The following is a 57,671-nucleotide window of genomic DNA, read 5'->3' on the forward strand; positions in this document are numbered from 1 at the left end:
CAGGAACCCTTTTTATTAATGTTCTTTTTCAACAAAATCAGTTAATGCTTGAATGGCTTTATCCTCGTCTTCCCCATCAGCAATGATGTTAATGACGACTCCAGAACCTAACGCGAGACTCATCAGGCCCATGATACTTTTGGCATTTACTTTTTTTCCATCCTTTTCAAGAAAAACATCAGCTGAGAATCGGTTGGCTTCCTGGACAAACAGTGCCGCTGGACGAGCTTGAAGGCCAGTTTTCAATTTTACTTCGACTTGTTTTGCCAACATGTAATCATTCCTCCTCTGCCATATGTGTTAATTATATTTTTTTATGGTATCAGTATGATCGGTCCTAAGCATTACTTCAAAGATAGTGATTCTCCTGCACGTAGCTTTTCAGCAATCTCATCAATTTTTCGAAGGCGATGATTAATGCCAGACTTACTAATCGTGCCTCCTGAAACCATTTCACCTAGTTCTTTCAAAGTAACATCTGTATACATTAATCGGAGCTCAGCAATTTCTCTTAATTTGTCCGGTAAAACTTGTAATCCAACTGTTTGTTCAATATAACGGATATTCTCAACCTGTCTGATGGAAGCACCAATCGTTTTATTTAAATTGGCCGTTTCACAGTTAACTAGACGATTAACGGAATTACGCATATCACGAACAATTCGAACATCCTCAAACCGAAGTAACGCATTATGAGCACCAATAATATTTAAAAACTCCGTTATTTTCTCAGCTTCTTTTAAATACGTTATATAGCCTTTTTTCCGTTCAAGTGTTTTACTGTTAAGACCAAATGAATTCATTAATTCACATAAAGAATCATTATGTTCCTTATATAGGGAAGAAATTTCTAGATGATAAGAAGACGTTTCCGGATTATTCACCGATCCCCCAGCCAAAAATGCCCCTCGTAGATAGGAACGCTTACAGCACTTCTTTTTCACAAGCTCAGCAGAAATATCATGGATAAAGGTGAATCCATCCCCCAATATTTTTGTGTCTTCCAAAATTTCTTTTGCCCGTTCGGATAAACGGACAATGTAAACATTATTCTTTTTCAACCGCATTTTTTTACGGACAAGCAATTCAACTTGAACTTGATATCTTTTCTTCAATAATGTATAAATTCTTCTAGCAATCGCCGCATTTTCGGTTTGAATATCGACAACGATTTTACGATTAGAAAAGGAAAGGGAACCATTCATTCGAATAAGCGCTGAAAGTTCAGCACGTTCACAACACGGTTTCACTTCTAAGTTCGTTAATTCCTTTTTCGTTTCAGAAGCGAAAGACATTCCCTTACCCCCTTTCAACAATAACAATCATTTTTCCTAATAAATCATGGCACTTTAACGCTTCGTTTTTTCTTAATAATCCATTTTATTTGTTTTACGCATTATAACGTCTGTTGGTTTCGGTCATTAATAAATTATATAAAATTTTAGCTACTTTTTGTGGGTCATGTCTTAAAGCACCTTTTTCAAGATTGGCGATATCGGCGTGAACTACCTCCAAGCCTAATTCAGTAAGTTTCTCTAAATCGAAGTGAACCGGATGGGCCAGCTCTTCCTTATAGCGAAGCTGAACATCTTCCGGAATCTCCTCTTTATTCACTAGGATAATATTAATAAAATCATCACAACTCATGTGATCATAAATAGCCTTTACATGATCACTAGCCGTAAATCCATGTGTTTCCCCTGCTTGGGTCATAAGATTACAAATATATACTTTTTTGGCTCGTGAACGGCATACTTCATCCCCTAGTTGAGGGACGAGCAGGTTCGGCAACAAGCTGGTATATAGACTTCCTGGTCCAAGAATGATCAAGTCGGCCTTTCGAATAGCTTGAATCGTCTCTGGAAGCGGACGGATATTTTTAGGGGTTAAGAAAACCCTTTTAATTTTTTTCCCGGAATACGGGATTTTCGATTCTCCAGAAACGACGGTACCATCCTCCATTTCCGCATGTAAAACAACGCTTTGATTGGCGGCTGGAAGCACTTTTCCTCGTACATTCAATACCCTGCTCATTTCCTGAATGGCATGAACAAAGTCGCCGGTAATCGAAGTCATGGCGGCTAATATGAGATTGCCGAGCGAATGACCGGAAAGCTCATTGGATGTTTTAAACCGATGCTGGAACATTTCCTCAACAAGTGGTTCCACATCCGAAAGAGCGGCTAACACGTTGCGTATATCGCCAGGTGGAGGGATATCCAGGTCCTCACGGATTTTACCCGAACTGCCGCCATCATCAGCCACTGTTACAATAGCGGTGATATCAACCGGATACTGTTTTAATCCCCTGAGTAAAACCGGTAACCCTGTTCCCCCGCCAATGACGACAATTCTAGGCTGCCCTAATTCTGTCATGTAGTCTTTTCCTTTCTCCTCTCAATGTCACGATGGGAAACAACGGTTCTATAATCTTTTTGGAAATATTGGCCGATGTATTCTGCTAAGGCAACAGATCTGTGCTGCCCGCCGGTACACCCAATTCCGATGACCAGTTGAGCTTTCCCTTCCCGTTTATAATGAGGAAGCATAAAGCTTAAAAGATCTGTTACTTTTTCCAAAAATTTTTGTGTTTCGTTCCACTTTAATACATAACTCGAGACCTCTTCATCCATTCCGGTTTTTGGACGCATGTGCTCGATATAATGCGGATTCGGCAGGAACCGTACATCAAATACCAAATCGGCATCAATAGGGATTCCATGCTTAAATCCAAATGACATGACATTGACGGTAAAGATTAAATGTTTATTCGCCGTAAACTCAGATAATATCTTCTCACGTAATTCCCGCGGTTTCATCTGGGAAGTGTTGTAAATTATTTGTGCTCTCCCTTTTAACTCCTCTAAAAGCTGCCTTTCTTGCTTAATTCCTTCAAGTGGTGCCGCTGTTTTTGCCAACGGATGCGAACGTCTTGTTTCTTTGTATCTTCGCACAAGTGTGGCATCATCCGAATCCAAAAACAGGATTTGCGGTGTTACCCAAGAAGTTTCCGCAAGGTCATCAAGGGCCTTAAAAAGGTGGTCAAAAAATTCCCGCCCCCGAAGGTCCATGACGAGAGCAACTTTATTCATCTTATTCCCCGATTCCTTCATGAGTTCAAGGAATTTTGGCAATAATGTAGGAGGTAAATTGTCGACACAGAAAAAACCTAAATCCTCGAAGCTTTGGATAGCAACTGTTTTTCCAGCTCCAGACATTCCGGTAATAATAACCATTTGAATATCGCTTGTCGAACCGGTACTCATTGATGATTCCTCCTAACTAATCTTTAACTTGGATCTAAACGATAACTAATTAGCTCAAAATCTTTTGTATAAGTAAAAGTACCGTAAATAATGCCTTTACCATGAATCATGTAATCAATAATATGATAATCACCTGCGGCCATCGGCAGATCTTTTATATCATCAAAGGAATGCCAAGCAAGTTTGCCCTCTTCTGATTCATCGAGATCCAAACCATCCGAATCAGTAGCAACAAAGGTGAACATCATCCACTCAGAAAGAAGCTGGTCCCCTTCCTTCATAATCATGGTGAAAATCCCTTTTAATTGTGGATTTTTTAAGTATACTCCTGTTTCCTCACGGAATTCTCTAATACATGAATCTCGTACCGACTCACCGGGTTCCATCTTTCCTCCTGGCGCAACCCACCAGCCCCGGCGCGGCTTCTTAAGCATCAATACTTTATTATCTTTAATCAACACACAATTGGTGACCCGCTGCAAAGTACTCACCCTCTTGCTAAATATACTAATATAACTACTAATCCATTCTTCTCATTATACTATTTTTATACCACACCCACAATGAATACAAATTTGATAATTCTGTTAACTTTATGGATGGTAGGCATCTTATTTAATAAATTTCCAAACCAACCTATCTACGCTATTTTAGACAATAGAATAATTTTGTCCACAGACGGTTGAACACCTTTAAAAGGACAAAAAAAAGCACAGGCTGCTGATCCTGTGCGGGAAAAGGTATATATTTCTAAAAGGGGGTCAATTAGCTTTAATCATACCGCATTTTTATTTCATCATTGTTACATTTGAGTTAAAACCGCTTTACTTTTTTACATGATTGAAGCGTCCTATTTTTAGGACGCTTTTTTTGGACATTATTGCACTTGTTTTAATTTTTCTTTCAGTTCTTCTACATAGTGCTGAGCGCTTTGAGCAGCGATACTACCGTCCCCTGTTGCTGTGACAATTTGGCGGAGCATTTTTTCACGAATATCTCCTGCAGCAAAAATGCCCGGAACTTTCGTTTCCATTCGATCATTCGTTTCAATATAACCGTTTTCGTTTGTAATCCCAAGTTTTTCGAAAGGCTTAGATAATGGTACCATGCCGATATAAATAAATACCCCATCAGCTGGCAACTCCTGTTCTTTGCCATCTACCGTCGATACAAGCGTCACACTGCCGACTTTCCCATCCTTTTCATTAATGGACTTCACGGTATGGTTCCATATAAAATCGACTTTCTCATTAGCGAACGCACGATCTTGCAAAATCTTTTGCGCTCTTAGTTCGTCACGGCGATGAACAATTGTTACCTTTGAAGCAAAGCGAGTTAAATACACACCCTCTTCCACAGCCGAGTCTCCTCCACCGATGACAAATAGCTCTTTCCCTTTAAAGAAAGCCCCATCACAAACGGCACAATAAGAAACTCCGCGTCCACTAAGTTCTTGTTCTCCTGGGACGCCAAGCTTTTTATATTCTGCACCGGCAGCAATTATCACGGAGTAAGTCTTGTACTGCTTTGAACCAGCTACAACGACTTTATAATCACCATGGTCAATAATTTCTTTAATATCTCCATAGGCATATTCAGCACCAAATTTTTTCGCATGTTCAAACATTTTCGTAGATAATTCAGGTCCTAAAATACTTTCAAAACCCGGATAGTTTTCTATATCCTCTGTATTAGCCATTTGTCCACCAGGCATTCCACGCTCAATCATCAATGTGGATAGGTTGGCCCTTGACGTATATACAGCTGCTGTCATTCCTGCAGGACCAGCACCGACAATAATGACATCATAAATTTTTTCTTCCGTCATTTGGATCACTCCTAAAAAAAATACGATTAAGTATAGCATTCCCTACTTAATCGTATTAAACAAATGATTTTCCGTCCAAATATCTGCTCAAATCGGGCACTATTGTAACAATTCGTTCACTCGTTTGACATATTTTCCAATGGTCGCTTTCGAGATGCCGTAACGTTGGGCAACCTCTTGCTGGGAGACTTTCTCACTGCGCAGTCTGTGCCATACATATTCAACGGCACCTGCCCAAGCACGTTTATTTTTCAATTGAATGTTTGCTTTCAAAACTTCAACAAAAACAGTGAACCACATCAAGTACAAACCGGCTTCAACGGTGCCGATTGGATGATGGCTTTCATAAAATAATTGTGCCACTTCCTGAGCATCCGCGACCCGGGACGGTCTTCCTGAACGGATATGTGAGATGTATTCTTTTTCCAATGACGTAAACTTTGGATTTTGGAACAAACGTTTCGATTGGATAATCTCATCTTTTTTACTTGAAACCGTTGTTAAAAATAAGGCAAACAACCGCTCCTCAACATAGTCACTTTCAAGCTTTTGAAAAATAGAACCAGAATGGTCTTCAAATCCATTGGCCACTGCTTGCTCTTCTTTCCATGGTTCGAAACCTTCTTTGTCTGGACTTAATTCAAGCACTTTTTTCCATATGTTTTGAGCAAAGGCATCATGGCCCATAAAATAAGCAGAATAGGACAACCAATAATAGAATGGCCCATCCCCATCAAATCCGGATTTATATAATTTTTTCAACCACATATAGGCAAGCTCATATTCACCAACAAGTGCAAAAGATGTACCAAGCTTATATTGATGCTCGCTCAATATCGGCTGAATTTTTTTTAAGGTGTCTACCATCTGGTTCACAAACTTTAACTTTCCTTGGTAATGAGCAAACACCATCTTGTTGCAAAGGGCATGAAGATTTCCTGGATTCTTCTTTAGCACCTCATCCAAAATGGACTCTGCTTTTTCATTTTTACCTAAATAAAAATAAGCTAGTGCTAAATTATTGTAAGCAGACCAATATTCCGGATATTCCTTAATTACTTCCGTTAACAATTCAATCGCTTTTGGGAAATACCCTGATTCTAGTAATTCACGTGCCTGTTCTTGCTTAACAATTAAATCATCCTGAGGATCATACTCCTCATCAAGACCATCATATTCAAATGCCAAAATCTCAAGCAATTCCTGTGCGTCTTCCGAAAAATCACCATCCGGGTCAAGTTCTAAATACAATTTAACATGGTGATACGCATCTTTAAAAAATCCCAAATGGGCGTAATTATTCGCTAAGAAGTAGTGGCATTCCACCATTTCATCGTCTAGATCTTCGAGGATGAGATGCAGGAGTCGATTGGAATCTTCAAACTCGCCAAGTTCTGTTGAAACAATGGCCAGTTGGCATGCAATCATCGGCTCGCCCTGCTCAAGCTGTAGCGCCCGGCTCAAATATTTTTTTGCTTTGAAAAAATCACGGCGATGGTATGCCTTAATTCCTTTCTTAAAATAATATTCCCCCGTCGGAATAAACGACAGGATTTTCCCCTTTTCCTTTCTTGCTTTTGCGTCTTTACTCATGCAATCCTCCATCATCCTTTAATAACTAATGTAGTATAACACATTTTGGACTTGTACGAGAAGCGATTGCCTATAATGAAAACTGGTAATATTTTTTGCAGAGGGTTCGTCATTCGTTTTTAGGGGACTCTATAGATAAGGATGGTGTTGCATAATGCGAAAGGTGTTATGTAGCGTTGTTTTCTTTTTATTCCTTTCCACAAATGCGCTAGCCCAAACAAAACAGGTCGAAATTTTTGATATTGAAAAAGGAAAAGTCGTACAACTAGTTCCAACATCTTCAGAAATACAAAAAGAAGCATCTACCTTTCTTCAAGGGATTTCAGGAGTATACACGAAAGTACGACCGATACCTGAGAAAGGTTATATGATAAAAGTTCCATTAGAACCTTCCATTATGGTCGATAACCAATGGTTTAAAGGTCTAGTGGACGAAGTAGTGATTATTTTTCCTGAACAGGAAAAGCCTTTTTTAATGGTATTTGACGATGAAAACCGATTGCACTTTTATCATTTTGATGGCAATACGGATCGTTTTTTGAACCTCTTACATTTTCAGCCACAAAATGAAACCGGTCCTAATTAGGACCGGTTTTTATGACGTTTTTCTAATGTCCGTAATACTTCTTTAAATGGAAGATCTTGTTCGACTAGTAATACGAGCAAGTGGTACATCAAATCAGCTGCTTCCCATTTTAGCTCTTCCTGTTCACGATTTTTCGCGGCAATAATAACCTCAGATGCCTCTTCCCCAATTTTCTTTAAAATTTTGTCAAGCCCTTTTTCAAAAAGATAGGTTGTATAAGCCCCTTCTGGTCGTTCCTTGTAACGTTGTTGAATGACTTTTTCAAGCGTTTGTAAAAACTGATAGTTCGCAAGATGAGGGGAGCGTTCGGAAACCTCTTCCCCGGAGAAGCAGCTCACTGCACCCGTATGGCATGCTGGCCCTTTTGGTTTTACTTGAATGAGCAGGGCATCTTGATCACAATCATATTTGATACTTACGACCGACTGGGTATTGCCGCTTGTAGCCCCCTTATGCCAAAGCTCTTGGCGAGAGCGGCTGTAAAACCATGTTTCACCTGTTTCCAACGTCTTTGCGAGTGACTCTTCATTCATATAAGCCAGTGTTAACACTTCCATGGTTTCGGCATCCTGAATAATCGCTGGAACCAGTCCTTTTTCATCAAATCGGACCATATCTTTTATCATCTGTTTCTCCCCCTTTTGACATGGATATGAAGGTTTGGATGTTATCTAACTTTAGCTGAATATTCTCGATAATCTATCCGAAATTGGACCATACTAAAATTAAATTCCCGAAATGGAATTCAAAACCGGTGTCCCTTAACGTACCGGAATTCCCTTCATTCGCAAATAGTTTTTTACTTCCTGAACAGAAGTTTCTTTATAGTGAAAAATAGAGGCGGCTAACGCAGCATCTGCTTTCCCTTCTATAAACGCTTCCGCAAAATGTGCTGCCTTACCAGCGCCACCTGAAGCAATGACCGGAATCGTAACAGCTTCACTGACAGCCTTTGTTAAAGATAGATCAAAGCCATTTTTCTCTCCGTCACTATCCATACTAGTCAGCAAGATTTCCCCAGCTCCTAATTTTTCGGCCTCCATGGCCCATTCAAGAACCGTTCTTTCCGTTTTCCGGCGTCCGCCATGCGTATACACACGCCAAGTTCCAAGCTCATTGTCATATTTTGCATCGATGGCGACAACGATGCACTGAGAACCAAAGAAGCTTGCTCCTTCGCGAATCAAGTCTGGATTGAACACAGCTGCTGTATTTAAGGACACTTTATCTGCGCCTGCTCGAAGAATGTTTTTCATATCATCAAGCGTGTTAATCCCACCACCAACAGTAAAGGGAATGGCGAGTTCTGAAGCCACTGCTTTTACGACCTCAACCATTGTTTTCCTTCCCTCCACTGAAGCAGAAATATCAAGAAACACCAGTTCATCGGCCCCTTGTTGATCATATATGCGTGCTAATTCAACTGGATCACCCGCATCACGAAGCTGGACAAATTGAATTCCCTTTACCACACGACCTTCTTTCACATCTAGACAAGGGATAATTCGTTTCGTTAACGTCATGTATGTTCACCTCCAGTGAAGAAAGGCTCTTTAGACCTGTACAGTTTGAAGTGCTTCTTTTAAGGTAAAACGTTTTTCATAAAGGGCCTTTCCGACAATAGCCCCGCTGATTCCTTTTGTGGCTTGAAGATCCTCTAAATCCGTAAGGCTGCTGACTCCGCCTGATGCAATGACATTTTTTCCAGTGATTTCAGCCAATTCACGGACAGCAGCAAGATTAGGGCCTGTCAGCATTCCGTCTGTTGCAATATCCGTAAAAATAAATGTTTCCGCTCCGGCGTCAGCAAAACGCTTGCCAAGCTCAATGGCTCGAACTTCGGAAGTATCGAGCCAACCATGGGTGGCGACAAACCCTTTTTTGGCATCAATCCCTACCGCAATCTGGCAGCCATACTTGCGAATCATTTCCAATGCAAATTCAGGTTGAGAAATGGCTATACTGCCAATAATCACCCGGTCCACGCCGTTCTCTAAATAGTGAACAATATCCGCCTCAGAACGAATTCCTCCACCTATTTGAATTTTTACCTGTGACAGTTTTTGAGCCGCTTCAATCACAAAACGATCATTGACCCTCTTGCCATCTTTGGCACCATCAAGATCTACCATATGGATCCATTCCGCCCCGTCTGCTGCAAAGGTTTGAGCCATACCAAAAGGGGAAGCACTGTAAACCGTCTCCTTGTCATAATCTCCTTGAAGAAGGCGGACGCATTGACCTCCCCGCATATCAATGGCTGGATAAAGAATAAAACTCATCGAACAGCCTCCCTTTCAACTGCCATTTTTAAAAAATTGGATAATAACGCCATTCCCAGCTGGCTACTTTTTTCCGGATGGAATTGCATACCGAATATATGGTCCTTGCCAACAACCGCCGCTACTTGCTCGTGATAATCGGCTTTGGCAATTAAGACGTCTGAGTTCGAAGCATCCACATAATAGGAATGAACGAAATAGACGTAGTCTTCTTTCAAATTTTCTAGAAGAGGGGAAGGCTTTACAAAATTAAGACGGTTCCAACCCATGTGTGGAACTTTGTACGAACCCCCGTCCTTCGTTTGCCCCGGGAACCTGCGTACACTTCCAGGGAGTAAACCTAACCCTTTCGTCAAACCATTTTCCTCACTCGTTTCAAACAGCAGCTGCATTCCAAGACAAATACCAAGGAGTGGTTTTCCTGTCTCCGCAAATTCCTTTATTGTATCTACAGGAAGGCGATCCATAGCATCCCGAAAAGAACCGACCCCTGGAAGAATTAGCGCGTCCGTGTTAAGCAACTCCTTTTTATCAGCGGAAATCAAATAATTTGCCCCCAGCCGTTCCAGTGCTTTACTAACGCTGAATAAATTACCCATTCTATAATCGACAATACCAATCATTGTTAACATCCTTTCGTGGTGCCTTATAGTATCCCTTTCGTGGACGGGACACCTTTGATTCGCGGGTCGATAGTTGTCGCTTCGTCAAGTGCGCGAGCCATTGCTTTAAAGATTGCTTCGATGATGTGGTGTGTGTTTTTTCCGTAATGGACGATGACATGCAGATTCATTCGTGCTTCAAGGGCGAATTTCCATAAAAATTCATGAACAAGTTCCGTATCGAAAGTGCCCACTTTTTGTGATGGAAAATCGGCCCTCATTTCCAAATGTGGACGATTGCTTAGGTCGACAACAACTTGAGCCAACGCTTCGTCCATTGGAACAAAAGCATTCCCGTAACGTTTGATACCTTTTTTATCGCCAAGCGCCTCCTTGAGTGCCTGACCAAGACAAATTCCGATATCCTCTGTTGTATGGTGGTCGTCCACCTCGGTATCTCCTTTTGCTTCTACCGTTAAATTAAACTGGCCGTGCTTGGTGAACAAGTCAAGCATATGAGTTAGAAAAGGCACACCCGTATCAAGATGGGAACGGCCTTGTCCATCAATATCTAAAGTCAGTTGAATGCTTGTTTCATTTGTTGTTCGCTCAATTTTGGCTGTTCTTTCCATGAGGAGGCCCCCTTGATTTCTTCTCTCAAATGTACTGAAAACTTCTGTTATCAAAAAATGAAATTTATGCTCATCCCTTTAGACGATGAATACATTGTCCAAAAGATGGGCTCTTTTCCTCCTTAATGTGTCTCCCGAATGTTTTTTAACCGTATTTCGACTGCACGAGCGTGGGCCTCAAGCCCTTCTACGCGAGCAAATTTCGCTATTTTTTCTCCGTTTTCCATCAAAGCCTTTTCACTATAAAAAATCACACTCGATTTTTTCTGAAAATCATCCACATTGAGTGGACTTGAGAAGCGGGCAGTTCCATTGGTTGGGAGCACATGATTCGGTCCGGCAAAATAATCGCCTACCGGCTCCGTACTGTAACGACCAATAAAAATGGCCCCTGCATGACGAATTTTTCCAAGAAGCTCGAATGCCTTTTCCGTTAAAATTTCAAGGTGCTCTGGTGCTAATTGATTGATGGTTTCAATCGCCTCATCCATATTGGATGTCACATAGATCCTCCCATAATCGGCAATGGAACGTGCTGCGATATCCTGGCGCAAAAGCAATTTCAACTGTCGTTCCACTTCGATCGAAACAGCCTCTGCCAATGCTTGAGACGGGGTCACTAAAATACTACACGCTCTTGGATCATGTTCAGCCTGGGATAATAAGTCTGCTGCCACTTCATCCGCACGGGCTGTATCGTCTGCTAAGATAGCAATCTCACTTGGACCGGCAATCATGTCAATGTCGACATCTCCAAATACTTCCCGCTTTGCCAAGGCAACATATATATTTCCTGGACCGGTAATTTTATCAACAGCGTGGATCGTTTCCGTCCCATAGGCTAAGGCGGCAATCGCTTGTGCCCCACCGACCTTATAGATCTCATGAACACCCGCTTCCTTTGCGGCTACAAGCACAGGAGCAGGTAGTTTCCCTTCACGATTTGGGGGAGATACCATTACAATTCTTTTCACACCAGCCACCAACGCTGGAATAGTGTTCATTAACACCGATGAGGGGTATGCTGCCGTTCCACCGGGTACGTAGACACCCACTGAATCTAACGGGGTAATTTTTTGCCCAATTATCGTTCCATTCTCTTGCGTTGTCATCCAAGAAGGACGAAGCTGTTTTTCATGATAAGTTCGGATATTTTCTGCTGCTTCACGGACGATGGATACAAAACGGGTATCCATCTGTGCATATGCATCCGCTATTTCTTCTTCTGTTACCGAAAAACTTGAAAGACAAACCCCATCCAATTTTTCTGTAAGTTCTTTTAAAGCGGCATCTCCAAATCTCCGTACTTTCGCAATAATTTCTTTTACAACCGTTTTCTGTTCGTCATTTCCTGATTCAATAGAACGTTTGATGGACACTAAATCAGTAACTTGTTGGATTTTCATTTTTCAACAAACCTCCCATTTCGTATGAGACAACTTCTTGAAGTCGGGCTACCAATTCGTCGATGAATACGTCCTTCATGCGATAACTAACAGGATTGACGATCAGCCTTGAAGTCACATCTTCAATTTTTTCATATTCCACTAATCCGTTTTCCTTTAATGTTCGTCCAGTCGAAACAATATCGACAATTCGGTCAGCCAAGCCGATGAGAGGAGCAAGCTCAATAGACCCATTTAAAGTAATGATTTCCACCTGTTCCCCCTGTTCCCGGAAATACGCTTCAGCAACCTTTGGATATTTCGTGGCCACTCTTGGTGCCACATCGTTCATTTCTGTATCAGGGAGTCCGGCGACGGCAAGATAGCAGTAGCTAATATTCAGATCGAGAAGCTCATACACATCGCGTTCTTCCTCAAGCAACACATCTTTCCCGGCAATGCCGACATCCGCCCCCCCATGTTCCACGTAGGTCGCTACATCCATCGGCTTGGCTAAAATAAACCTTAAGTTTTCTTCAGGAACATCAATAATTAATTTTCTTGACTCATCAAATTCTTGTGGCAGCTTGTAACCAGCCTTTCGAAGTAATTCCACTGCCTCTTCAAAAATCCGGCCCTTCGGCATGGCTATGGTTAATCCATTTTTCATCCACCGCACCTCCTGACCATGAAATACAGCAATCTTTCTTTTAAAAAATTCCGTCTATTCCGTGCACTGTTATTCACTATCACGACCTCCAATTAAAAAGGTCGTCCCTGCAAATTTTTTTGTGAATTTATCCAAGTCTTTCACTCCAGTAATATCTTGTAGGACAACCTTTTTCCCTTCAGAGTGAAACTGCTGGGCAAGCCCAAAGGCTTCCTTTCTCCGTTCTTGGCTGAAAAAAATGCAATGCATCTCATTTTCGAGTGTTTTTCCTCCAAGCGCCTCTAACAATCGATCAAGCCGGAGGGCAAAACCGGTCGCTGTTGCTTTTTTCCCAAACTTTTCTATTAAACTATACCGACCTCCATTCCCAATCGGAAAGCCAACATTACCCGCATATACTTCAAACAAAATCCCGGTATAATAGCTCATGTGACTGACGATGGAAAGATCAAACTTCACATACTCTTCAAAACCATAATCCTTGATTACTCGCCAAAGCTCTTGCAGTTCAAGAATTGCCTGCTTCCCTTTGTCATTTTCGATAATGCTAAGTGCTTTACTTAAAACCTCTTCTCCACCTCTTAACTGCAACAGCTTGAGTAGCCTTTGTTTATCAATCATGGAAAGATCGAACGACTGGACACTTTCACGATAACCGACATAATTTTTTTCATATAAAAATTTCCTTAGTGTAGTGGTCCGGCCATTTGTCCCGAGTATTTGCATAAACAGTTCTTGGGCAAAACCGACATGACCGACGGAAACTTGAAATTCGTCTAGTCCCGCTTTTTTCAAAGAGGAAATGAGTAAAGCAATAACTTCCCCATCGCAAGAAATAGTTGAGTCGTTTATATACTCCACACCTATTTGCTCAAATTCCGCTGGTCGGCCTCCCTCTCGCTCCTGGGCCCGAAACACATTGGCAGAATAGGCTAATCGGATTGGTATGTCCTCCTTTAATAATTTGGAAGCAGCTACACGAGCAATCGGTGTCGTCATTTCTGGCCGTAGAACAAGAGTATGTCCCTCTTTATCCAGCAATTTAAAGAGTTGGGCATCATCAATCGCAGACGCTTCCCCGACGGTTTCAAAGTATTCAAGAGCTGGGGTTTCAATAAATTGATATCCCCAAAGCTTCATGGTTTCGGCTATGTTGGAACGAACACGATCCTTTTTTTCATAGAGCTCAGGCAGTGTATCCCGCATCCCTAATGGTTTTTCAAACATAAATAAACGGCTCATTCAGCTCATTCCTTTTCAAAACACTTTAGTTTGCTAAATTATTAGAGAATTAAAGTTAATAATTAGTAGTTTAACGCTTATGGTAGATTTCGTCAATGAAAAAAGATTATAAATTGTAAGAATAATATTACCCCTTTTAATAGTTGTCAATAGAATCCACAGAAAGTTTTTTAAATGATGAAAATATTTTTCGATTTTGTTCTTCTTTCCGCTACTTTTATCCCACACAATAATGGACAATTTCAGGAAAGCAAAGGAATTCTGGTCATTGGCGTAGTACTTCATAGGAGATGTTGAGGGTGAAAAAATAAAGGTGGCTCGCCTTTAGTCGAAGGATACATTTTTATCTTTTAGACTCTGTTAAAGTCATGTTGCTATTTGATATGGATCCGATTTATATACAATCTTAGGAGGAGGTTAATAAAATCTTCGCTGCTTTTGGGTGTTTCAAAAATGAAGGATTAGCTTTGAAAGGACACACAAGGGAAGTCTGAAACTATTTTTTTAAATAAACGATGTAAGTTACTTCGAGGTAGGGAAAGTAAATGGACTAATCATTTATATAAAAAAGCCCGGTCGTATAAACCAGGCTACTTAGACAAGTTATTCTGTTTACCGTAAATAGGATCATTGGCCCAGCGCTCAGCCAACTGTTCTTTTGTATAAATAATCTGCATCGGGTTACCGCCGACAAAGGCGCCGGCAGGGACATCCTTATGGACATAGGTTCCCGCTGAGACAATGGCCCCGTCGCCGATTGTGACGCCTGGCATGATCGTTGAATTGGCTCCGATCATCACTTCATTGCCAATCACCACATCCCCGAGGCGATATTCTTTGATTAAATATTCATGAGTCAGAATGGTTGTATTAAAACCAATAACCGTGTTGTGGCCAACTGTAATTTTTTCCGGAAACATGAGGTCAGGCATCACCATGAGAGCGAAAGCTGTCTTATCTCCAATTTTCATCCCAAGAAACGTACGGTACAGCCAATTTTTCACACTCAAAAAAGGGGTATAGCGACCCAATTGTATAACAATGAAATTTTTCACAACTTTCCAAAACGAGACCGTTGAGTAAAGTTGCCACAGGGAATTAGCTCCTTTAACGCGGTAGCGTGTCGTTTTCCTCATTGGCTTCCCCCTCGAGGATCTTTAATAAATCTGGCATTTGCTCTAGGATGTAATCTGGTTGATAAGTTTCAATATATTCTCTTCCTTTAATAGACCAGGCCACACCGGCCGTCTTCACACCAGCATTTTTCCCTCCGAGAATATCATGAAAATTATCTCCCACCATCATGGCCTCTTCCGGCTTAGAATTCAACTTCTCCAGAGCCAGAAAAATAGGTTCCGGATCCGGCTTTACTTTCTTGACATGATCAAACCCAATGACGACGTCAAAATATGGTTCAAGCCCGGTTAGTCGCAGCCCCATCAACGCTACATCATACTTCTTGGTTGTGACGACAGCCAGCTTATAGCCTTTGTCCTTTAATGTTTGAATGGTCTCCAGAACCCCTGGGAATTCCTTTACGAGCGCATCGTGATTCGCAATATTAAACGTTCGATATACTTGAATCATTTCCTCTGCCCGATCCGGATCAATACTGCTAAACGCTTCATGAAGAGTCGGCCCCATAAAAGGCAGGACATCTTCTCGTTTATATTTACCAGGATAATATTGTTCAAGAGTATGCAAATAGGAAGTAATAATTAAATCATTGGTATCAATTAACGTTCCATCTAAGTCAAATAATAGTGTATTTATTTTCTTACTCATTAGGTCGCTTCCTTTCTTCTTAACAGGCCGGACCGCTTCCAAATCGCACCGACAATTAATGTTAGTAAAATGGCTACCCCCAAACGAATGAGGAACAATGGCCAGACCGGGATGCCAAGTGGAACAAAGATGAGCGTATCTTCAATGACGGCATGACAAGCAACTAGAAAAATAAATGCCAGCGTGACGTCTTTCTGACTAACTCCGTCCTCTTCGACGGCTTGAATCATCACACCTGCACCATAGGCAAGGCCAAACAACAGCCCGGCCGCCATAGTGGTTGAGGTGTTCTCTTCCATGCCAAGGGATCTTGTGACAGGAGCCATCGTTCTAGAAAAATTTTTTAGCCATTGTAAATCTTTTAGTATTTGTATGACCAACATAAGCGGAATAACAATCATTGCAAGCTGCAGAATTCCAAGGCCTGCTTTTTCAATGGATTCCAAAAGAATGGCCACCAAGTCCGTCGCAGGTTCGCTCTTTGCTTGGATCAAACCATATTTGGCCGGCTCTTCCCCACCTTGCCAAACCAAATGAATCATGACAGCCGATACAAATGCTAACCCGAGTCTAGTCGTCAAGATCACCCAAAGCTTGACGCCCACTTTTACGGCTACACCAGACTCAATCAATAGATTGTGTGAAAACGAGAGCATGACTGCTAGAATAAATACTTCTTTTACTGATAGATCAAGGGTTAAGATGGCTCCAATGGCAGCATACAGATTTAAAAAATTTCCTAACACAAGTGGAATGGCCGCATCTCCTGATAGGCCGATCAGCTTCATCAGTGGTGTAATCATTTTAATTGCCCATGGCAATATGGGTGTGTATTGAAGCACCGACACAATGAGAGTGACCGGAAAAATGATTTTCCCCAATGTCCATGTTGTCTTTAAGCCAACTTGCAGACCTTTTTTTGCTGAGTCTAACAGCACTTCCAACACTCCCCCTTATGATAAAACATCGCTGTTTTTCTATCTAAATCAAACGATGTATAGTCGGTTGAAAAAACTAATTTTCCGAGTCTAAATATCTCAAATCAGACAGCTGCTTCATGCGGCGATAAAGGAGAAGGGCGATTGACCCGACAATTAAAACAATCGAGATCATTTGAGCCATTCTCAACTCTCCCAACATGAGACTGTCTGTACGCATTCCTTCAATAAAATATCGGCCTACCGAATACCAAATGACATACGTTAAAAACATCTCACCACGACGTAAATTCGCGCGGCGTAGTAATAGTAAGAAAATAAACCCGGCCAAATCCCAAATCGATTCGTAGAGAAAGGTTGGGTGATAATATGAACCATTAATATACATTTGGTTAATGATAAAATCTGGTAAATACAAATTCTCAAGAAACTCCCGGGTAACCTCGCCACCATGGGCTTCCTGATTCATAAAGTTTCCCCAACGACCAATAGCCTGCCCTAGGATAATACTTGGGGCGGCAATGTCGGCCAGTTTCCAAAAAGATATTCCCCGCTTTTTAGAAAAAACATAAGCCGTCAGCACGGAACCAATAAGTGCACCATGAATGGCGATCCCGCCATTCCAAATTTGCGGAATCGCTGTTAAATTATTTTTATAATAATCCCATTCAAAAATCACATAATAAATCCGTGCTGAAATAATGGCGATCGGAATCGCCCACAGTAATAAATCAGCAAAGGTATCCTTCGGCAACCCGCGGCGATTGCCTTCCTTCATAGCTATGTACATGGCCAGCGCCAAACCAACACCTATGATAATTCCATACCAATGAACCTGAATCGGCCCAAGTGAAAAGGCAATCGGATCCAGTGGCTGAATAGGTTCGTTCATTCTATCCCCTCTTTCTTTCTATTTTCTATATCCTCATAAAGATGAGCAGTGAACTTCTTATTAGAACAACTCATCGTGTTCATGATCGCCATCTTCAATGACATCTGCGAGACGTTCGGTAAATTGTTGAGCTGCGTTGACGCCCATTCTTTTTAAACGGTAGTTCATGGCCGCCACTTCAATGATAACAGCAAGGTTCCGTCCAGGACGTACTGGCACCGTAAGCTTTGTAATCTCTGTATCAATGATTTTCATCTTTTCTTCATCTAATCCAAGGCGATCATATTGTTTTTTCGGATCCCATGTTTCCAAATTGATAACAAGGGTAATTCTTTTATTGCTTCTAACCGCCCCTGCTCCGAAAAGAGTCATGACATTAATAATTCCAAGGCCGCGAATTTCCAACAAATGTTCAATGAGATCCGGAGATGTGCCTACCAATGTATCTTGATCTTCTTGGCGAATTTCCACACAGTCGTCTGCCACAAGTCTATGTCCACGCTTCACCAATTCCAACGCCGTTTCACTTTTTCCGACTCCACTTTTACCAGTAATTAACACGCCAATCCCGTAAACATCAACTAATACACCATGAACGGCGGTTGTCGGAGCAAGCTTACTTTCCAAAAAGTTTGTCAAACGGCTTGCAAAACGGGTTGTTTTCAGTGTTGTTCTCAACACTGGTACCGATTCGCGCTCGGCAGCTTCAATTAATTCTTTCGGAACTTCCAAGCCTCTTGTAATAATGATGGCCGGAGTAATATCGGTACATAATTTTTCCATCCTAGTCTCTTTCTCACTGTCAGAGAGTTGCTGAAAAAACGTAAGCTCCGTCATTCCTAACAGCTGAATTCTTTCTGCAGGATAAAATTCAAAGAAACCGGCCAATTCGATTCCCGGCCGGGAAATATCGCTCATCGTAATGGGACGGTTAATTCCCTCTTCACCACATATTAATTCAAGCTGAAATTTTTCCACAATATCCTTTGTTCGTACTTTTACCAAGGAAGCTTCCTCCTTTAGTTCCTGTAAACATTAATAAAAATCAATTACCATTTATTTTAACATTTTTTTAATGATTACCATACTTTAGCCTTTTAAAAAATAAAAGGTGCATGCCTAGAAAGTAGACACACACCTTAAAATTACTTTTTCGAATTTCTTGAATCCATTATTACTTTTTGAATAAAAAGATTGACAAGAGCCATTAGAACCGAGAAAAAGAGCGCCATTCCAAATCCTGATATTTCAAATGACTCCCCCATTAAATAATCAGTCAGCTCTAAAGTAATGGCATTAATAACAAACAAAAAGAGTCCCATTGTTAAAACCGTTACCGGTAGTGTAAACAAAATCAAAATAGGTCTAACCAATATATTCAAGATGGATAAGAGAATACTTGCTTGCAAGGCAGCCCAAAATCCTGTCAAATAAAAGCTTTCACGAAAATATCCTGCAAATGCCATAAACAAAACTGCGTTTATTAAACATCCAATTATCCATCTCATGACCAAAACTCCTACATCATAATATTCAACCAGCGAATCCCGGTCTTTTCCTATTCGGAAAATTCCTGTCCAGACCTATTCTATCTTATTGCTTTTTTCAATGTAATAGAACCTGATTTTGAATCCGCATAGATCTTTAATATTTTATCAAGTTGGTTGGTAGAATGGAAGCGAAGTGACTTTTGAAGCTTTTCACTTTTTTCCTCCAATACCTGAATGTCTGCGAAATCAAGATGAAATCCGCCCAGATTCGTTTTTAGCTCCCCGCTTACCGATGTTCCTTCCGGGATCGATAATTCAATCGGGGCGGTGAAGGTTTTAGCGTGAATCCATTCGCAGCGATTCCCACTTAAATGTAAGGAAATTTGTCCATGGAAGGTGATGGCCTCCGCTTTTTGAAAATCTCCATCTAGCGTGATGGCACCATTTATAGTCTCTGCCATTACCTCACCAATATGACTATTTGCGACATAAATTTTTCCGTTCGCCGTTTCTACTTCTGCTTTTAAACCGTTCATTTGATCTAGATTGATTTTACCATTGGCCGTCTTAATGAAAAGATCATTCACTTGTAGATTTTCTCCGGACACCGATCCATTAAAAACCCGAACGCGCATTTTCTCATATTGTGCTTTAGGGACATAAAGGACCGTATCTACCTTCATCGATTTTTGCTGGGACATTAAGCGCAGTTTTTGCCCCTCAAGCGAGAAGATCATATCCCTTAAAAAATGTTGCCTAGCTTGTTCTTGATGATCCACACGATACACCTTTGCCTGGCATTCGGCTCGAACATCCGTTTGGTCCCAAGCAACAATATTGACCGATCCATTTGCCAGATCGATTTCCACTTCCTTCATGGTGGCATTTCCATGGTGAAAAATATGGGAAATCTCAACCGACTGACCAAAATTCAAATCTAAATCCATTTCCTTTACCTTTTTTATGGCTGAGTCCACAAATTCAAAAATTTTTTCTTTTGTTGATTGATATTTCGTAAAAACTGGATCTTCCTTCTTCGCTTCTTCAAAATGAACCGTATGAGAAAGGTCATTTATAATTTGCTCCTGCTTTTGATCCATTGTTTTCTGTGCTTTATCCAACTCTTCCAGTAAAGTTAACGCCTCATTAACCGTCAGTTTTCCCTCTTCCACCATTTTCAAAATACGTTTCCGTTCCTCTTTCATTTTTTCACCCTCAAACTTTTTATTTGTTTCTTCCATAAATCCTATTCATGAAATAATCTCTTTACGCCATCAATCCCATGCCCAATATGAACGAATTATTTAGAGTAGGTTGTCACCACCTCTTATCTTTTACTTACGATAGGATATCTTTAAAGTTTCATCTTTAAACCAATTCGTACCGACGGGGACAAGAAAAATGGTCTGATTCTGCTCAGCTTAAGATTCCTTCAAAACGAAGGAAACACTGCTTACGTAAGTCTATATATAAAGTTGGTGTAAAAGTTTTATTCAATTAGTAAAAAAAAACGGTCATACACTTTTTCAATGGCTTTTCTTTACTTTGAGGAAGAGAGAGGATGATGATGCAAGTATTGAATGTAAATATTTAGGTTGGTATCGTCCTTAACTTTGTGATGGTTGAATGGATGATCGTCAATGCAAAGAGTGCTAAGTAACTTGAACGATGTAAATATATAGAAGGTAAATGGGATAAAAACCGAGAATTTTTTGGATTCTCGGTTCATTATTTTGATAATTTCCATGCCGGAATGAGTGAGTGAAATTTGAAAAAGTAACTCATGATCATATGAATAATACAATACAAACCTAAAATTATTAAATACGTAAACAACCAAGTTAAAAAAGGTTGATCTAAGAAGAGGTATAATAACGTCATTCCAATCGGAAATGGGAGAGCTACTATTAACCAAATAGGTGCTCCGATTGCTTCAGTAATCGAACCGAGGGATACAACAGATATCCCAATGATGAAAGCTTGGAAAAGAGAGAGTGCATGATTCATTAAATGACTACCTAAAAAATAAGATAAAGAAGTTAGTAGAATGGCCAAAACAAAACGAATGAAATAATTCATATCAAACCACCTTTTTCCATTTATACCATTTAATTATACCAAGGTGTTCTTAATAAATATGATTATTTTTCGATACAAACGATTGTTTCAACAAGTTTTCACCATGGATAAACACTTTTAAGTGAACATACGAAAGCATATGACAAAGTTTTGATGGATTACCGTTTTGGGCATGAACCAATGAAGCTCGTTGAAACGAAAGGTAATTTAATGTGGATGGAGTAAAAGCACTTGCGCTAGACCATTCTCAAAATGGAGATAGATAAAAAAGAGCTGTAACCCTTCATTTTTGAAGTTACAGCTCTTCCACCTATTCTTACGCTTTAATGGTGCTTTTGTCTTCTACTTGCTGTTTCATACGCAAGCGATCACGTTCAAGAATAGGCTTTAAGTATTTACCTGTATAAGATTCCGGAACTTCAGCGACCTTTTCTGGGGTACCGGTTGCTACGATCGTACCTCCTTTGTCGCCTCCTTCCGGACCGAGGTCAATCAGGTAATCAGCCGCTTTGATGACATCTAGGTTGTGCTCGATTACTAAAACAGTGTCACCATTTTCAACTAGACGCTGTAAGACAACAAGCAGGCGTGAGATGTCATCGACATGAAGTCCAGTTGTTGGCTCATCTAAAATATAGAAGGTTCGACCGGTCGAACGGCGGTGCAATTCGGAAGCAAGTTTGACACGCTGGGCTTCTCCTCCTGACAGCGTTGTCGCCGGCTGACCAAGTTTAATATACCCAAGACCGACGTCATAAATCGTCTGCAGCTTACGACTGATTTTTGGAATGTTCTCGAAAAATGTTAGAGCATCTTCAACCGTCATATCGAGAACCTCAGAAATATTCTTTCCTTTATATTTCACTTCCAATGTCTCACGGTTATAGCGTTTACCATGACACACTTCACAAGGAACATAAACATCTGGCAAGAAGTGCATTTCAATTTTAATAATCCCGTCACCACGGCATGCTTCACAGCGGCCGCCTTTTACATTAAAACTAAAACGTCCCTTCTTATAGCCTCGTACTTTCGCTTCGTTTGTAGCCGCAAAGACGTCGCGAATGTCATCAAACACACCTGTATATGTGGCCGGATTGGAACGCGGTGTCCGTCCAATTGGAGACTGGTCGATATCAATCACCTTATCCAAATACTCTATCCCTTTGATCATCTTATGCTGACCAGGCTTTGTTTTGGCATTATTGAGTTTTTGGGCAAGTGATTTGTGAAGGATTTCATTCACGAGCGTACTTTTTCCGGAGCCCGAAACCCCTGTCACTGCAATAAACATACCTAAAGGAATCTTCACATTCACATTTTTCAAGTTATTTTCTGCCGCACCTTTTATTTCAATATAACGACCATCTGACTTGCGGCGCTCTAATGGGAGTGGGATAAATTTCTTTCCTGACAAGTACTGACCGGTTAGCGAGTTAGGATCAGCCATAACCTCTTCCGGTGTTCCAGCAGAAACGACCTGACCTCCATGAACACCGGCACCCGGACCGATATCTATCAAATAATCGGCTGCTAGCATCGTATCCTCATCATGCTCCACGACAATGAGTGTGTTTCCAATGTCCCGCATGCTCTGTAAAGTACTAATTAAGCGATCATTATCCCTTTGATGAAGCCCAATGGACGGTTCATCCAAAATATAGAGTACACCTGTTAACCGGGAACCAATTTGTGTGGCCAAGCGAATTCGCTGAGCCTCACCGCCTGAAAGGGTTCCAGCCGTTCTGCTTAAATTTAAATAATCTAAACCGACATTGACTAAAAAGCCAAGACGTTCTTTAATTTCACGTAATATGAGTTTAGCAATTTTTTCTTCTTTTTCAGAAAGCTGAAGATTAGAGAAAAAGTCTAATGCTTCTTCAATGGAAAAGTTAGTGACTTGAGCAATATGATGGCCGTTAATAAGAACTGCCAAGCTTTCTTTTTTTAATCGAAATCCTTTGCATGTAGGACAAGCTTGATCGGCCATATATTTTTCCATTTGCTCACGTATATAATCAGAGCTTGTCTCTTTATAACGACGCTCTACATTACGGATGACACCTTCAAATTCGACATAACCTTCACGAATTTGCCCCATATCGTTCTCGTAGCGGAAATAAATCTTCTCTGAACCGGAACCATATAATATTTTATCTAAAAGATTTTCCGGAATGTCTTTCACCGGAATATCCATATCGATTCCGTAATGGTTGCAGACAGCTTCCAATAATTGCGGATAATATTGTGAGCTTGTCGGCTCCCATGGGGCTATCGCATGTTGTCTTAAAGTTAATTCTTTATTAGGAATAACGAGATCTACATCCACTTCTAGCTTGGAACCGAGACCATCACAATCCGGACAGGCACCAAACGGGCTGTTGAATGAGAACATCCTTGGTTCCAGCTCTCCGATTGAAAATCCGCATTGAGGGCAAGCATGATTTTCACTGAACATTAATTCTTCCTCACCGATGACATCGACAATAACCTTTCCTTCACCAAGGCCTAAAGCCGTTTCTAATGAATCAGCCACACGTGAGGCAATGCCCTCTTTGATGACGATTCGGTCCACAACGACTTCAATGGAGTGTTTTTTATTTTTATCGAGCTCAATCTCTTCACCAAGATCAAGCATTTCACCATCAACCCGAACGCGAACAAACCCTTGTTTTTTTATGTCTTCCAAAATTTTGACATGCTGCCCTTTACGGCCTGATACCACTGGAGCAAGAATTTGCATTTTGGTCCGTTCTGGATATTCAAGAAGACGGTCCACCATTTGCTCAATGGTTTGTGAGGAAATTTCAATATTGTGAATCGGACAAGTCGGATGTCCAATTCTTGCAAAAAGCAATCTTAAATAGTCATAGATTTCTGTCACCGTTCCAACAGTGGAACGAGGGTTACGGCTGGTTGTTTTTTGGTCAATTGAAATGGCAGGTGACAAGCCTTCAATCGCATCTACTTCCGGCTTATCCATTTGTCCGAGAAACTGCCGAGCGTAAGCCGAAAGTGATTCCACATAGCGGCGCTGACCTTCCGCATAAATCGTATCAAACGCGAGCGAGGACTTCCCTGATCCGGAAAGTCCCGTCAATACAACAAGCTTATCTCTCGGAATGGTGACATCAATATTTTTTAAATTGTGGGCTCTGGCGCCTTTCACAATCAATTTTTCCATAGCCATTATTTACGACATCCTTCCGTTTATTAAAGCGGGAGGTTCGGCCAATGAGCTAGCCATTATCCTTCCGCTTTTAATTCCAAAATTAAATCTCGAAGCTCCGCAGCTCGCTCGAAATCGAGTGCCTTGGCGGCAGCCTTCATTTCTTTTTCCATGTTGGCGATCAATTTGTCCCGTTCCTTCTTGTTCATCTTGCCAAAAGAAGCAGCCGGTTTGTACTCTTTCTGTTCCTCGGCCACATGTGTCGCACGAATCACATCGCGAATATCCTTTTGAATGGTTTTTGGTGTGATACCATGCTTTTTATTGTATTCCTCCTGGATGGAACGACGTCGCTTCGTCTCATTTATTGCGACTTCCATGGAATGTGTAATCTTATCCGCATACATGATGACATGACCATTGGCGTTTCTAGCGGCTCGGCCGATAGTCTGGATTAACGAGCGTTCCGAACGGAGGAAGCCTTCTTTATCAGCATCAAGAATGGCCACCAGTGATACTTCAGGAATATCAAGACCTTCCCTTAAGAGGTTAATCCCAACCAATACGTCATATTTTCCAAGACGAAGCTCGCGGATAATTTCAATCCGCTCGAGTGTTTTGACCTCAGAATGCAGGTACTGCACCTTAATCCCAATTTCCTTCAAATAATCGGTTAAATCCTCAGCCATTTTTTTCGTTAAAGTGGTAACAAGGACTCGTTCATTCCGTTTTATTCTATCTTGTATTTCACCGATTAAGTCATCAATTTGTCCTTGAATCGGCCGAACATCAATGGTTGGATCAAGTAGCCCAGTCGGACGAATAATTTGTTCAACCATTTCAGGAGTATGTTCGAGTTCATATGGGCCAGGTGTAGCCGAAACATAAATGATATTATGAATATGCTTTTCAAACTCTTCGAACTTAAGCGGACGATTATCTAAGGCTGATGGGAGGCGAAAGCCGTGTTCAACGAGTATTTCCTTCCGGGCCTTGTCCCCATTATACATACCTCTAATCTGCGGTAGTGTTACGTGCGACTCATCAATGATCATTAAGAAATCATCAGGAAAGTAATCAAGCAATGTATAGGGTGTCGAGCCCGCTGGCCTTAAAGTCAGATGGCGCGAATAGTTTTCAATTCCAGAACAGAAGCCCATTTCCCGCATCATTTCAATATCGTATCGAGTTCTCTGTTCAAGACGTTGAGCCTCGAGCAATTTATTTTGTTCACGGAGGACAGTAAGCCGTTCTTCTAGTTCCTTTTCAATATTTTCAATAGCTTTACGCATCTTTTCTTCACGAGTAACGAAGTGGGAAGCCGGGAAAATGGCCACATGGTCTCGTTCACCGATAATCTCCCCTGTTAAGGCATCGACCTCACGAATCCGGTCAATTTCATCTCCGAAAAATTCAACACGAATACAGTGTTCATCACGGGAAGCTGGGAAAATTTCAACGACATCTCCACGGACTCGGAATGTTCCGCGTTTAAAATCGATGTCATTTCTTTCATATTGGATATCTACAAGGCGGTGAAGTAGTTGATTGCGTTCTATCTCCATTCCAGTACGGAGCGAAACAACCATCTCCCGGTATTCCTCTGGTGATCCGAGACCATATATACAGGAGACGCTGGCAATGATGATAACATCCTTGCGTTCAAATAACGCTGAAGTCGCTGAATGGCGCAGTTTGTCAATTTCATCATTGATACTGGCGTCCTTTTCAATAAATGTATCAGTCTGAGGCACATAGGCCTCCGGCTGATAGTAATCGTAATAACTGACAAAATATTCAACAGCATTGTTCGGGAAAAATTCCTTGAACTCACTGTAAAGCTGACCGGCCAAGGTTTTATTGTGGGCGATCACCAAGGTCGGTTTGTTTACCTCTTTTATTACATTGGAAATCGTAAACGTTTTTCCTGTACCAGTTGCGCCAAGCAGGGTTTGATGTTTTTTATTATTTTTAATGCCTTCGACCAGTTTCCTTATGGCTTCCGGCTGGTCTCCCTGTGGTGAGTATTTGGATACTAATTCAAATTGGTCCTTCTTCACGGTCGTTCCTCCCGTTTTAAAAAAATCCGTGTCTATGATTTTCATCAGTTTTTAATTTCATACTATACATTTTACCACAATACACCAAAAACAAACCAATAAAATGCGAACTCACATTCGATTTATTTATACAAAAAAAGCCTGCCTTATTCTGGCAGACTTTATTCCTTAACCTTGGCATGATTGTTCGGCAGCTTCATTTTGGCAGCAAGCCAAAAGCCGGCAGTCAGCGAAAATGCATCTATAACAATGAGAGAAAATGTATCGGTATAACCTTTATAAACAGAAGCTGCAATTAAGGAAACCGTTAAGACAAGACCGATTACTCGATTATAAGTAACACGAGTAAAAAGTAATACAAGAAGTCCCGGTATAAAAAACGCTGACATATATCGTATGACCTCAATCATTTTCCACCTCATCCAATCCATTCTGTTCCTATATTCTAGAAATTCATGGACGAAAATGCAAATAAAAGATTAATTGGCCACACGTTTGTTTTCTTCTTTTTCTGATTTTTGATAACCATTAGCCCAGAAATCAGCATTCTTAATGCCTAACTTAGTAGAATTAAATTCAGGATCTAATCCTTTCTTCAATTGCTCTTCGTAATCTTTTAAGGCAATATTGGCTGGTTTAAATAGGAGAACGATAGCAATTAAGTTCAGCCATACCATGATTCCTAGTCCAATATCCCCCATTGCCCAAGCGAGCTCTGCTGTTTTTACCGCTCCATAGAAAACAGAGCCTAAAAGGATGAGTTTTAATAAAAACATAGCTGGCTTTCTGTTTTTGCCCTTTACTAAGTAAGCAAGATTCGTTTCTGCGATATAGTAATAAGCAAAAATAGTCGTGAAGGCAAAGAAGAATAAGGCAATCGCAACAAATGCTGATCCAAATCCAGGAATAATCGTGTCAACCGCTGCTTGTGTATACGCTGGACCACTTTCCACTCCTTTAAGATTCTCCACTAAGAATTCCCCTGTTTTTTCATTTACGGTATTGTAAGAATTAGTAAATAAAATCATTAAGGCAGTGGATGTAACGACTAAGAACACATCAAGGTAAATGGAAAATGATTGAACGAGCCCTTGTTTCGCTGGATGGGATACTTCTGCAGCTGCAGCAGGGTGAGCACCGGTACCTTGTCCAGCTTCATTGGCATATAAACCACGTTTTACGCCCCACATAATCGTGGAACCTAGGATTCCGCCAAACATTTCTTCCGCACCAAATGCGCTTTTAAAAATAAGACCAAATACTTCCGGTATTCTTTCAAAATTTATCGCAATAATTGTCAAAGCAAGAAGTAAATAGCCGAGAGCCATAAAAGGGACGACCAATTCTGCTACTCTAGCAATCCGTTTTACCCCACCAAAAATAATAAGACCCATTAGTAAGATGACAACTAAACCAGTGATGCTATTGTTAATACCAAACGCATTTTTCATACCTTCGGCAATAGAATTTGCCTGAATACCTGGCATTAATACAGCCATCGCAAGGAGAGTCGCAATGGCAAAGATTACACCAAACCATTTCCAACCAAGCCCCTTCTCAATATAGAACGCCGGGCCACCTCGATACTCTCCATCTTGTTTTTCTTTATAGATTTGCGCTAGAGTCGATTCGACAAAAGCGGCGGACGAACCGATAAAGGTGATTACCCACATCCAAAATACAGATCCCGGTCCTCCGAATGCAATACCAGTTGCTGTTCCAGCAATATTCCCGACTCCAATTCGACCGGACAAAGACATAGCCAATGCTTGAAACGAAGAAACCCCTTCATTGGAACTTTTACCCGAAAATACTAAGCGAACCATTTCTTTTATATGACGAATTTGTAGAAATCTAGTGCGTATACTAAAATATACGCCGACTGCCACAATGAAGATAACCAATGGTGCACTCCATAACACGCCATTAATGCTTGTCACAAGCTGCTCGAACATAAATTTCCCCCTTTTGTATTATACAATTATTATAATTATCCCCCTTTGTTGTATAACAAGGAGATAATCAAATTATAAAATAATACAGCGTCATATTTCAACAAAATATTTAGTATATTTAGATTTTACTGATATATCCAGTTTTAATTATAAGGCTCCAAAAAAAGAGGAGAAAAGCCCTATGTCTAGTGCTTTTCTCCTCTTCATAATGATATCAGGCACTGTTCAATTATTTAATAGAGTAAATATTTCTCACGAACATCCATAAATTTTTTTAATGCTGGCTCCCATTCTTTTTTCATTTGTTCAATAGATTTGCCTGCTTCGATCCCATCGCGGATGGAACCATTCCCTACGAGCAAGTCAAAGTGTGATATCCCTTTACTATCACGGGCCCGGAATTGGAAATCGTTCGGATACATGTCATGAATGGTCTTGACAATATACAATCCTGTTTCAAATGGCTTAAAGGCATTTCTGTTCGTTACATGAATTTGAATTCCATGGTTTAACTGATTTACATTCTTGGAGGTTGTTGGTATGAATGAAGCAGAACGGAATTTCACACCTGGTAGATGATAGGAATTTAACCTTGTAGCTAATTCATCTCCATTAATGAAAGGCGCCCCGATAAGTTCGAAAGGTCTAGTTGTTCCCCTACCTTCTGAAACATTGGCAGCCCCTTCAATTAAAGCAGCACCCGTATAAACAAGAGCTGTGTCCAAAGTAGGCATGTTTGGTGACGGCATCACAAAATGCAATGGTGTTTCATCATAATACATATTCCGCTTCCAACCTTCCATTTTGACTACCGTTAAATCAGCGCCAATACCAAATTCCTTATTAAATAACTGAGCCAACTCTCCTACTGTCATACCATGGCGAACGGGGATGGCATACTGACCGACAAAGGAAGCATATTTTTCCTCTAATATTGGCCCTTCTACTTTAGTACCACTAATTGGATTTGGGCGGTCAAGCACGATGAAAGGAATATTGTTCTCTTTTGCAGCCTCCATCGCTAAAGCCATTGTATAAATGTAAGTGTAAAAACGGGCGCCAACATCCTGAATATCAAATACCAATACATCAATATTGCTGAGCATTTCCGGTGTAGGTTTTCGCGTATTCCCGTAAAGACTGTATACAGGGAGACCTGTTTTTTCATCTATATAGGATTCCACATACTCACCGGCAGGCGCGCTCCCTCGGACACCATGCTCCGGACCATACAATGCTGTAAGTTCAAATTCCTTATGTTGATAAAACAAATCCACGATACTATTTAGTTCCTGGTCAACACCAGTTGGATTCGTAATCAAGCCTACGCGTTTCCCTTTGATTAAGTCAATCCGGTCACGTAATAACACTTCTACACCTAAGCGGAACTTTTTATTATTTTTCTCTTTTTCATTTTTCGCAATGGCTGCCGTTACTGTTGATAGTACTAACAGAAGAGTGATCATTGCCATTAACCATTTCTTCATCCAAACCCCTCCCCTATTTTTCAAAGAGTTTTTAATACCCTAATCCATGGCCAAAACCGTACATAACACTTCCATCATGATTATAAATCGTTACTGGCAGCTTTCCTGTTGGGGGATTTTCACCAAAAAGGGTGTTTACTGACGCCGCAAAGCTGGCTGGGCGATAACCATATTGGACAAGATAAGCATCTACATTCGGGTAGGACATGACATCGTATGGATTACGGATTCCTAAAGCAATAACCTTGGCATCGGTTTCATTAATGAGCTGATTGGTCATGACCATTTGGCTAGCACTTGGCTCCCTTCCACTCACACTAGAAGTATAAGTTCCGACAATGATATATTTCGCATCCTTCACTTGTTCGAGTTGAGCATTGGTCAGCTTTGTTTGTGTATTAATATAGGTAACATTTGTATGATGCTTTTTCACTTCATCCAAAAGTAAATTCACATAGTAGCCGGAATACCCTACAACAGCAATTTTGTCTTCTGGTACTGCCTTCATTGGGAGAACTCCGTTATTTTTTACCAGTGTAATTGATTTTTCTGCGGCCTCTTTTTCAATCGCCTTATGCTCAGGTGAGCCGACTACTTGAAGAGCATGGGAAATCTTTTGATCAATGCTTTCTTCAACCTCTCTTTTAACAATTCCCCGATTTAATTTTAAGGTGAAAATCCGCTCGACAGACTGTTCAATTCTTTTCTCAGAAATTTCACCGGATTTCACTGCGTTATAAAGCCCATTAGCTACTACTTCTAGTCCGACAGGCATTAACACAATATCCGCTCCTGCTTTCACACTACGGATGGCGGCATCAACCGGACCGAAATGGTCAGCAATCGCATTCATGTTCATTGCATCGGTTATAATTACTCCTTCATATCCCATTTCCTCACGCATCAGTCCAGTTAATACCTTGTGGGAAAGGGTCGCTGGAATCGCAATTTCCGTTCCATCTTTTTGAGAAACGGCTTTTGTCGGATCAATTTTCGGGAAAGTGACATGAGCCGTCATAATCGCATCAATCCCTGCATCCATCGCCTGCTGGAAAGGATATAATTCAACTTGTTTCAAACGCTCCTTATCATGAGGCACTTCTGGTAATCCTAAATGGGAGTCTACCGCTGTATCTCCATGCCCTGGAAAATGCTTGGCCGTTGCCGCTGTGCCGCTTTCCTGGAGCCCTTTAATATAAGCGTTGCCCATTTTTCCTACAAGCTCTGGATTTTCCCCAAAGGAACGCACTCCAATCACTGGATTATCCGGGTTATTATTGACATCAAGCACCGGCGCCAGATTCATATTAATGCCTAACGAGTGCAGTTCCTCACCAATGGCTCTTCCGACTTTTTCAGCTGTCTCTTCCGATCTTGTTGCTCCAAGCGCCATATTCCCGGAAAAATCAGTCCCTGATTGGAGACGAGTAATAATACCGCCTTCTTGGTCAATCGTAATAAGCAAACCATATTTTTGTGCTACTTGTTGATAAGCATCCACTAACTTTGTTGTTTGTTCGGTTGTCACTACATTTTCGCGGAACAAGATAACCCCGCCAAGATGATAATCTTTTACAAGCTTGGCGATCTCATCATTCATTTCCGTAACGTTCTTTCCTTCCCATGTACGAAAATCCGGCATCAACATTTGCCCGACTTTTTCTTCTAGTGTCATGTGCTTCATTGCGTTTCCAATGACGTTATATCGAGAACCTTTTTCTTTTATGACGAGGATTTTATCTTGGTTTCCCTTCACTTCAATGGCTATTCGGTCAGTGAAATGACCATCGCTGACGGAAATAAACGTTTTCCCATTATGACCGGTCAACGTAACTTCGCCATCTTTTACAGAAGCTACATTTTTATTGGAAGACTTCCAAGTGACGTCTGCAGCTAGCTTAAAATGACCATCCCCAAATATATGAAGTGGATTTAATAAAATTTTGTCGTCTTTCACCTCCCGTTTTACTTGAGGCACATTTAGGTCAATGACTAAATCCTTAATACTGGATGCCGCAACGGAGTCGGATACGGGAATACCAGTCAATAAGATCCCAATGGCCAAGCACGAAATCATGAAAGCTTTTAAAAATTTCCTCATCAGTTTCCTCCTCTTTTATCAAATAATTAGTAATTACGTAACTGCCATTCATTTTTATCAAATTTTAATTCCACGGAATCGAGCTTCGGATTCAAAACATACCAGCCGCGACCATTCACAGTGGAATCCGTATGATAAACAAAACGGAGCTTCTTAGCTTTACGCGATACATCGAACGTTAAGATTTCCCAGCCATTGCTTGTGCCGGAAAGTTCTGTGACCATTTGCCATTTGTCATCTATCCACATTTCCACCCGTCCATAATCGGCTTGATTTTCCATACGATACCATGTAGCAAAGGTAAGCTTCATATCTTTTGTTAAATGGAGATCCGTTTCCATCACACGATTCACAAGATCCCCATATCCGGCAAACCATGCCGAACTTTTACCTGGAATGGATACCGGAATGCTATCTGCCACCTGCCTTGCAAACCATCTTCTTGGAGCATTAATGGATCCCATATTCCTGCTTGGATGAACACGATTGGTGAGAAGAATGGCAACCGTTTTGTTATGGGGACTGACGACAATCGATGTACCAGTATAGCCTGTATGACCAAAAGATTCAGTTCCTTCAGATAAGGCATCCATGTACCAGCCTTGGCCTAGTTCCCAACCAAGACCATGGTCATTGCCTGGAAATGCTACATTTTGATTTTCCAGCAAAAGTTTTACCGTTTCGGGTTTTAGGATACGTTTTCCACCATATTTTCCATTATTGATAAAAATATGCGCTAGTTTTGCAAGGTCCTCTGCAGTTGAAAACACTCCGGCATGCCCGGCAACTCCATCAAGAGACCAAGCATTTTCATCATGTACTTCCCCCCAAACTAATCCCCTGTTCGGAACAGACTGATATTCTGTCGCTGCAATACGTTTTTTCAAAGAAGCTGGCGGGTTGTACATGGTGTCCTTCATCCCTAATGGCTTTGTAATATGTTCCTTCACAAATTCATCCAGACGCTTACCGGATAGTCGCTCAATGAATGCCCCTAAAGTAATCATGTTGAGATCACTATATTCATAGGCTGTACCCGGCTTACTTTTCAATGGCTGTTGAAAAACAAGCTGCAGTCGTTCATCACGGGAATTCCCCATCGTATAGAGCGGTATCCAAGACGTAAATCCAGAGGTATGAGTCAGTAGTTGGCGAATCGTCACTGTCTCTTTCCCATTAACGGCAAATTCCGGAATATATTTGGCAACCGGGTCATCCAGCTGAAACAAACCTTTCTCATAAAGCTGCATCACGGCTACAGAAGTGAAAATTTTACTGATGGAGGCAAGATCAAAAATGGTATCCTTCTTCATCAATAAAGGTTGGTCTAATTTCGTAAACTGACCGTCTGCATAAATAACTGAATGACCATAAGCAGAGTGTTTAACGATTTTTCCTCCTCTTGCGACAAAGGCAACAGCACCCGGAAATAGTTTATTTTCAATGTTTTCTTGAATCATGGAGTCGATTTGTTGTAGTGGTGTAGCAACCATTCCTGCCCCTTTAGGCGAACTAGGGTGAAGCACACTGGTGACAGGGATGAATTCAGAATTCCATGTAAAAACAGGGTGAGGTTTTTCTGATTGGAATGGTTTCATTTCTTTCTTTTCAATGGTAGGAATAATCTTAGATTCACTGTTAGCAGAAACATGGGAGGTACATAATAATGCAGTACAGACTGAAGCAAGGACAATGGATTTTTTCCTCATAGCTCCTCCTTAACTCTAGCTTTCCGATCTGGACAAAGCTAAGAAATATTATTTACTATTTTTTAAGAAAGTATAAGATAATAGGTATAGTTATCTATACCACTTTAGACCTACAACACCTCCGGAAAATAGGTATAAAGAATCAATAAATTTCAATTGGATCCATAATAATAAGAGCAAGCGGAAGGTTCCCACCTGCCATCAGGTGAGATCCTTTGCAGCTTTTTGCCTTTGAAGCTGTTCCATTGCATTCGGAAAATGACCATGATGCTGTTTGAGAACGGTAATCGCCGTATCAAAATCAATTTGAAATAAAACCATTAAAATCGCAGCTCTCGTATCCCCATTCGCCTTCTCATTTGCTTCTTTGGCCGCCGATTCATCCAAGCCGGTGATGTCTTGAATGATGGAGATTGACCGTTTCCTCAGCTTTTCGTTCGTGGCTTGAACATTTACCATTAAATTTTTATATACCTTGCCCATTTTAATCATCGAAGCTGTCGAAATCATATTTAATACCATTTTTTGTGCTGTTCCCGCTTTTAAGCGGGTAGATCCGGTAATAACTTCAGGCCCTACAGGAATTTCAATTGGATATTTAGCCATCTTGGCTAATTCTGAACCATAATTGCACGCGATTCCGATCGTGAGAATATTTCGTTCATTTGCTCTTTCCACAGCTCCCAAAACGTAAGGTGTTCTACCACTTGAGGCGATGCCAATTAACACATCCTTTGGCCCAAGCTGTTGATTGACTACCTCTCTTCCTGCCTCACGATCATCTTCCGCGTCTTCAACAGCATAGCGAATCGCCTTTTCTCCGCCAGCAATAATACCATTTACTAGATCATTGGTTACGCCAAAGGTTGGCGGACATTCAGAAGCATCCAATACGCCAAGTCGGCCACTTGTTCCCGCTCCGATATAAAAGATCCTCCCCCCTTGCTTGAGCGATGTGACCACCGCATCTATGGCATCTTTGATTTGTGGCAAGGCTTTTTCTACCGCAAAGGCAACCTTTTGGTCCTCCTGATTCATCAACTGAATAATTTCCATAGTCGTAAATCGGTGCAAATTTTCTGAATTCTTATTTCGCATTTCAGTCAAAAGTCCTGGGCGAGTTACATCCATAATCTATGCCTCCATTTAACAATGCCAAGGTATAAATCTTTATTTAACTGCACCAGCAGTCAAACCTTCCATAAACTGTTTCGATGCTATAAAGAATAGAATGAGCATTGGCAAAGATGATAATGTCAATCCGGCAAATAGCGCACCCCAGTCAGCTGAATATTCACCAAACAAGCTTAGCATGCCGACAGGAATCGTCTTTTTCATCTCATTCGTGATAAAAATTAACGGGAAGAAAAAGTCATTCCATGACTGAATAAAATTAATAATCATAACCGTACCAAGCGCTGGCCGCATTAATGGCAAAACGACATTCCATAAAATTCTAAGATCGCTAGCCCCGTCCATTCGGGCGGCTTCCTCTAACTCCATTGGCATCGTTCGGAAAAATCCAGTCAAAATTAAGATGGATAGTGGTATTCCTTGGGCAGTGTACATCAAAATAAGTGACCATAAAGAGTTTGTTAAACCAAGACCCTTCATTAATATAAACAATGGCACAATGCCTAATTTAATCGGAATCATCATCCCCATTAAGAAAACGAAAAAGAGGATGTTATTCCACCAATAGGTATACCTAGCGATATAAAAAGCTGCTAGAGAAGTAGTAATCAATATAAGTAGGACGGAAACAACACTGACAAACACACTATTGTAAAAATACGTCATAAATGGAACTTGATCTAGCAGTTTCTCGTACGTTTGAAAATGAAAGCTTTTCGGCAATGATAGTGGGTTTGTAAAAATTTCTATTGTTGGTTTAAAGGAGGATACGATCATCAGGATGATCGGATAAAGACTAATAGAAGCAAATAAAAAGGCAACGATATAATAGAATGACTTCATCCATATCGATTGTTTCATGATTAGTACCCTCCCTACATTTCAACTTCTTTTTTCTTCATATAATTTAAAAAGAGCGCGGTAAATACACAGATAAAGAGAAATAGTACAACTGCTAGCGCCGATCCGAGTCCAATTGCTGTAGAATCCCCCGTCGCCCCGCCAAAGGCTAAACGATAGAAATACACAGCTAACGTATCGGTTGAACGATAGGGTTCTCCCTGGGACCCTTGCATAGCATAAACTAGTTCAAAGGCTTCAAATGATTGGATAAACGTCAGCACCGTCATAATCATGATGGATGGCATCATGAGCGGCATCATGATTCTCCTTAACATGGTCAAGCCTTTTGCTCCATCTAATCTTGCAGCTTCGATTAACTCTTTCGGAATCGACTGGAAACCAGCCAAAAAGATTAATATGGCAAACCCCAATCCAAACCAACAGTTTACGAGAATAATCGTCATTAAGGCCGTGTCTGGATCACCTAGCCATGCTTTCTTCCATGATTCCAATCCTAATTTACTAAGAATGACATTTAAGGCCCCAAAATTTGGATTTAATATCAGCTTCCACAAAAATCCGACGACGATGACTGACAAAAGTCTTGGCAGAAAATAAGCCATTTTCAATAATTCTGCGCCACGGATTTTTTGAAAGATAATAAAAGCAAGGAAAAAAGCCAAGCCATTCTGGACAACCATTTGAACAACAAAATATAGGACGTTATGGCCAAAAGCATTCCAGAACATGCCGCTAAACGGCTCAAGGGTAAAGAGATTTTTATAATTTTCCAGCCCGACAAATGCTTGTTTTTGAATTCCCTTCCAGTCGTAAAAACTGTAAGTAATGGCTGCTACCAATGGATAAACAATGAACAGGCCATAAATAAAAAGGGCGGGAATAGGGAAGAGATGAATACCCCATCTCTTCTGTTTTTTCCGCTTTTTCTGCTTCACAGTCTCCGTTTGGATCATCGTTTGCATATTCTCCGCCACCTACTTTTTATTCGCTTTCTGAAGGACCATTTCAACCATGGTTCTCCTATTTTTCATTATTGAAATGGTTTAAACCAAGTTTCTGCATTTTCCTGTACACTTTTTGCTACGCCTTCTGGGGTTTGTTTACCTAAATACATTCCTTGAAGCTCGTTTTCCAAGGTCGTTTTGGAAGTAGGGTTACCGCCTGCAAAGTATACAACCATCATATAAGGGGTAGACATTTTCTCAACTGCTTCACCTAAAGACGTTACTAATTCATCCTTAGCCTTCACTCCAGGCATTGCACTGATCATTTTAAATTCGTTTGTGAACAACTCGGCAAACTCTTTCGTTGCTAAAAACTCTAAGAACAATTTTGCTTCTTCTTTATGCTTAGATTTTGCATTCAAGGCGAAGGAGCCATCTACCCAAGCTGTAATCGTTGGTTCTTTTCCAATCGCAGATGGCATTGGGAAAAATCCTATTTCGATATCAGGATTTAGGCTGCGCACGACCTCAATTTCCCAGCTTCCCATAGGGAACATAGCGGCTTGACCGGTTGCAAATAGTGTACGGATATCCTCCATACCAAGACCTTCATAGTTATCAGGGAAGTATTTCTTCAACTGATCCATCGCTTTAATGGAATTGACAAATTCAGTTGATTCAAAGTTCGTTTCACCCTTCGTTATTTTTTCAACAAATTCATTACCGCCGTAATGGGCAGGACCGATAATTCCATGAGCCGCTGACAATAGCCAACCTTCCTTCGCGCCAAGGGCGATTGGAATGATGTTTTTGGATTTCAATGTTTCATTTAGCTTGATAAACTCATCCCATGTTTTCGGTTCTTTTAAATTATGCTCTTTAAAGATTTTTTTGTTATAAAAGATTTGGGTGGTACTCATGTTGAGAGGGACGCCATATTGCTTACCATCGGAACCTTTTGATGCCTGAAGGGCTGTCTCCGGGAATGCATCCAATCCAGTCAAACCGTCAAGTGGTTCCAGATACCCAGCATCCGCAAGGGCAATTCCAGGTGCATATGGTCTAAGATGGATAATGTCCGGGCCTTCACCGCTTTGAAGTGCCGTATTCAGAATGGTGTTGTATTCTGTGTTTTTGGAAGGTTTAAATTCGACTTTAATATCAGGATGTTTTTTGTTGAAGGCTTCAATCACTTTCTCGTATTTGGCAGTATCCTCTGTTCTCCAACTACCAATGGTCAGTGTGACTGCATCTGCTTTTTCATCTTCTTTAGAGGCATTTGATTTTTTCGAAGTTTCTTTTTCACTTGAACATGCTGTGGCAAACATCAAGATGAATGCAAATACCCCAAATAACCAAGCTTTCCCCATCTTGTTCATGAATTTTTGGTTCCTCCTTCATTGAAATATATTTTTTAAAATCCTCGTGTGAACGAGGTTTGTAACCAGATGGAGTGTTCAGATGGTGATATTTCAGAAGGTGCAGCTATCATTATTTATTTTTTCTTAAAAACATTTACTGCTTTGCGGGTTCGTTCCAAAGCTTCTACATGGGTATCCTGATTGGATTTTGTGACGCCGAGAAACAAAATATCAATGACATTGAGTTGCGCAATACGTGAACTCGTGGCCCCGCTTCGAACATTTCGCTCTAAAGAAGTGGTAAATAATTTAACATCTGCTAATGAGGAAACAGGGTTATCCCCTGATTTGGTCAAAGAGATAATTTGGGCACCATTTGACTTAGCAACGGCTAATGATTCAATAATATCTTTTGTCTGACCGCTATAGGAAATGCCAAAAGCCACATCCTGTCCAGTCAGATTCGCCGCAACTGTAACTTGGGTATCCCCATCCAATGCGGCTTCACACCAATGGCTGATCCGGGTTAGTTTTTGTTTGAAGTCCATCGCAACAATGGCAGAAGCACCGATTCCAAAGACAGCTACTTTTCTAGCATTCGAGATAAGAGAAACCGCCTTTTCTAATTCGTCTGCTGATAGTACGAGAGTCGTATTTTGGATGGATTGTATATTATTTTGCGACACAGATTGAATAAACGCCTGAATGGAATCATCTTTAGGAATATCTTCATACAGACTATATTCACTTTCAGATTTCGCCAATTCATAAGCAATTTTTAGCTTCAATTCTTGGAAACCTTTACATTTTAATACCTTTGATAAACGAACAATGGTGGCTTCGCTAACTTTCGCTTTTTCTGCCAATTTCTGAACAGACATATTCACAGCTTCTTGTGGATTTTCAAGGATGAATTCAGCCGCCTTTCGTTCGGAAGGCTTAAACATATGCATGCTTTCTTGGATAAATAGTATTTCCGCACTTTTCATCAAACTTCACCCTATACTAAGTCCTAATCCGATTATATTAAATAATGTTTCATAATATCAACAATTTTCTGAAACATTATTACAAATGTTTCGACAAAATCTTCTTTCTATCAACAAAAATAAGCTTATCCTCGTTGGATAAGCTTATTTATAGTCTGTAAACATGTATCTTGTATCGGTGAATGAGTGTCATGTTAGGCCGTTTCGCCGATAAACCAATAAAACCAATAGAAGTATAGTCTCTGTTCTTCCTTTCCATTAATTACACGTTCCGTGCGGACTCGGACAGCCCCTTGTTTCTTTCTCCACCTGGATAGTGCTATGTTCTATGTGAAATTCATCGTGAAGAATTTTTTGCGATTGAGCTAAAATTTCATCATGTTGTGCTTCATCAGCAATCGTGATATGGCAACTTAAAACTGGATAACCGGAAGTAATTGTCCAGATGTGCAAGTCATGTACTTCCTTCACGAATGGTATACGGCCAAGCGCAGCCTTCACTTGATTCATATCAATCTGCGTCGGCGCCCCCTCCATCAACACATGAAAAGAATCCTTTGTCACTCGGTATCCACTAATTAAAATTAATACGGCAACAATGATACTAGCTATCGGGTCAGCGATTCCCCAGTCAAAAAACATAATGAATAAAGAAGCAATAATCGCTCCAAAAGAACCAAGCATATCACCAAGCACATGTAAGAAAGCACTTCTGACATTTAGGTTCTCATCCTTATCCCCACTCATCAGAATCCAGGCTGCCACGATGTTCACCAATAAACCTGTCACAGAAATCATTAACATCCCCATACTTTGAATTTCCGGAGGATGGAAAAATCGTACTATAGCTTCGTACAATATATAAATGGAAATGAGTATCAGAGTTAACCCATTTAAAGCGGCAGCAATAATTTCAAACCGTTTATAGCCATATGTTTTTTCCTGAGAAACTTGTTTTTCACCAAGCTTAATCGCGAAAAAACTCAATCCTAAAGCAGCCGCGTCACTTAGCATATGACCTGCATCTGATAATAGTGCCAAGCTATTGGTTAACAATCCTCCGATCACTTCGACCACCATAAATGACGCAATTAAGATGAAGGAACTCAATAAAGCTTTTTTATTACTCGTATGAGCATGCCCATGTGAGTGGCCGTGATGATGCCCATGTGAATGACCATGATGATGATGGTGCCCCATGTAATCCCCCCTATAAAACCTTTTTCTTTCTCTCTTTTTAATAGATGTAAACCGAAAAAATTCCATTAAAACTAGTTTCTTCGAATACAACCAATTTTATAAAAGATCTATTGCTTCATTCAAATCTTCATTTGATTATATGATATTCAAATAGATGTTTGATTGTCAATAAAGAGCCACCCTTTATTTAAGTTTATTTTTATTTATTTGAATTTTTTATATAAAATTATTGACCTGAAAATTTCTAATGTTAAAATATAATCAAAAGTTTGTTTTATAAACAAAAGTTTATTAAAGGTAGATGTTTTGAAAGGGGGGGAAATTTTTTGCGTAATCAATTGACAGAGAATGAACAATGGATACTCGAATTCATACGAAAAAACCCCTATATTTCTCAACAGGAGTTAGCGCAAAAGTTGGGGTTATCCCGGCCCACCATTGCTAATCTGATTTCGGGGTTAATGAAAAAAGGACACATTTTAGGTAGGGCCTATATATTAAATGAAACCCAACCAGTTATTTGTATCGGCGGAGCAAATGTGGATCGAAAATTCCACATCAAAGACAAAGTCCAACTAGGGACTTCTAATCCGAGTTATGTCACACAAACTGCCGGCGGAGTGGCACGAAATATCGCTGAAAATCTAGGACGGCTCGGGTTGCCCGTATCCCTCCTCACGGCATGTGGAGCTGATAAAGAATGGTCCATCATTGAAGAGGCGTCTGCTCTTTATATGAATTTGGAAACGGTTAACCAATTCCCTGAAAAATCAACCGGTTCTTACACAGCCGTTTTAGATGAAAACGGAGAACTCGTCATCGCGTTAGCAGATATGGATATCTATGATGCCATTACACCTGATTTACTATTGAAATATGAAGCCATTTTAAGTCGCTCCAAATGTATTGTGGCGGATTTAAACTGTCCAAAAGATACTATTCAATTTTTATGCCATTTTTCCAAAAATCATCATTTACCCCTAGTGATTGTCCCTGTATCCTCCCCAAAGATGAGAAGGCTGCCATGTGATTTGCATGGGGTGACTTGGTTGATTACCAATCGGGATGAAACGGAGACGTACTTTCAATCCGAAATCAAAAACGAGGAAGATTGGAAACAAGCGGTAGAAAATTGGCTATCCATTGGTGTAGCCAATGTCATTATTACTAATGGAAAAAAGGGTTCTATGATTGGGAATAAAGAGGAAGGAATATTCTATGTTCCTGCTGTGGAAACAAGCCACATCGTGGATGTGACAGGAGCTGGAGATGCGTTCTCTGCAGCAGTAATTTACTCTTGGCTAGAAGGAAAATCCTTTATAGATATTGCTAAAGCTGGAAGCATCAATGCATCAAAAACACTCCAATCCCCTTATACCGTTAGGCAAGATTTATCTGCTACACAACTACAAAAAGATTTGGAGGAACTGTCATGAAACAGTATTTATTTTTTTCAGAAGAAGTAAGCGCTACCAAAAAACAAGGTAAACCTATTGTTGCCCTAGAATCTACCATTATCTCGCACGGAATGCCTTATCCGCAAAATGTTCAAACGGCTCGAGAAGTGGAACAAATCATCCGTGACCATGGAGCGGTTCCGGCAACCATTGCCATCATGGATGGTAAAATAAAAATCGGTTTATCTGATGACGAGCTGGAGATGTTCGGGAAAAGCAAAGAGGTAGCAAAGGCTTCCAGACGTGACTTAGCTTACTTACTTGCGACGAAAAAACTCGGCGCCACCACCGTAGCTGCAACAATGATTTGCGCTGAATTAGCAGGGATTTCTATCTTCGTCACCGGAGGGATTGGCGGAGTTCACCGTGGTGCAGAAACAACGATGGATATTTCCGCAGACTTGGAGGAATTAGCTCAAACAAATGTCGCTGTCATTTGTGCAGGGGCCAAATCCATTTTGGATTTAGGATTAACGATGGAATATCTTGAAACAAAAGGTGTACCGGTAATTGGCTATCAAACCGACGTTCTTCCAGCCTTCTTCACACGAACAAGTGAATTTCCACTCCATTTGCGGGCGAATCATGTGGATGAAATTGCCTCCACTTTAAAAGTAAAATGGGATTTAGGACTCAATGGCGGTGTTGTCATTGCAAACCCTATTCCAAAAGAACATGCCATGGAAGAAAAATTTATTAACAAGATCATTGAATCAGCCTTAAAAGAAGCGGAAGAACGCCATATGACCGGTAAAGATGTAACACCTTTCTTACTTGCAAAAGTAAAAGAATTAACAGAAGGCAAAAGCTTAGAAGCAAACATTGCCTTAGTAAAAAACAACGCCGTTCTTGGTGCCCAACTCGCTGTCAAATTTCACTCAATGAAAGCTTAAATCAAAAGAGATCAATCTATATTTTGAGATTGATCTCTTTTCTTTTCATAATATAAGTGAAATTTTAAGCGCTTCCCCCACGGCTAGAAATCTCCTCTGAATGTTCAAAAGCAAGATGAATCAATTGTTTTACATGATCATCATCTAGGGAATAATAAACAAGCTTCCCTTCTTTTCGATATTTGGCAAGACCAAGATTCTTTAAATGGCGGAGATGATGAGAGGCAGTCGCCGTCGTAGCTCCAACGATTTGAGCCACATCACACACACAAAGCTCCTCTTCCAGTGTGAGGGCATAGGCAATTTTCATTCTTGTGACATCAGATAACGCTTTAAATAGCTTGGTCACTTCAAGAATTTGGCTGTTTTGGGCAATTTCCTGCTTAACGCGGACGGTTTTTTCACGATCAACACAGGTTACCTCACATATATCATGATTTTTCATACCTGCACCTTCTCCATTCAACGATTTGTTTACTTTCTATCATATTCAAACATATGTTTGAATGTCAATGAATAAGGAAAAGACAAACATGTATGTACCGGATAAAATTCAGCTTTACTAGTTTTCTTTAAATAGCAAATCTAAATCAAAAACCCACCTATTTATTTTACTATTATGAATATTTATTAAGCTATTGCCAGAAGAAAAGTTATCGTCTTATAATAGAAATACATTTTAGTTTGATAAAGTGATAAAGTAATAATGAAATAAAGGGAGCTCATTAATATGAAACGTTTAATAGGAATGATTTTTATAATAACTGCATTTTTCACTCTATTAACAGGGTGCTCCTCAGAAAAAACGAATGATAAAGAGGATAACACTTTAATTATAGGTATTGATGATAAATTTGCACCAATGGGATTTAGAGACGAAAACAATCAAATTGTTGGCTTTGACATTGATTATGCCAAAGCGGCCGCTGAAAAAATGGGTAAGAAAGTGAAATTCCAACCGATTGACTGGAAAACAAAAGAAGCTGAGCTTTCTAGTGGCCGAATTGATCTTATTTGGAATGGTTACACGATTACGGATGAACGGAAAAAGAAAGTGCTTTTCACTAAGCCTTATTTAAAAAATGCCCAAGTGATCGTGACACTCAACGATTCCAATATCAAAAAACTAGATGATCTGAAAGGGAAAGTAGTTGGGCTTCAGTCCCTTTCTTCTGCAGCCGATGCTTTAGACGAATCACCAATTAAAGAAAAAATCAAAACCGTTACCGAATTTGCTGATAATATCCAAGCATTGACTGACTTAAAGAGCGGCCGGTTGGATGCGGTTATCATCGACGAGGTAGTGGCCAATTACTATATGACAAAAGAAAAAGAAACGTTTAAAGTACTCGATGAATCCCTCTCCCCTGAAGAATATGGAATTGGGGTGAAGAAAGGGAATGAGGAATTGTTGAATAAGCTTCAAAAAGCACTAGATGAGCTAAATGAAGACGGCACTGCCGCTAAAATTTCGAAAAAATGGTTTGGTAAGGACAAAGTATTAAATTAATATAGTTCAAAACAGGATTTCCTATGGAAACCCTGTTTTGTTTTTGGAGGTAGTCATGATGTCTATGGATAATTTTATGACGATGCTGAAACCGATGCTCGAAGGGGCGCAAATGACCGTCCTGTTATTTTTCATCGCGATCATTGCATCCATTCCGCTCGGATTTTTAATAACACTAGCTGTCAGAAGTAACTTCAAGCCATTATCTTGGTTTGCTCATGGTTATATTTATATCATGCGAGGAACACCACTTTTGCTTCAACTATTACTCATTTGTTTCGGTCTGCCAATGCTTCCAGTTGTAGGTGAATATTTGGTCTTGGATCGTTTTGTGGCCGCATGTTTAGGTTTTATTCTTAATTATGCCGCTTATTTTGCAGAAATCTTCCGCGGTGGTTTATTGGCCATCGATAAAGGACAATATGAAGCAGCCCAAGTTTTGGGATTGAATAAATGGCAAACGACGACACGGATTATCTTGCCACAAATGTTTCGCATTGCCCTTCCAGCTGTAACGAATGAATCAGTAACACTAGTGAAAGATACCGCGCTATTATATGCTGTAGCTGTACCGGAGTTGCTACATTATGCACAAACGGCTGTTAACCGTGATTTTACTATTTTTCCATTCTTTGTTGCTGGGGTGATCTATCTTTTCATGACACTTATCATTTCGATGAGCTTTAAATGGATGGAAAGACGGTTTAAATTTGAATAATTGGAGTGTTGAATATGGCGATCATCGAAGTATCCAATTTAAAAAAATCATATGGGCAATTGGATGTGTTGAAGCAAATTACTTTTGATGTCGATAAAAATGATGTGGTGGCGATTATCGGCCCGTCCGGTTCTGGAAAAAGTACGATGCTTCGCAGTCTCGTTCATCTTGAAAAAGTGGACGGCGGTAGCATCACAGTAGCTGGCGATTCTCTAGTAAAGGACGGCATTTACGCTAGCCCGCAAGAGATTAAGAAAATAACCACTAAAATGGGGATGGTTTTTCAACATTTTAACCTTTTTCCTCATTTGACGGTACGAGAAAATTTGGAAATCGCTCCTAAAATGGTGAAAAAGGAGTCAGCGACCATCATACGTGAACGAAGCAGCCAACTTCTTGAAAAAATAGGTCTGATTAACTGGGCGGATGCTTACCCTGCCAAGCTTTCCGGAGGACAAAAGCAGCGTGTGGCAATTGCCCGGGCACTCATGATGAATCCTGATATTCTGTTGTTCGATGAACCAACTTCAGCCTTGGATCCGGAATTAACTGGCGAAGTATTGCAAGTCATGAAAGGTCTTGCCGAGGAACATATGACGATGATTGTCGTAACACATGAAATGGGGTTTGCAAAAGAAGTGGCCAATCGTGTGATCTTCATGGATAATGGAGAAATCATTGAATCCGGTCATCCAACGGAATTATTTGAAAATCCACAGTTTGAACGGACAAAAGCATTTTTAAATCGGAGTTTGAAATAAATTTTCACTCTAAGTACGATTAGTATTTATACTCCCTATCAAAACAGTGAAATCAATATGAAATGACCTAAGCGGCTTTAGCTCTATCTTCCATAGGGTTAAGGCCGTTTAATCGTTTTAAATAGAATGGTGATTTTAACAACCTAAATCGAATGATGTTGTTCCACTTTCAGAACGATGTCTTACTAATCCCTCAAAAGAATGCCCTGTAGAGCACATTGCCTGCAAATGAAATCTATATAAATCACCCTTAATATTATAAATGTTACCAACTAAAGCAAAATGGTTCAAAAGAATATCGTTACGAAATACCGGAATAATAAAATCGAATTTACCATTTCAATTTGGAGGTATAACAGTGTATTTCTATAAAGAAGATTTAATTAATCCTATTATTCCGGATGAGCCTGATCCAGCTGCAGCTAAAGTTCTTCAAGAAGTATTAGGTGGACGTTTTGGTGAAATGAGAACAATGATGCAGTTCTTTTTTCAAAGCTCCAATTTTCGGGGGCCAGCCAAAGAATTTCGAGACTTAATTAGAGGCATTTTCCTAGAAGAAATTAGTCATGTTGAACTTGTTCAATCGACCATTAATCAACTATTAAATGGGTCAGGCGAACCAGGAGTTGGTAATCAAGGAACAACAGGTGCACCATTAGAGGAGGCAACCGCCCATTCCAACCCACATCATTTTATTATGGGGGCTCAAGCCTCTCTTCCAGTCGATGCTGCTGGACTCCCTTGGCAAGGTAGTTATGTGTATAGCCACGGAAATTTAATTACCGATCTCCTTGATAATCTTGTGTTAGAATCAACAGGAGTTTTACAAAAAACAAGGATTTATGAAATGAGTTCCAATAAAGCGTTTAGAGAAACACTAGCGTTCCTAATTGTTCGGGACAATGCTCATCAAAATGCTTATGCAAAAGCTTTAGAAAAGTTAGGCGTAAATTGGGCAAAAATCTTTCCTGTTCCGAATTATGATATCAATAAATATCCTGAATGTAGGAAATATGTTGAAATGGGATACAATAATGTGTTATTTAATTTCAGACTGGATGAAACACGAATGGCTGAAATATTCCAAGGCGAATCTCCAAGCAGAAGTTCAGGGCAGTTAAGTGTGGTAGGACCACCACAAGGAGCTCCAGTTCCAGTCCTTCCAGAAATGCCAAACGAGCATAGTCCAGGACTGTCTGATCTAAATGAATAATCATCTAAGAGGGATCCAATATGTCCTTTTATAATGATTAAACTAATAAAACAGATTGTACATTATTTCCTAAAATAAAGAGAGCTCGACGATTCGTCGAGCTCGATGCAGAATAGCCTAATCAAGTATCATTTATCCTGTTTTCTTATCATATTTCCTCTGATCCTGAACGAAAAGGATTCCTAGTTCGTGATGATCCCCATCAAAGAGGGCGCGCTGCTCAAAACGAATTTCCCCGTTTGTGTCAAGGACTTCGAGTTTGCAATGAGCTCGGTTTTTTTGGAGAGCCTCGTAAAATGTAGATTCATCATGAACCTTCATCCCATTCACCTTCGCAATGATTTCACCGACTTTTAGTCCCATTTTATTGGCTGGCGAACCTGGGATAATTCCAATAATCATTAATCCTTGATTCTTTTTCGAAAAATAAAATGGTCTATTTTCGTCCTTTAAGTAAGCCATTAACGTGATCATTTCACGTCCAATGACGGCCAGTGCTGCCACCACAATCGAGATAAGCGGATACCAGTAGCCAGCAATGGATAGTAAAGTGATAAGCCCGCCTAAAAATATGACCTGTCTTCCGTGTTGTTGAATAGCTACAGTTGGAAGCATTCCCTTCACTTGCTGATGAAATCCAATGGCAAATGGAACAAGAATAAGAGAATACTCTTTTTCCCCTAAATGAAACACTGGCCACCAGTCAATAGATAGCTGGAGAGCCTTACCCGGAATTAACAAAAACATGGGCAACATCCAAAGCCGTTTCACTTCATGCACTCCAATCATTTGACCGCGTTTACTTTTGATCAGTTTAGGAGACGTTCCAATTCCTCCATTTTTCGCAATCAACATTCCTTCAGCTATTAATAATAAACCGAGGACAATCACAATGGAAGGGTAGATCTTCTCATCGATTTTTTCAAAAACATGAGATAATAGAGGTATGTTCCATTTTGTTTCAGCTAAAAAAATTACAGTAAAAAATGCCCCTCCGACTGTATAGGCCGGTGAAATCCAACGTACATTTGTGGTAAGGGAGAGCAAGAAAGTAAAGGCAGCTATCAGTAAGATCGCCGCAAACGGAATCGTCACACCGATGGCAACAACGATAATTGAAAGCGTCAAACCAATATAAATCCCATGTGGGAGCAACTGCCGGAGCTCAAAATACGCATCCTCTGCCCGTATATGGAAATTTTTTCTCTCACGTTTTACCCTCATGACCCCTAAAATTCCTGCAAGGAAAAAGAGATAGTATAAAACGGGGTTAAGAAAGAATTTGCCTGTCCCTTTAAGAAGCTCCACAAGCCATATTTGCACCAATACAGTCACCTACCTCTATCATTCATTTCTAGTAATTTTCTATAAAAGTCTCTAAATTTTATTTTACCATAAAATATTGAACTAGTTTCTAGTAATATGTTAAAAGTCTATTTTACTTGACATGTATTGGAATAGCAGATGTTTCAAAAATAAATTCCTGTTTAATGATAGAGGGATCCCCATTCACAAAAGAGCAAGAATCTCGAAATTTGTTGATATTTCCGCGGAAATGATCATATTTTGTAAAAAAAAGAGCAGTGAATGGCTTTCCCATTCAACTGCTCCTTTCTACATGCAATTATTTAGCCACCAATCTTAATGCAGCCTGTAGCTGAAGGTCGTTTTTCTCCTTCTTCATTTCATTCATGGCTGCTGTCTCGAGCTTGGCCGCTGTTTTAGCATCAATTTTCCCTGTTACAAGAAGATGATGATTTTGCTGAAAGACTTTGACGGCATCCACTGTTTCTTCACTAAAATATCCATCTGTTCGTCCCGGACCTAAACCTAAGGCTTCTAAAATCTCTTGGGCATTTTTCACTTGCTCATTATTCATGTCCTGTTCCAGTGGCTCCTCTACCTGAAGGGGATGGGTAGAAAAGATTTTTGGCTGAGAAACCTTCACATCTGGCTTAATACCTTTTTGGTGAATCCAGTTTCCATTAGGTGTAAGCCATTTAAATAAGGTAAGTTTGATGTTACTACCATCCTCCATTGGCATAGCTTGCTGAACTGTCCCTTTTCCAAAAGTTTTTTCCCCAACAATCTGATAGCCAGCTGCCTCTTGGAGGGCCCCTGCTAATATTTCTGAAGCAGAGGCACTGCCCTTGTTAACAAGGACTGCTACCGGATATTTCTTTTTCTCGGAAAGACTTGAGAAAAATCGTTGTTTTTTTCCATCTCGTTTCTCAATTTGAACGTATGGCTTATCATTTGGGACAAATTCCTTTAAGATCTCTTCTACGCTATATAATAGACCACCGGGATTTCCGCGTACATCAATAATCAACCCTTTAATATGATCATTTTCCAATGCCTTTAATTGCTTTTTAAAATCGGCGGCGGTATTTTCGGAGAAGGAAGTGATTTCAATATAGCCAATCTTTTTCCCATCATATTTTTTTACATCTGAATGAACCGTTTCAAGTGGAATTTTATCGCGCTTCACCTTAAAAGTTAGAGGCTCCTTTAAACCTTTCCGAGCAATTTCGATTGTAACCGTTGTTCCTTTTTTCCCGCGTATTTTTGACGTGGCCTTATTCAAATCAAGTCCTTCCACACTTTTTCCATTTATTTTTACAATTTCATCATTTGGCTTAATCCCTGCCTTTTCAGCTGGTGAATTTTTGAATGGAGAAATGATGACAATTTTTCCATCCACCATGCCTACCTCTGCACCAATTCCTTCAAAAGAAGATTCTAATGTTTGTGTAAATTGCTTGGTGGTTTCCTTGTCCATATAGACGGAATAAGGATCCTTTAATGCGGAAAGCATGCCTTGAATCGCACCTTCAATCAACTTTTCCTGTTCTACCTGTTCCACATATCGATTGAGTATTAATTCATAGGCCTGCTCAACCTTCTCGAGATCATCCGTTTCAACTTCTGAATTAGCCGATTTACTGGCAGGAACTAGCGCTTGTTCTAGCTGGGTATGATTCCCCCTTTTCTCCTCCATTACTTTCATTCCTGCATAGGTTCCCCCTGCTCCGGTTAATAGCGAGCCGGCCATAAGGATTGCTATCCATTTTCGTTCCATTTTATTATCCCCCTGTAAAATGCCTTTATTGATTGTAGAGAAAGGCACAAATTCCTGCTTGATTATTAAGATATATGATGGGGGTGGACGAGTTATGATAGGCGTTATCTTTCTTGGCTAATAAAAAATAGCCTTATGAAGGCTATTTTTCTATTGGTCACGAGATTTAAAACTATCCCTCTTGATCAGATGGTTCAACTAATTTTATATTTCTCTCCCTCCATTCATGAAACCTATATGGAAAACTAGACTTATCATTATTAATAACCACAAAAACAAAAAAGGCTGCCTCCTATTGAGACAACCTCTTTCTTTTTAATCCATTATGGTAGTGGAACAATTCCCACTGGATTGATAGCATTTCGTTTGTCTGGTGTCCATGGCCCTTTATGAAGTTCGAAATGAAGATGCTGTCCTCTAGATCGGCCTGTATTCCCCATAGTCCCTATTTTTTGGCCTTTCTTGACTGTCGCACCACTTCCCACTGCAAGCGATGACATATGAGCATAAACCGTTGTATAAACCTGTCCATTTATAGAATGAGAGAGAAAAATACAATTTCCATAAGTAGTAGAATAGTAAGCTCTTATCACAACACCATCAGCAGCAGCAAGAATCGGAACACTTGCCCCATTAGCAATATCTACGCCGTCATGTCGTCCAGCACTACGGTACCCAAATCCGGAACTAACATAACCTGTAGCAGGCTGTGTCCATACTCCGCTAGATACGTTCGGTGCACTTCCACTACCACCACCGCTCGATACTTTCGGAGCATTTCCACTGCTTGCAATAGTACTGCTTTGAGTTGTACGGCTTTTTGCTGCAGCAGCTGCTGCCGCCGCCTTAGCCTGACGCTCTTGTTCTTGTTTAATTGCTTTTTGGATAGCCGCTTCTTGAATAGCAAGAAGTTTTTCCTGCTCTTTCAAATCCATCATATGACTGTGTTCTTCTTCCTCTTGTTGGACAAGTTGAGCCATCAACTGATCCTTTTCTGCTCGTTCCGCATTTAATTGTTTCTTCATGCTCTCTAATTCGGCAACCATCTTTTCCAAGCTTGCCAATTCTTTTTTCACTTGAAGCTGTGTGGCTTCAAGCTCATTTTTGTCTGCCTCATGCTGCTTTAAAATATCCTGGTCTGCCTGCATGAATGTGGCTACTGCACTTGCCCGTTCAATAAAATCACTGAAACTTGTGGACCCCAGCAATACGTCTAAGTAATTAATCCCCAACCCATTTTCTTGATAGCTACGGACACGTTCCTTTAATAAAATATTACGTTTTTCAATACGATCCTTAAGCTCCTCTATTTTCGCTTGAAGCTTAGTAATCTCATCTTTGGTAGTCGCGATTTTTGCGGTTTTCTCTTCAATTTGCTTTGTTGTTTCACTGATTTCTTTATCAAGGGACTGGATTTCGTTTTTTACATTGGTTTGTTGATTTTTAATCTCACTTAGTTTTTCAGTCGATTCCTTAATGTTTGAATGAACATCAGATCGCTGGCTTTGAATTTTGTTTTGCTGTTCTTTCAAGCTAGAAATGGAAGCTGCCTCTGTCTGAATCGCAAATCCTCCAATAACTGTCCCCATTCCAACCGTTGCAGCAACAGCTAGTGAAATAGCTTGTTTCTTCATTCCGATTTTTCCTCCATTTCCCTTAATAATTATGTATTTTGTAAGAATTACTATGTATGTTCTAAAATGACAAAAAATCTTGTATTCAATGAAATCAGGAAGGAGATTGAGGGACTCCTTCCTGATTTTTCATTAAACCTTTAAGAATTTTCGAACCGACATCATACTTCCCCAAATACCAATCAATGCCCCCATTAACAGAAGCAATCCAGAAAGCTGATACACAAACGGGCTAAACGGTAGCACCTCAATAAAGGTACCAGTAAGCTTAGGTTTGAGATAATCATAAGCACGATAATAAGCAATAGAAATTAGAACAATTGGAAGGATGGAACCTAGTACACCAAGCAATAGGCCTTCAAGGAAGAACGGCCATCGAATAAACCCATTTGTCGCCCCTACCAATCTCATAATCTTAATTTCTTTTCTTCTAGCAATAATCGTGATTTTAATTGTATTAGATATAAGGAAAACGGCTGTAAAGAATAAGCCAAGGATTAATACGATTCCAACATTTCGGCTCGCATTAATAAATTTAAATAGCTTTTCGACTTTACCTTGTCCGTATTTTACTTTTGCCACATAGGTGAAACTTTCCACCTTTTTCGCAACCTTCATTGTATCATTCGGCTTCTTTGTTTTTACAATAAAGACATCATTAAGCGGATTATCTTGTTCAAAAAGCTTAAATGCCTTTCCTTCTTCTCCCATGCTCTTAACCAAGGCATCTAATTCCTGCTCTTTGGAAGAGAACGTAACACTTTTCACCTCTGGAATGGCTTCAAGTTGGGCTTTCAGTGAGTCTTGATTTTCTTTTGTCGCCGCCACGTCAATATGAACGCGGATTTCCACATCTTCTTCCACTGTTTCTGCTACCCTATTTAAATTCATCATGATGACGAAAAAGACACCTACTAAAATGAGAGTAACGGTAACGGCACTAACCGATGCAAAAGTCATCCAGCCATTTCTCCCGATACTTTTGATACTTTCACGGGCGTGACGGCCAATCGTTCTAATTTTCATAACCGTATTCACCTCTATGCTCATCACGCACAATTCTTCCATCTTCAATAGCAATGACGCGATGTTTTAATGTATTTACGATTTCCTTGTTATGAGTAGCCATAACAACGGTGGTTCCTCTAGCATTGATTTCTTCAAATAGTTTCATAATCTCCCAAGACGTTTCTGGATCTAAGTTTCCTGTAGGCTCGTCGGCAATCACGACTCTTGGTGAGTTCACAATCGAACGGGCGATGGATACACGTTGTTGCTCACCACCAGAAAGCTCGGAAGGAAACATTTTAATTTTATGCTTTAAGCCGACAAGGTCAAGAACTTCCATGACGCGTTTCTTGATAAACTTCGGCTGAGCTTCAATAACCTCTAAGGCAAATGCCACATTTTCATAGACTGTTAGATTAGGAAGTAGTTTAAAGTCCTGAAACACGACACCAATATTACGTCGAAAGATTGGAACTTTACTCATTTTTAGTTTGGCAATATTAACGCCATTTATCGTAATCGTCCCTGATGTCGGAACCTCTTCCCGATACATCATTTTAATAAATGTCGATTTCCCTGCACCACTTGGGCCAACGACATAAACAAACTCTCCGGGGTTAATTTTTACATCAATACCATTAATAGCTGAAACACCATTCGGGTATTTTTTAAATACTCCTTGCATTTCTATCATTTATATCACCTATCGTATTAGTTTCAAATCAGAAGATTCGACAATATTTGCAAAAAATGCCATAACAAATATACGCATAATTCAACATGCTATTATTATAACATCAACATTCGTCAAAAAAAGTGGTAAAAATATTACAGTTTCTTTTCAAAGAATACAAACAATGACTGATTATACCATAATTAGCAAAATTGGCTAGAGATTTGTCGAATTTAGAAAAGCGTACCCCCTGGTCAGCGGATGTATGTCCTCCTCCCAAAAGCTATCGCTTTCCGTCGTGCGATGTGGATGCTGCCGGAGCTTTCCTTGTAGAGCTCACCAACTGAGTTAGAGGAAACACGGTGAGCCGATTGGCAAGTTGATGTTGACTTATCGGAGGGCGGAGAGTGTAGGCGTCTCGCCATAGGGGCTGGAGCTAGACAGTGATCGAAGTCGATAAATAATTTTATAAAAGAGAAAAACGCTCTGTGTTCCTCACAGAGCGTTGATAAAAATGATTACTTTTTAGCAGATAACCAGTCTGCTACTTGTTCAGCATCATCACCAGTTACAACGTTTGGTGGCATCGCACCTTTCCCGTTCTCAATGATGCCAAGGATTTCATCTTTAGAATACTTCGATCCTACTTTTGTTAAGTCAGGACCCATTCCTCCTGTTAAATCACCGCCATGGCAGCTGGAGCATTTTTGATCATAAATCTTTGCTCCTTCACTGGCAGAAGCCGTTTCATCTCCGCCTCCATTACCATTTCCATTATCATCTCCACCGCCACATGCAGCAAGACCCATTGTTAAAGTTGTTCCCAATAAAAAGGTAAGCCATTTCTTTTTCATTTATTAAATCCTCCCAAATGAAAATAATCCCACCAGTGTTATTGTATACCAGTCTTAGGCTTTTTTAAATCCCTCCCCTAGTACTTCTGCCGCGTCCATAACAATGACAAATGCAGATGGATCAAGGGATTTAACCAATTGTTTCAATTTTGTGAACTCCGTTTGATCGACTACACACATTAACACTGGACGTTCATGGTCCGTAAATCCGCCATATGCTGATAGTTTTGTCACACCACGGTCAATTTTATTCAGGATACCCTCACGAATTTCTTCCTGTTTATTCGTAATAATCATCGCCATTTTGGAACGGCCGAAACCAACCTGAATAAGATCAATGGTTTTGCTTGTTACATAAAGGGCAATTAAGGCATATAAAGCTTTTTCAATATCAAAAACGACAGCAGCAGTCAACACAATGAGACCATCAATCATGACCACACATCGGCCAAGGCTAAATCCTGTGTACTTATTGATGATCTGCGCTGCAAGGTCAGTCCCTCCAGTTGATCCTTTTCCTCGAAAAACAATTCCGAGACCAATCCCTACTCCAATGCCACCGAATAATGCGCCTAGCAAGGCATCATGAGTCCACGGTTGCCATCCTTTTGTTAAGAAAACTACAAACGGCAAAAACACTGTTCCTACCAATGTCTTCACGCCAAATTGTTTTCCTAATAAAATCACTCCAGCAATAAATAAAGGAATATTAAATGCCCATTGGACATAGGCAGGTTCAAAGCCAAAAACAGCCTTTAAAATCGTACTAATACCGCTCACACCACCGGAAGCAACTTGGTTTGGAAGCAAAAAAACATTAAAGGCTATCGCTATAATGGCCGAACCGATTAGCACTAGAAGATAATCAACAACAATCCTTGTTCTTGGATAGCTTTCAGTTAAATGGTTCAACATATTCATCGATGATACTCCTATTTCCTCTTATTATTCATTTATTTCCGTTCATCGAGTGAGAGTATAGCATGAGTAAAAAATGGTGTAAATGGCAATGGTCTAATGTATTAAAGGGATAAATTTATATTTAGCATGAACAGCCGATACTGTTTTCATAAGGTTTGTTTATTCGTACAGATCAAGAGAATAGGCAAACTTTTTAATATTGGTTATCCTTTTATATATTTTTAAATGTCATCCATTTCCCTTCCACTCTAACAAAAAAACCTTTGCTGTTTTACTCCAGCAAAGGTTTTTTTTCATGGGATTATGAAATTCTTGAGCGCAAGTATGCGTTAATAAACAGGTCAATATCTCCATCCATTACGGCTTGAACATTACCGGTTTCAGCACCTGTCCGATGGTCTTTGACCATAGAATATGGATGGAAGACATAAGAACGAATTTGGCTTCCCCAACCAATTTCCTTTTGCTCCCCGCGAATTTCCGCTAGCGCTTTTTCCTTTTCTTCCATTTCCCGTTGATAAAGCTTGGCTTTTAACATATTCATGGCCCGTTCACGGTTTTGAATCTGAGACCGCTCCGTTTGACATGCAACAACGATACCTGTCGGGATATGCGTAATCCGTACAGCCGATTCGGTTTTATTGACGTGCTGTCCACCGGCACCGCTTGAACGGTACGTATCAATTTTTAAATCCTCAGAACGGATCTCAATTTCAATTTGTTCATTAAATTCCGGCATGACATCACAGGAAACAAATGAAGTATGACGTCGACCAGAAGCATCAAATGGGGAAATTCGCACCAATCGATGAACCCCTTTTTCTGCCTTCAAATACCCATAAGCATTATGGCCTTTAATGGCAAGGGTAACACTTTTGATCCCTGCTTCATCTCCCGGAAGATAATCCAAGGTCTCTACTTTAAAGCCCTTTTTCTCTGCCCAGCGGACATACATGCGAAGTAGCATCGAGCCCCAGTCTTGCGATTCCGTTCCGCCCGCACCTGGATGTAGCTCCAATATCGCATTATTTTTATCATACTCTCCACTTAAAAGGAGCTGTAATTCAAATTGATTTAATCGTTCCGTCAACTGCCCAAGTTCCTCTTCCAGCTCTGCTTGCAGTTCTGCATCGTTTTCTTCTTTTACAAGCTCATAAGTCACATCAAGATTCTCGTACATTTCATTCAGTTTATAAAATTCTTGAACTTGATCCTTCAAGCTGTTTGCCTCACTAATAATCGATTGGGCCGCCTGCTGGTCATTCCAAAAATCAGGTTGCAGCATAATATCCTCTAATTCGGCAATCCTGGCTTCCTTGTTTTCGAGGTCAAAGAGACCCCCTAAAATCCGCTAATTTCTTAGCTGTTTTTTCAAGTTCATTACGAATTTCCGCTAATTCCATCTTCGTCACCTCTATTAAAGATAAACCTGCTTCATATTTTATTCATTAAGAATAGGATATTGTACTTGTACATTATAACTTGAGAACCTGAAAAAATTCAAAATGCATAGTAAAGAATCAAAAATAATGAGCTAAAACGCTCCCTACCATCATTGTTGTCACTGTATAGCATTAAATGGTAAGATGATAAAGAATATCAACTAATTTTTTGAAATTATTTCTTATAAAAAGAAGGTTATGAGTCTCGAAAAAGGAGCGTTCAATAGATGGTTGGAATTTTAAATAAAATTTTTGATATGAATAAACGTGAGCTCAAACGTTTAGATAAGCTTGCAACAAAAATTGATGCATTAGCAACAGAAACAGAAAGACTCACTGACGAACAACTCCGCGGGAAAACAGAGGAGTTTAAAGCAAGATACCAAAAGGGCGAATCCCTTGATGACTTGCTTGTAGAAGCTTTTGCCGTTGTCCGCGAAGGAGCCCGCCGCGTTCTTGGACTTTATCCGTATCATGTACAGTTAATGGGGGGAATTGCCCTTCATGAAGGAAATATTTCAGAAATGAAAACAGGGGAAGGTAAAACATTAACTGCTACCATGCCCGTTTACTTAAATGCCCTTGCCGGAAAAGGCGTGCACGTTGTGACGGTAAACGAATACTTAGCTAGCCGTGACGCACAAGAAATGGGCAAGCTGTACGAATTCTTAGGTCTGACAGTCGGTCTAAATTTGAACAGCATGGATAAAGACGAAAAGCAAAGAGCCTATGCCTGTGACATTACATACGGGACAAATAATGAGTTTGGCTTTGACTATTTGCGTGACAACATGGTTCTGTATAAAGAACAAAAAGTACAGCGCCCACTTTATTTTGCTGTTATTGACGAGGTCGATTCCATCCTTATTGACGAAGCACGGACACCGTTAATTATTTCAGGTACGGCTCAAAAATCTACGACCCTTTATTTACAAGCGAATGCGTTTGTCCGCACGTTAGAAAAAGATAAAGACTATACGTATGATGAAAAGACAAAAGCCGTTATTCTTACTGAGGAAGGAATCAGTAAGGCAGAGAAAGCTTTTGGAATTGAAAATCTTTTTGACATCAAACATGTGACCTTGAATCATCACATTAATCAGGCACTGAAAGCGAATGTAACTATGCATCGCGATGTAGATTACGTCGTTCAAGACGGAGAAATCATCATTGTTGACCAGTTTACCGGCCGCTTGATGAAAGGACGCCGCTATAGTGATGGCTTACACCAAGCGATTGAGGCAAAAGAAGGCGTTGAAATC

53 protein-coding genes (1 of these 53 only partly in view) are annotated in these 57,671 nt (G+C 40.3%); 8 read left to right on the top strand and 45 right to left on the bottom strand.

The annotated features are described in order from the left end of the window. Positions 1-15: 15 nt before the first annotated feature. The 7 genes from G4Z05_RS00675 to G4Z05_RS00705 all read right to left on the bottom strand — a co-directional run bounded on the left by G4Z05_RS00675 (position 16) and on the right by G4Z05_RS00705 (position 6,687). Positions 16-273: an HPr family phosphocarrier protein gene (locus G4Z05_RS00675; RefSeq protein WP_163183450.1), complete on the bottom strand. Its 258-nt coding sequence runs from the start codon at positions 271-273 to the stop codon at positions 16-18. Positions 274-344: 71 nt separating this feature from the next. Next, positions 345-1,295, bottom strand: coding sequence for a DNA-binding protein WhiA (whiA, locus tag G4Z05_RS00680; protein ID WP_163249960.1), 951 nt, complete (start codon positions 1,293-1,295; stop codon positions 345-347). Between the two features lie 94 nt (positions 1,296-1,389). Further along, a complete protein-coding gene (locus tag G4Z05_RS00685) occupies positions 1,390-2,376 on the bottom strand; it encodes a gluconeogenesis factor YvcK family protein (protein ID WP_163249962.1) in 987 nt (328 codons plus the stop codon). Next, positions 2,373-3,266 (bottom strand): RNase adapter RapZ, encoded by an 894-nt coding sequence (rapZ, locus tag G4Z05_RS00690; protein ID WP_163249964.1) that lies wholly within the window; start codon positions 3,264-3,266, stop codon positions 2,373-2,375. Before rapZ ends, G4Z05_RS00685 begins: the two co-directional genes overlap by 4 nt. Before the next feature lie 23 nt (positions 3,267-3,289). Continuing rightward, positions 3,290-3,748, bottom strand: coding sequence for an NUDIX hydrolase (locus tag G4Z05_RS00695; RefSeq protein WP_163250121.1), 459 nt, complete (start codon positions 3,746-3,748; stop codon positions 3,290-3,292). A gap of 395 nt (positions 3,749-4,143) precedes the next feature. After that, complete coding sequence (gene trxB, locus G4Z05_RS00700; RefSeq protein ID WP_038537306.1) at positions 4,144-5,094, bottom strand: thioredoxin-disulfide reductase; 951 nt, start codon at positions 5,092-5,094, stop codon at positions 4,144-4,146. Positions 5,095-5,193: 99 nt separating this feature from the next. Continuing rightward, the gene (locus tag G4Z05_RS00705) at positions 5,194-6,687 is read right to left on the bottom strand and encodes a tetratricopeptide repeat protein (protein WP_163249966.1); all 1,494 of its coding nucleotides are present in this window, start codon (positions 6,685-6,687) and stop codon (positions 5,194-5,196) included. 154 nt (positions 6,688-6,841) lie between these two features. On the opposite strand from G4Z05_RS00705, the gene G4Z05_RS00710 reads away from it, so the two are divergent. After that, the gene (locus tag G4Z05_RS00710) at positions 6,842-7,273 is read left to right on the top strand and encodes a hypothetical protein (protein ID WP_163249968.1); all 432 of its coding nucleotides are present in this window, start codon (positions 6,842-6,844) and stop codon (positions 7,271-7,273) included. Here the strand turns inward: G4Z05_RS00710 and hisIE are convergent. The 29 genes from hisIE to G4Z05_RS00855 form a co-directional block, all read right to left on the bottom strand. After that, the gene (hisIE, locus tag G4Z05_RS00715; protein WP_163249970.1) at positions 7,270-7,899 is read right to left on the bottom strand and encodes a bifunctional phosphoribosyl-AMP cyclohydrolase/phosphoribosyl-ATP diphosphatase HisIE; all 630 of its coding nucleotides are present in this window, start codon (positions 7,897-7,899) and stop codon (positions 7,270-7,272) included. The two genes, G4Z05_RS00710 and hisIE, sit on opposite strands and share 4 nt — an antisense overlap. A gap of 135 nt (positions 7,900-8,034) precedes the next feature. Further along, entirely contained in the window at positions 8,035-8,796 is a 762-nt protein-coding gene (gene hisF / locus G4Z05_RS00720) for an imidazole glycerol phosphate synthase subunit HisF (protein ID WP_163249972.1), read from the bottom strand. Between the two features lie 30 nt (positions 8,797-8,826). Next, positions 8,827-9,555, bottom strand: coding sequence for a 1-(5-phosphoribosyl)-5-[(5-phosphoribosylamino)methylideneamino]imidazole-4-carboxamide isomerase (gene hisA, locus G4Z05_RS00725; RefSeq protein ID WP_163249974.1), 729 nt, complete (start codon positions 9,553-9,555; stop codon positions 8,827-8,829). After that, positions 9,552-10,178 carry an imidazole glycerol phosphate synthase subunit HisH gene (gene hisH, locus G4Z05_RS00730; protein WP_163249976.1) on the bottom strand — a complete coding sequence of 209 codons (627 nt, stop codon included), beginning with the start codon at positions 10,176-10,178 and terminating at the stop codon, positions 9,552-9,554. The genes hisA and hisH overlap by 4 nt, the downstream gene beginning before the upstream one ends. Positions 10,179-10,201: 23 nt before the next feature. Continuing rightward, entirely contained in the window at positions 10,202-10,789 is a 588-nt protein-coding gene (hisB, locus tag G4Z05_RS00735) for an imidazoleglycerol-phosphate dehydratase HisB (protein ID WP_163249978.1), read from the bottom strand. A gap of 122 nt (positions 10,790-10,911) precedes the next feature. Next, on the bottom strand, positions 10,912-12,195 hold the full coding sequence (hisD, locus tag G4Z05_RS00740; protein WP_163249980.1) for a histidinol dehydrogenase: 1,284 nt from the start codon (positions 12,193-12,195) through the stop codon (positions 10,912-10,914). Then, positions 12,173-12,844 (bottom strand): ATP phosphoribosyltransferase, encoded by a 672-nt coding sequence (hisG, locus tag G4Z05_RS00745; protein WP_163249982.1) that lies wholly within the window; start codon positions 12,842-12,844, stop codon positions 12,173-12,175. Before hisG ends, hisD begins: the two co-directional genes overlap by 23 nt. 69 nt (positions 12,845-12,913) lie before the next feature. Then, complete coding sequence (locus G4Z05_RS00750; RefSeq protein ID WP_163249984.1) at positions 12,914-14,086, bottom strand: ATP phosphoribosyltransferase regulatory subunit; 1,173 nt, start codon at positions 14,084-14,086, stop codon at positions 12,914-12,916. Between the two features lie 590 nt (positions 14,087-14,676). After that, positions 14,677-15,222, bottom strand: coding sequence for an acyltransferase (locus tag G4Z05_RS00755; protein ID WP_163249986.1), 546 nt, complete (start codon positions 15,220-15,222; stop codon positions 14,677-14,679). Continuing rightward, a complete protein-coding gene (gene ppaX, locus G4Z05_RS00760) occupies positions 15,194-15,871 on the bottom strand; it encodes a pyrophosphatase PpaX (protein WP_163249988.1) in 678 nt (225 codons plus the stop codon). The genes G4Z05_RS00755 and ppaX overlap by 29 nt, the downstream gene beginning before the upstream one ends. After that, positions 15,871-16,809, bottom strand: a complete 939-nt coding sequence (locus G4Z05_RS00765; RefSeq protein WP_163249990.1) for a nucleoside recognition domain-containing protein — start codon at positions 16,807-16,809, stop codon at positions 15,871-15,873. The genes ppaX and G4Z05_RS00765 overlap by 1 nt, the downstream gene beginning before the upstream one ends. A gap of 76 nt (positions 16,810-16,885) precedes the next feature. Further along, the gene (gene lgt, locus G4Z05_RS00770) at positions 16,886-17,701 is read right to left on the bottom strand and encodes a prolipoprotein diacylglyceryl transferase (RefSeq protein WP_163249992.1); all 816 of its coding nucleotides are present in this window, start codon (positions 17,699-17,701) and stop codon (positions 16,886-16,888) included. A 60-nt stretch (positions 17,702-17,761) separates the two neighbouring features. Next, entirely contained in the window at positions 17,762-18,706 is a 945-nt protein-coding gene (gene hprK / locus G4Z05_RS00775) for an HPr(Ser) kinase/phosphatase (protein ID WP_163249993.1), read from the bottom strand. A gap of 140 nt (positions 18,707-18,846) precedes the next feature. Continuing rightward, the gene (locus G4Z05_RS00780) at positions 18,847-19,209 is read right to left on the bottom strand and encodes a phage holin family protein (RefSeq protein ID WP_163249994.1); all 363 of its coding nucleotides are present in this window, start codon (positions 19,207-19,209) and stop codon (positions 18,847-18,849) included. Positions 19,210-19,289: 80 nt separating this feature from the next. Next, positions 19,290-20,396, bottom strand: a complete 1,107-nt coding sequence (locus G4Z05_RS00785) for a DUF4097 family beta strand repeat-containing protein (protein ID WP_163249995.1) — start codon at positions 20,394-20,396, stop codon at positions 19,290-19,292. A 523-nt stretch (positions 20,397-20,919) separates the two neighbouring features. Next, positions 20,920-21,270: a hypothetical protein gene (locus G4Z05_RS00790; RefSeq protein ID WP_163249996.1), complete on the bottom strand. Its 351-nt coding sequence runs from the start codon at positions 21,268-21,270 to the stop codon at positions 20,920-20,922. Between the two features lie 316 nt (positions 21,271-21,586). Then, positions 21,587-24,460 carry an excinuclease ABC subunit UvrA gene (gene uvrA / locus G4Z05_RS00795; protein WP_163249997.1) on the bottom strand — a complete coding sequence of 958 codons (2,874 nt, stop codon included), beginning with the start codon at positions 24,458-24,460 and terminating at the stop codon, positions 21,587-21,589. Between the two features lie 56 nt (positions 24,461-24,516). After that, positions 24,517-26,499, bottom strand: coding sequence for an excinuclease ABC subunit UvrB (gene uvrB / locus G4Z05_RS00800; protein WP_327989803.1), 1,983 nt, complete (start codon positions 26,497-26,499; stop codon positions 24,517-24,519). Positions 26,500-26,660: 161 nt separating this feature from the next. Continuing rightward, complete coding sequence (locus tag G4Z05_RS00805; protein WP_163249999.1) at positions 26,661-26,909, bottom strand: CsbA family protein; 249 nt, start codon at positions 26,907-26,909, stop codon at positions 26,661-26,663. A 69-nt stretch (positions 26,910-26,978) separates the two neighbouring features. Further along, a complete protein-coding gene (locus tag G4Z05_RS00810) occupies positions 26,979-28,454 on the bottom strand; it encodes an alanine/glycine:cation symporter family protein (RefSeq protein ID WP_163250001.1) in 1,476 nt (491 codons plus the stop codon). Between the two features lie 233 nt (positions 28,455-28,687). Further along, positions 28,688-29,941: an exo-beta-N-acetylmuramidase NamZ family protein gene (locus tag G4Z05_RS00815; RefSeq protein WP_163250003.1), complete on the bottom strand. Its 1,254-nt coding sequence runs from the start codon at positions 29,939-29,941 to the stop codon at positions 28,688-28,690. A gap of 31 nt (positions 29,942-29,972) precedes the next feature. Further along, a complete protein-coding gene (locus G4Z05_RS00820) occupies positions 29,973-32,042 on the bottom strand; it encodes a glycoside hydrolase family 3 protein (protein ID WP_163250005.1) in 2,070 nt (689 codons plus the stop codon). Positions 32,043-32,068: 26 nt separating this feature from the next. After that, positions 32,069-33,751 carry a serine hydrolase domain-containing protein gene (locus G4Z05_RS00825; RefSeq protein ID WP_163250007.1) on the bottom strand — a complete coding sequence of 561 codons (1,683 nt, stop codon included), beginning with the start codon at positions 33,749-33,751 and terminating at the stop codon, positions 32,069-32,071. A 201-nt stretch (positions 33,752-33,952) separates the two neighbouring features. Continuing rightward, positions 33,953-34,882 (bottom strand): N-acetylmuramic acid 6-phosphate etherase, encoded by a 930-nt coding sequence (gene murQ, locus G4Z05_RS00830; RefSeq protein WP_163250009.1) that lies wholly within the window; start codon positions 34,880-34,882, stop codon positions 33,953-33,955. Positions 34,883-34,921: 39 nt separating this feature from the next. Next, entirely contained in the window at positions 34,922-35,746 is an 825-nt protein-coding gene (locus G4Z05_RS00835) for a carbohydrate ABC transporter permease (protein ID WP_163250011.1), read from the bottom strand. Positions 35,747-35,760: 14 nt separating this feature from the next. Then, the gene (locus G4Z05_RS00840) at positions 35,761-36,702 is read right to left on the bottom strand and encodes a carbohydrate ABC transporter permease (RefSeq protein ID WP_163250122.1); all 942 of its coding nucleotides are present in this window, start codon (positions 36,700-36,702) and stop codon (positions 35,761-35,763) included. A gap of 77 nt (positions 36,703-36,779) precedes the next feature. Next, a complete protein-coding gene (locus G4Z05_RS00845; RefSeq protein WP_038537350.1) occupies positions 36,780-38,072 on the bottom strand; it encodes an ABC transporter substrate-binding protein in 1,293 nt (430 codons plus the stop codon). A gap of 116 nt (positions 38,073-38,188) precedes the next feature. After that, positions 38,189-39,043: a MurR/RpiR family transcriptional regulator gene (locus G4Z05_RS00850; RefSeq protein ID WP_163250013.1), complete on the bottom strand. Its 855-nt coding sequence runs from the start codon at positions 39,041-39,043 to the stop codon at positions 38,189-38,191. A gap of 258 nt (positions 39,044-39,301) precedes the next feature. Continuing rightward, positions 39,302-40,243, bottom strand: a complete 942-nt coding sequence (locus G4Z05_RS00855; protein ID WP_163250014.1) for a cation diffusion facilitator family transporter — start codon at positions 40,241-40,243, stop codon at positions 39,302-39,304. A gap of 326 nt (positions 40,244-40,569) precedes the next feature. Here G4Z05_RS00855 and G4Z05_RS00860 point away from each other — a divergent pair, with 326 nt between their 5' ends. Further along, positions 40,570-41,679 (top strand): carbohydrate kinase, encoded by a 1,110-nt coding sequence (locus G4Z05_RS00860; protein WP_240465281.1) that lies wholly within the window; start codon positions 40,570-40,572, stop codon positions 41,677-41,679. Next, positions 41,676-42,593 (top strand): pseudouridine-5'-phosphate glycosidase, encoded by a 918-nt coding sequence (locus tag G4Z05_RS00865; protein WP_163250015.1) that lies wholly within the window; start codon positions 41,676-41,678, stop codon positions 42,591-42,593. Before G4Z05_RS00860 ends, G4Z05_RS00865 begins: the two co-directional genes overlap by 4 nt. 64 nt (positions 42,594-42,657) lie before the next feature. Here G4Z05_RS00865 and G4Z05_RS00870 read toward each other — a convergent pair whose 3' ends face one another. Further along, complete coding sequence (locus tag G4Z05_RS00870; protein WP_163250016.1) at positions 42,658-43,038, bottom strand: ArsR/SmtB family transcription factor; 381 nt, start codon at positions 43,036-43,038, stop codon at positions 42,658-42,660. Positions 43,039-43,323: 285 nt separating this feature from the next. On the opposite strand from G4Z05_RS00870, the gene G4Z05_RS00875 reads away from it, so the two are divergent. From G4Z05_RS00875 to G4Z05_RS00890, 4 genes are all read left to right on the top strand, one after another. Next, a complete protein-coding gene (locus tag G4Z05_RS00875; protein ID WP_163250017.1) occupies positions 43,324-44,103 on the top strand; it encodes an amino acid ABC transporter substrate-binding protein in 780 nt (259 codons plus the stop codon). Between the two features lie 58 nt (positions 44,104-44,161). After that, a complete protein-coding gene (locus tag G4Z05_RS00880) occupies positions 44,162-44,821 on the top strand; it encodes an amino acid ABC transporter permease (protein ID WP_163250018.1) in 660 nt (219 codons plus the stop codon). A 14-nt stretch (positions 44,822-44,835) separates the two neighbouring features. Beyond that, entirely contained in the window at positions 44,836-45,582 is a 747-nt protein-coding gene (locus G4Z05_RS00885) for an amino acid ABC transporter ATP-binding protein (RefSeq protein WP_163250019.1), read from the top strand. 358 nt (positions 45,583-45,940) lie between these two features. After that, positions 45,941-46,795, top strand: a complete 855-nt coding sequence (locus G4Z05_RS00890; protein WP_163250021.1) for a manganese catalase family protein — start codon at positions 45,941-45,943, stop codon at positions 46,793-46,795. 132 nt (positions 46,796-46,927) lie between these two features. Here the strand turns inward: G4Z05_RS00890 and G4Z05_RS00895 are convergent, their stop codons facing one another. From G4Z05_RS00895 to prfB, 8 genes are all read right to left on the bottom strand, one after another. Further along, entirely contained in the window at positions 46,928-48,121 is a 1,194-nt protein-coding gene (locus tag G4Z05_RS00895; RefSeq protein ID WP_163250023.1) for a PDZ domain-containing protein, read from the bottom strand. Between the two features lie 298 nt (positions 48,122-48,419). Beyond that, positions 48,420-49,877 (bottom strand): S41 family peptidase, encoded by a 1,458-nt coding sequence (locus tag G4Z05_RS00900; protein ID WP_163250025.1) that lies wholly within the window; start codon positions 49,875-49,877, stop codon positions 48,420-48,422. 323 nt (positions 49,878-50,200) lie between these two features. Continuing rightward, positions 50,201-51,511, bottom strand: coding sequence for a murein hydrolase activator EnvC family protein (locus G4Z05_RS00905; protein ID WP_163250027.1), 1,311 nt, complete (start codon positions 51,509-51,511; stop codon positions 50,201-50,203). Between the two features lie 132 nt (positions 51,512-51,643). Further along, complete coding sequence (ftsX, locus tag G4Z05_RS00910) at positions 51,644-52,537, bottom strand: permease-like cell division protein FtsX (RefSeq protein WP_163250029.1); 894 nt, start codon at positions 52,535-52,537, stop codon at positions 51,644-51,646. Next, on the bottom strand, positions 52,527-53,213 hold the full coding sequence (gene ftsE / locus G4Z05_RS00915) for a cell division ATP-binding protein FtsE (protein WP_163250031.1): 687 nt from the start codon (positions 53,211-53,213) through the stop codon (positions 52,527-52,529). The genes ftsX and ftsE overlap by 11 nt, the downstream gene beginning before the upstream one ends. Before the next feature lie 497 nt (positions 53,214-53,710). Next, positions 53,711-54,046 carry a cytochrome c551 gene (cccB, locus tag G4Z05_RS00920; protein ID WP_163250034.1) on the bottom strand — a complete coding sequence of 112 codons (336 nt, stop codon included), beginning with the start codon at positions 54,044-54,046 and terminating at the stop codon, positions 53,711-53,713. Positions 54,047-54,100: 54 nt separating this feature from the next. Then, positions 54,101-54,961 (bottom strand): YitT family protein, encoded by an 861-nt coding sequence (locus tag G4Z05_RS00925; RefSeq protein WP_163250124.1) that lies wholly within the window; start codon positions 54,959-54,961, stop codon positions 54,101-54,103. Between the two features lie 307 nt (positions 54,962-55,268). After that, positions 55,269-56,370, bottom strand: a protein-coding gene (gene prfB, locus G4Z05_RS00930; RefSeq protein WP_163250036.1) for a peptide chain release factor 2 whose coding sequence is annotated in 2 segments (ribosomal slippage) — positions 55,269-56,297 and positions 56,299-56,370 — 1,101 coding nt in all. Because the reading frame shifts where the segments join, the coding sequence is not laid out codon by codon here. A 266-nt stretch (positions 56,371-56,636) separates the two neighbouring features. On the opposite strand from prfB, the gene secA reads away from it, so the two are divergent. Next, positions 56,637-57,671: the beginning of a preprotein translocase subunit SecA gene (gene secA, locus G4Z05_RS00935; RefSeq protein ID WP_163250038.1), read on the top strand. Its footprint extends 1,482 nt past the window's final position; 1,035 of the gene's 2,517 nt are visible here — the first part of the coding sequence; its start codon is at positions 56,637-56,639; the stop codon falls past the right edge of the window.

Origin of the sequence: Neobacillus thermocopriae, from assembly GCF_010975035.1 — a bacterium.
GTDB lineage: Bacteria > Bacillota > Bacilli > Bacillales > Cytobacillaceae > Neobacillus > Neobacillus thermocopriae.

What these genes read in the sequence shown, in the direction of transcription:
- G4Z05_RS00675 (WP_163183450.1), bottom strand. Translation starts at nt 273, where the DNA reads ATGTTGGCAAAACAAGTCGAAGTAAAATTGAAAACTGGCCTTCAAGCT.
- whiA (WP_163249960.1), bottom strand. Translation starts at nt 1,295, where the DNA reads ATGTCTTTCGCTTCTGAAACGAAAAAGGAATTAACGAACTTAGAAGTG.
- G4Z05_RS00685 (WP_163249962.1), bottom strand. Translation starts at nt 2,376, where the DNA reads ATGACAGAATTAGGGCAGCCTAGAATTGTCGTCATTGGCGGGGGAACA.
- rapZ (WP_163249964.1), bottom strand. Translation starts at nt 3,266, where the DNA reads ATGAGTACCGGTTCGACAAGCGATATTCAAATGGTTATTATTACCGGA.
- trxB (WP_038537306.1), bottom strand. Translation starts at nt 5,094, where the DNA reads ATGACGGAAGAAAAAATTTATGATGTCATTATTGTCGGTGCTGGTCCT.
- G4Z05_RS00705 (WP_163249966.1), bottom strand. Translation starts at nt 6,687, where the DNA reads ATGAGTAAAGACGCAAAAGCAAGAAAGGAAAAGGGGAAAATCCTGTCG.
- G4Z05_RS00710 (WP_163249968.1), top strand. Translation starts at nt 6,842, where the DNA reads ATGCGAAAGGTGTTATGTAGCGTTGTTTTCTTTTTATTCCTTTCCACA.
- hisIE (WP_163249970.1), bottom strand. Translation starts at nt 7,899, where the DNA reads ATGATAAAAGATATGGTCCGATTTGATGAAAAAGGACTGGTTCCAGCG.
- hisF (WP_163249972.1), bottom strand. Translation starts at nt 8,796, where the DNA reads ATGACGTTAACGAAACGAATTATCCCTTGTCTAGATGTGAAAGAAGGT.
- hisA (WP_163249974.1), bottom strand. Translation starts at nt 9,555, where the DNA reads ATGAGTTTTATTCTTTATCCAGCCATTGATATGCGGGGAGGTCAATGC.
- hisH (WP_163249976.1), bottom strand. Translation starts at nt 10,178, where the DNA reads ATGATTGGTATTGTCGATTATAGAATGGGTAATTTATTCAGCGTTAGT.
- hisB (WP_163249978.1), bottom strand. Translation starts at nt 10,789, where the DNA reads ATGGAAAGAACAGCCAAAATTGAGCGAACAACAAATGAAACAAGCATT.
- hisD (WP_163249980.1), bottom strand. Translation starts at nt 12,195, where the DNA reads ATGAAAATCCAACAAGTTACTGATTTAGTGTCCATCAAACGTTCTATT.
- hisG (WP_163249982.1), bottom strand. Translation starts at nt 12,844, where the DNA reads ATGAAAAATGGATTAACCATAGCCATGCCGAAGGGCCGGATTTTTGAA.
- G4Z05_RS00750 (WP_163249984.1), bottom strand. Translation starts at nt 14,086, where the DNA reads ATGAGCCGTTTATTTATGTTTGAAAAACCATTAGGGATGCGGGATACA.
- G4Z05_RS00755 (WP_163249986.1), bottom strand. Translation starts at nt 15,222, where the DNA reads ATGAGGAAAACGACACGCTACCGCGTTAAAGGAGCTAATTCCCTGTGG.
- ppaX (WP_163249988.1), bottom strand. Translation starts at nt 15,871, where the DNA reads ATGAGTAAGAAAATAAATACACTATTATTTGACTTAGATGGAACGTTA.
- lgt (WP_163249992.1), bottom strand. Translation starts at nt 17,701, where the DNA reads ATGAACGAACCTATTCAGCCACTGGATCCGATTGCCTTTTCACTTGGG.
- G4Z05_RS00780 (WP_163249994.1), bottom strand. Translation starts at nt 19,209, where the DNA reads ATGAGATGGATAATTGGATGTTTAATAAACGCAGTTTTGTTTATGGCA.
- G4Z05_RS00785 (WP_163249995.1), bottom strand. Translation starts at nt 20,396, where the DNA reads ATGAAAGAGGAACGGAAACGTATTTTGAAAATGGTGGAAGAGGGAAAA.
- G4Z05_RS00790 (WP_163249996.1), bottom strand. Translation starts at nt 21,270, where the DNA reads ATGAATTATTTCATTCGTTTTGTTTTGGCCATTCTACTAACTTCTTTA.
- uvrA (WP_163249997.1), bottom strand. Translation starts at nt 24,460, where the DNA reads ATGGCTATGGAAAAATTGATTGTGAAAGGCGCCAGAGCCCACAATTTA.
- G4Z05_RS00805 (WP_163249999.1), bottom strand. Translation starts at nt 26,909, where the DNA reads ATGATTGAGGTCATACGATATATGTCAGCGTTTTTTATACCGGGACTT.
- G4Z05_RS00810 (WP_163250001.1), bottom strand. Translation starts at nt 28,454, where the DNA reads ATGTTCGAGCAGCTTGTGACAAGCATTAATGGCGTGTTATGGAGTGCA.
- G4Z05_RS00815 (WP_163250003.1), bottom strand. Translation starts at nt 29,941, where the DNA reads ATGAAGAAATGGTTAATGGCAATGATCACTCTTCTGTTAGTACTATCA.
- G4Z05_RS00820 (WP_163250005.1), bottom strand. Translation starts at nt 32,042, where the DNA reads ATGAGGAAATTTTTAAAAGCTTTCATGATTTCGTGCTTGGCCATTGGG.
- G4Z05_RS00825 (WP_163250007.1), bottom strand. Translation starts at nt 33,751, where the DNA reads ATGAGGAAAAAATCCATTGTCCTTGCTTCAGTCTGTACTGCATTATTA.
- murQ (WP_163250009.1), bottom strand. Translation starts at nt 34,882, where the DNA reads ATGGATGTAACTCGCCCAGGACTTTTGACTGAAATGCGAAATAAGAAT.
- G4Z05_RS00835 (WP_163250011.1), bottom strand. Translation starts at nt 35,746, where the DNA reads ATGAAACAATCGATATGGATGAAGTCATTCTATTATATCGTTGCCTTT.
- G4Z05_RS00840 (WP_163250122.1), bottom strand. Translation starts at nt 36,702, where the DNA reads ATGATCCAAACGGAGACTGTGAAGCAGAAAAAGCGGAAAAAACAGAAG.
- G4Z05_RS00845 (WP_038537350.1), bottom strand. Translation starts at nt 38,072, where the DNA reads ATGAACAAGATGGGGAAAGCTTGGTTATTTGGGGTATTTGCATTCATC.
- G4Z05_RS00850 (WP_163250013.1), bottom strand. Translation starts at nt 39,043, where the DNA reads ATGAAAAGTGCGGAAATACTATTTATCCAAGAAAGCATGCATATGTTT.
- G4Z05_RS00855 (WP_163250014.1), bottom strand. Translation starts at nt 40,243, where the DNA reads ATGGGGCACCATCATCATCATGGTCATTCACATGGGCATCATCACGGC.
- G4Z05_RS00865 (WP_163250015.1), top strand. Translation starts at nt 41,676, where the DNA reads ATGAAACAGTATTTATTTTTTTCAGAAGAAGTAAGCGCTACCAAAAAA.
- G4Z05_RS00870 (WP_163250016.1), bottom strand. Translation starts at nt 43,038, where the DNA reads ATGAAAAATCATGATATATGTGAGGTAACCTGTGTTGATCGTGAAAAA.
- G4Z05_RS00875 (WP_163250017.1), top strand. Translation starts at nt 43,324, where the DNA reads ATGAAACGTTTAATAGGAATGATTTTTATAATAACTGCATTTTTCACT.
- G4Z05_RS00880 (WP_163250018.1), top strand. Translation starts at nt 44,162, where the DNA reads ATGTCTATGGATAATTTTATGACGATGCTGAAACCGATGCTCGAAGGG.
- G4Z05_RS00885 (WP_163250019.1), top strand. Translation starts at nt 44,836, where the DNA reads ATGGCGATCATCGAAGTATCCAATTTAAAAAAATCATATGGGCAATTG.
- G4Z05_RS00900 (WP_163250025.1), bottom strand. Translation starts at nt 49,877, where the DNA reads ATGGAACGAAAATGGATAGCAATCCTTATGGCCGGCTCGCTATTAACC.
- G4Z05_RS00905 (WP_163250027.1), bottom strand. Translation starts at nt 51,511, where the DNA reads ATGAAGAAACAAGCTATTTCACTAGCTGTTGCTGCAACGGTTGGAATG.
- ftsX (WP_163250029.1), bottom strand. Translation starts at nt 52,537, where the DNA reads ATGAAAATTAGAACGATTGGCCGTCACGCCCGTGAAAGTATCAAAAGT.
- ftsE (WP_163250031.1), bottom strand. Translation starts at nt 53,213, where the DNA reads ATGATAGAAATGCAAGGAGTATTTAAAAAATACCCGAATGGTGTTTCA.
- cccB (WP_163250034.1), bottom strand. Translation starts at nt 54,046, where the DNA reads ATGAAAAAGAAATGGCTTACCTTTTTATTGGGAACAACTTTAACAATG.
- G4Z05_RS00925 (WP_163250124.1), bottom strand. Translation starts at nt 54,961, where the DNA reads ATGTTGAACCATTTAACTGAAAGCTATCCAAGAACAAGGATTGTTGTT.